50 protein-coding genes (2 of these 50 only partly in view) are annotated in these 56,734 nt (G+C 61.1%); 26 read left to right on the forward strand and 24 right to left on the reverse strand.

Annotated elements, in window-relative coordinates; translation table 11 throughout:
- Positions 1-151, reverse strand: the beginning of a protein-coding gene (locus tag HX811_RS06495) for a response regulator transcription factor (protein ID WP_003219726.1). It extends 533 nt beyond the left edge of the window; 151 of the gene's 684 nt are visible here — the first part of the coding sequence; its start codon is at positions 149-151; the stop codon falls past the left edge of the window.
- Between the two features lie 368 nt (positions 152-519).
- Between HX811_RS06495 and HX811_RS06500 the strand changes: the two genes are divergently transcribed.
- From HX811_RS06500 to HX811_RS06520, 5 genes are all read left to right on the forward strand, one after another.
- A complete protein-coding gene (locus tag HX811_RS06500) occupies positions 520-1,425 on the forward strand; it encodes a hypothetical protein (RefSeq protein WP_177045251.1) in 906 nt (301 codons plus the stop codon).
- A 297-nt stretch (positions 1,426-1,722) separates the two neighbouring features.
- Entirely contained in the window at positions 1,723-2,067 is a 345-nt protein-coding gene (locus tag HX811_RS06505) for a hypothetical protein (protein ID WP_008435958.1), read from the forward strand.
- Positions 2,068-2,163: 96 nt separating this feature from the next.
- Complete coding sequence (locus HX811_RS06510; protein WP_177045252.1) at positions 2,164-3,402, forward strand: TolC family protein; 1,239 nt, start codon at positions 2,164-2,166, stop codon at positions 3,400-3,402.
- The gene (locus tag HX811_RS06515; RefSeq protein WP_177045254.1) at positions 3,395-4,666 is read left to right on the forward strand and encodes an efflux RND transporter periplasmic adaptor subunit; all 1,272 of its coding nucleotides are present in this window, start codon (positions 3,395-3,397) and stop codon (positions 4,664-4,666) included. The genes HX811_RS06510 and HX811_RS06515 overlap by 8 nt, the downstream gene beginning before the upstream one ends.
- On the forward strand, positions 4,663-7,782 hold the full coding sequence (locus tag HX811_RS06520) for an efflux RND transporter permease subunit (protein ID WP_177045256.1): 3,120 nt from the start codon (positions 4,663-4,665) through the stop codon (positions 7,780-7,782). The genes HX811_RS06515 and HX811_RS06520 overlap by 4 nt, the downstream gene beginning before the upstream one ends.
- 120 nt (positions 7,783-7,902) lie before the next feature.
- Here the strand turns inward: HX811_RS06520 and HX811_RS06525 are convergent, their stop codons facing one another.
- Positions 7,903-9,018, reverse strand: a complete 1,116-nt coding sequence (locus tag HX811_RS06525) for a Gfo/Idh/MocA family protein (protein ID WP_177045258.1) — start codon at positions 9,016-9,018, stop codon at positions 7,903-7,905.
- 427 nt (positions 9,019-9,445) lie between these two features.
- On the opposite strand from HX811_RS06525, the gene HX811_RS06530 reads away from it, so the two are divergent.
- The 5 genes from HX811_RS06530 to HX811_RS06550 all read left to right on the forward strand — a co-directional run bounded on the left by HX811_RS06530 (position 9,446) and on the right by HX811_RS06550 (position 14,790).
- Positions 9,446-10,486, forward strand: a complete 1,041-nt coding sequence (locus tag HX811_RS06530; RefSeq protein WP_256344394.1) for a YCF48-related protein — start codon at positions 9,446-9,448, stop codon at positions 10,484-10,486.
- Positions 10,487-10,501: 15 nt separating this feature from the next.
- On the forward strand, positions 10,502-12,877 hold the full coding sequence (locus HX811_RS06535) for an RND family transporter (protein WP_003211205.1): 2,376 nt from the start codon (positions 10,502-10,504) through the stop codon (positions 12,875-12,877).
- A 118-nt stretch (positions 12,878-12,995) separates the two neighbouring features.
- Positions 12,996-13,292, forward strand: coding sequence for a DUF5629 family protein (locus tag HX811_RS06540; RefSeq protein ID WP_177045262.1), 297 nt, complete (start codon positions 12,996-12,998; stop codon positions 13,290-13,292).
- Complete coding sequence (locus HX811_RS06545) at positions 13,279-14,454, forward strand: lactonase family protein (RefSeq protein ID WP_177045264.1); 1,176 nt, start codon at positions 13,279-13,281, stop codon at positions 14,452-14,454. Before HX811_RS06540 ends, HX811_RS06545 begins: the two co-directional genes overlap by 14 nt.
- Before the next feature lie 156 nt (positions 14,455-14,610).
- Positions 14,611-14,790, forward strand: a complete 180-nt coding sequence (locus HX811_RS06550; protein WP_003211212.1) for a hypothetical protein — start codon at positions 14,611-14,613, stop codon at positions 14,788-14,790.
- 131 nt (positions 14,791-14,921) lie between these two features.
- Here HX811_RS06550 and HX811_RS06555 read toward each other — a convergent pair whose 3' ends face one another.
- From HX811_RS06555 to yegQ, 4 genes are all read right to left on the reverse strand, one after another.
- Entirely contained in the window at positions 14,922-15,515 is a 594-nt protein-coding gene (locus tag HX811_RS06555; RefSeq protein WP_177045266.1) for a glutathione S-transferase, read from the reverse strand.
- A complete protein-coding gene (locus tag HX811_RS06560) occupies positions 15,512-19,150 on the reverse strand; it encodes an SbcC/MukB-like Walker B domain-containing protein (RefSeq protein WP_177045268.1) in 3,639 nt (1,212 codons plus the stop codon). Before HX811_RS06560 ends, HX811_RS06555 begins: the two co-directional genes overlap by 4 nt.
- Positions 19,147-20,388 carry an exonuclease SbcCD subunit D C-terminal domain-containing protein gene (locus HX811_RS06565; protein ID WP_134326895.1) on the reverse strand — a complete coding sequence of 414 codons (1,242 nt, stop codon included), beginning with the start codon at positions 20,386-20,388 and terminating at the stop codon, positions 19,147-19,149. The genes HX811_RS06560 and HX811_RS06565 overlap by 4 nt, the downstream gene beginning before the upstream one ends.
- Before the next feature lie 398 nt (positions 20,389-20,786).
- Complete coding sequence (gene yegQ, locus HX811_RS06570) at positions 20,787-22,106, reverse strand: tRNA 5-hydroxyuridine modification protein YegQ (RefSeq protein ID WP_177045270.1); 1,320 nt, start codon at positions 22,104-22,106, stop codon at positions 20,787-20,789.
- Positions 22,107-22,255: 149 nt separating this feature from the next.
- Here yegQ and HX811_RS06575 point away from each other — a divergent pair, with 149 nt between their 5' ends.
- The gene (locus tag HX811_RS06575; RefSeq protein ID WP_003211223.1) at positions 22,256-23,317 is read left to right on the forward strand and encodes an AI-2E family transporter; all 1,062 of its coding nucleotides are present in this window, start codon (positions 22,256-22,258) and stop codon (positions 23,315-23,317) included.
- On the opposite strand, the gene HX811_RS06580 is transcribed toward HX811_RS06575, so the two are convergent.
- The 3 genes from HX811_RS06580 to HX811_RS06590 all read right to left on the reverse strand — a co-directional run bounded on the left by HX811_RS06580 (position 23,314) and on the right by HX811_RS06590 (position 24,374).
- Positions 23,314-23,493: a hypothetical protein gene (locus HX811_RS06580; protein WP_177045272.1), complete on the reverse strand. Its 180-nt coding sequence runs from the start codon at positions 23,491-23,493 to the stop codon at positions 23,314-23,316. The two genes, HX811_RS06575 and HX811_RS06580, sit on opposite strands and share 4 nt — an antisense overlap.
- A gap of 100 nt (positions 23,494-23,593) precedes the next feature.
- Positions 23,594-23,788 (reverse strand): hypothetical protein, encoded by a 195-nt coding sequence (locus tag HX811_RS06585; protein ID WP_003211226.1) that lies wholly within the window; start codon positions 23,786-23,788, stop codon positions 23,594-23,596.
- Between the two features lie 232 nt (positions 23,789-24,020).
- A complete protein-coding gene (locus HX811_RS06590) occupies positions 24,021-24,374 on the reverse strand; it encodes a hypothetical protein (RefSeq protein ID WP_008435927.1) in 354 nt (117 codons plus the stop codon).
- 241 nt (positions 24,375-24,615) lie between these two features.
- Here HX811_RS06590 and HX811_RS06595 point away from each other — a divergent pair, with 241 nt between their 5' ends.
- On the forward strand, positions 24,616-25,434 hold the full coding sequence (locus HX811_RS06595; RefSeq protein ID WP_003211230.1) for a shikimate 5-dehydrogenase: 819 nt from the start codon (positions 24,616-24,618) through the stop codon (positions 25,432-25,434).
- Between the two features lie 220 nt (positions 25,435-25,654).
- Here HX811_RS06595 and HX811_RS06600 read toward each other — a convergent pair whose 3' ends face one another.
- Positions 25,655-26,302, reverse strand: a complete 648-nt coding sequence (locus tag HX811_RS06600) for a YceH family protein (protein ID WP_003211232.1) — start codon at positions 26,300-26,302, stop codon at positions 25,655-25,657.
- A gap of 126 nt (positions 26,303-26,428) precedes the next feature.
- On the opposite strand from HX811_RS06600, the gene HX811_RS06605 reads away from it, so the two are divergent.
- Together HX811_RS06605 and HX811_RS06610 are read left to right on the forward strand one after the other, a co-directional pair.
- Positions 26,429-26,938, forward strand: coding sequence for a DUF1993 family protein (locus tag HX811_RS06605; RefSeq protein WP_003211233.1), 510 nt, complete (start codon positions 26,429-26,431; stop codon positions 26,936-26,938).
- 167 nt (positions 26,939-27,105) lie between these two features.
- A complete protein-coding gene (locus tag HX811_RS06610) occupies positions 27,106-30,354 on the forward strand; it encodes a hypothetical protein (protein ID WP_177045275.1) in 3,249 nt (1,082 codons plus the stop codon).
- A gap of 79 nt (positions 30,355-30,433) precedes the next feature.
- On the opposite strand, the gene sstT is transcribed toward HX811_RS06610, so the two are convergent.
- Positions 30,434-31,654 (reverse strand): serine/threonine transporter SstT, encoded by a 1,221-nt coding sequence (sstT, locus tag HX811_RS06615; protein ID WP_177045277.1) that lies wholly within the window; start codon positions 31,652-31,654, stop codon positions 30,434-30,436.
- Positions 31,655-31,868: 214 nt separating this feature from the next.
- On the opposite strand from sstT, the gene HX811_RS06620 reads away from it, so the two are divergent.
- Positions 31,869-33,023: an MFS transporter gene (locus HX811_RS06620; RefSeq protein WP_134326894.1), complete on the forward strand. Its 1,155-nt coding sequence runs from the start codon at positions 31,869-31,871 to the stop codon at positions 33,021-33,023.
- A 4-nt stretch (positions 33,024-33,027) separates the two neighbouring features.
- On the opposite strand, the gene nhaR is transcribed toward HX811_RS06620, so the two are convergent.
- Entirely contained in the window at positions 33,028-33,930 is a 903-nt protein-coding gene (nhaR, locus tag HX811_RS06625; RefSeq protein WP_177045279.1) for a transcriptional activator NhaR, read from the reverse strand.
- A gap of 134 nt (positions 33,931-34,064) precedes the next feature.
- Between nhaR and HX811_RS06630 the strand changes: the two genes are divergently transcribed.
- The 4 genes from HX811_RS06630 (at position 34,065) to mnmH (ending at position 37,325) form a co-directional block, all read left to right on the forward strand.
- Positions 34,065-34,328 (forward strand): hypothetical protein, encoded by a 264-nt coding sequence (locus HX811_RS06630; protein WP_023658942.1) that lies wholly within the window; start codon positions 34,065-34,067, stop codon positions 34,326-34,328.
- A gap of 28 nt (positions 34,329-34,356) precedes the next feature.
- Entirely contained in the window at positions 34,357-35,103 is a 747-nt protein-coding gene (locus HX811_RS06635) for a TerC family protein (RefSeq protein WP_003211245.1), read from the forward strand.
- Positions 35,104-35,187: 84 nt separating this feature from the next.
- On the forward strand, positions 35,188-36,222 hold the full coding sequence (gene selD / locus HX811_RS06640) for a selenide, water dikinase SelD (RefSeq protein WP_003211248.1): 1,035 nt from the start codon (positions 35,188-35,190) through the stop codon (positions 36,220-36,222).
- Entirely contained in the window at positions 36,222-37,325 is a 1,104-nt protein-coding gene (gene mnmH / locus HX811_RS06645) for a tRNA 2-selenouridine(34) synthase MnmH (RefSeq protein ID WP_008435919.1), read from the forward strand. Before selD ends, mnmH begins: the two co-directional genes overlap by 1 nt.
- 128 nt (positions 37,326-37,453) lie before the next feature.
- On the opposite strand, the gene HX811_RS06650 is transcribed toward mnmH, so the two are convergent.
- Together HX811_RS06650 and HX811_RS06655 are read right to left on the reverse strand one after the other, a co-directional pair.
- Complete coding sequence (locus HX811_RS06650; RefSeq protein WP_003211251.1) at positions 37,454-38,509, reverse strand: permease; 1,056 nt, start codon at positions 38,507-38,509, stop codon at positions 37,454-37,456.
- Between the two features lie 211 nt (positions 38,510-38,720).
- On the reverse strand, positions 38,721-39,422 hold the full coding sequence (locus HX811_RS06655; RefSeq protein ID WP_087694099.1) for a histidine phosphatase family protein: 702 nt from the start codon (positions 39,420-39,422) through the stop codon (positions 38,721-38,723).
- Between the two features lie 217 nt (positions 39,423-39,639).
- On the opposite strand from HX811_RS06655, the gene HX811_RS06660 reads away from it, so the two are divergent.
- From HX811_RS06660 to hemB, 3 genes are all read left to right on the forward strand, one after another.
- Complete coding sequence (locus HX811_RS06660) at positions 39,640-40,338, forward strand: glutathione S-transferase N-terminal domain-containing protein (RefSeq protein ID WP_087694098.1); 699 nt, start codon at positions 39,640-39,642, stop codon at positions 40,336-40,338.
- Positions 40,339-40,346: 8 nt separating this feature from the next.
- A complete protein-coding gene (locus HX811_RS06665; protein WP_177019734.1) occupies positions 40,347-41,189 on the forward strand; it encodes a PhzF family phenazine biosynthesis protein in 843 nt (280 codons plus the stop codon).
- Between the two features lie 123 nt (positions 41,190-41,312).
- On the forward strand, positions 41,313-42,287 hold the full coding sequence (gene hemB / locus HX811_RS06670) for a porphobilinogen synthase (RefSeq protein WP_003211635.1): 975 nt from the start codon (positions 41,313-41,315) through the stop codon (positions 42,285-42,287).
- Between the two features lie 125 nt (positions 42,288-42,412).
- On the opposite strand, the gene HX811_RS06675 is transcribed toward hemB, so the two are convergent.
- Positions 42,413-43,027, reverse strand: a complete 615-nt coding sequence (locus HX811_RS06675) for a LysE family translocator (RefSeq protein WP_003211632.1) — start codon at positions 43,025-43,027, stop codon at positions 42,413-42,415.
- Positions 43,028-43,173: 146 nt separating this feature from the next.
- Here HX811_RS06675 and HX811_RS06680 point away from each other — a divergent pair, with 146 nt between their 5' ends.
- Positions 43,174-44,259: a DUF1615 domain-containing protein gene (locus HX811_RS06680; RefSeq protein WP_008435895.1), complete on the forward strand. Its 1,086-nt coding sequence runs from the start codon at positions 43,174-43,176 to the stop codon at positions 44,257-44,259.
- Between the two features lie 93 nt (positions 44,260-44,352).
- Positions 44,353-44,772 carry a PaaI family thioesterase gene (locus HX811_RS06685; RefSeq protein ID WP_177045280.1) on the forward strand — a complete coding sequence of 140 codons (420 nt, stop codon included), beginning with the start codon at positions 44,353-44,355 and terminating at the stop codon, positions 44,770-44,772.
- Positions 44,773-44,832: 60 nt separating this feature from the next.
- Here the strand turns inward: HX811_RS06685 and HX811_RS06690 are convergent, their stop codons facing one another.
- Genes HX811_RS06690 through HX811_RS06700 form a run of 3 tightly spaced genes read right to left on the reverse strand, consistent with a single transcriptional unit; the run spans position 44,833 to position 47,415 of the window.
- On the reverse strand, positions 44,833-46,014 hold the full coding sequence (locus HX811_RS06690) for an acetyl-CoA C-acetyltransferase (RefSeq protein WP_177045282.1): 1,182 nt from the start codon (positions 46,012-46,014) through the stop codon (positions 44,833-44,835).
- Positions 46,015-46,025: 11 nt separating this feature from the next.
- Positions 46,026-46,685, reverse strand: coding sequence for a CoA transferase subunit B (locus HX811_RS06695; RefSeq protein ID WP_017475483.1), 660 nt, complete (start codon positions 46,683-46,685; stop codon positions 46,026-46,028).
- Positions 46,686-46,716: 31 nt separating this feature from the next.
- The gene (locus tag HX811_RS06700) at positions 46,717-47,415 is read right to left on the reverse strand and encodes a CoA transferase subunit A (protein WP_008435892.1); all 699 of its coding nucleotides are present in this window, start codon (positions 47,413-47,415) and stop codon (positions 46,717-46,719) included.
- A gap of 133 nt (positions 47,416-47,548) precedes the next feature.
- On the opposite strand from HX811_RS06700, the gene HX811_RS06705 reads away from it, so the two are divergent.
- A complete protein-coding gene (locus HX811_RS06705; RefSeq protein ID WP_177019730.1) occupies positions 47,549-48,457 on the forward strand; it encodes a LysR family transcriptional regulator in 909 nt (302 codons plus the stop codon).
- Between the two features lie 64 nt (positions 48,458-48,521).
- Here the strand turns inward: HX811_RS06705 and HX811_RS06710 are convergent, their stop codons facing one another.
- From HX811_RS06710 to HX811_RS06735, 6 genes are all read right to left on the reverse strand, one after another.
- Entirely contained in the window at positions 48,522-48,851 is a 330-nt protein-coding gene (locus HX811_RS06710; protein WP_003211618.1) for a hypothetical protein, read from the reverse strand.
- 626 nt (positions 48,852-49,477) lie between these two features.
- Positions 49,478-50,326 (reverse strand): NAD-dependent protein deacetylase, encoded by an 849-nt coding sequence (locus HX811_RS06715; protein ID WP_177045284.1) that lies wholly within the window; start codon positions 50,324-50,326, stop codon positions 49,478-49,480.
- Positions 50,327-50,340: 14 nt separating this feature from the next.
- On the reverse strand, positions 50,341-50,781 hold the full coding sequence (locus HX811_RS06720; RefSeq protein ID WP_003211614.1) for a CBS domain-containing protein: 441 nt from the start codon (positions 50,779-50,781) through the stop codon (positions 50,341-50,343).
- Between the two features lie 135 nt (positions 50,782-50,916).
- On the reverse strand, positions 50,917-52,866 hold the full coding sequence (locus tag HX811_RS06725) for a DNA topoisomerase III (protein ID WP_177045286.1): 1,950 nt from the start codon (positions 52,864-52,866) through the stop codon (positions 50,917-50,919).
- Positions 52,867-53,100: 234 nt separating this feature from the next.
- Positions 53,101-54,723, reverse strand: coding sequence for an MFS transporter (locus HX811_RS06730; protein ID WP_177045288.1), 1,623 nt, complete (start codon positions 54,721-54,723; stop codon positions 53,101-53,103).
- A 65-nt stretch (positions 54,724-54,788) separates the two neighbouring features.
- Positions 54,789-56,432, reverse strand: coding sequence for a GMC family oxidoreductase (locus HX811_RS06735; protein WP_177045290.1), 1,644 nt, complete (start codon positions 56,430-56,432; stop codon positions 54,789-54,791).
- A 129-nt stretch (positions 56,433-56,561) separates the two neighbouring features.
- Here HX811_RS06735 and HX811_RS06740 point away from each other — a divergent pair, with 129 nt between their 5' ends.
- A protein-coding gene (locus tag HX811_RS06740) for a LysR family transcriptional regulator (protein WP_003211603.1) crosses the window boundary here: on the forward strand, positions 56,562-56,734 show its beginning. 718 nt of this gene lie beyond the right edge of the window; the window shows 173 of its 891 coding nt (coding positions 1-173); the start codon lies at positions 56,562-56,564; its stop codon lies beyond the right edge, outside the window.

Here is a 56,734-nt window from a genome sequence, read left to right on the forward strand (position 1 = left end):
GGGTGATCAGGTCGTAATCACCGCTGACGGCACGGACCAGGCCTTCGCGGCCATTGTCTACCCAGTCTACGTCCAGTCCATGGCTACTCAGCTCGGCAACGATCTCGCGGGCCGTTACGGCGTCGTCCTCGATGGTCAAAATGCGGGTCATAAGGATTACCTGGTGAGCGATTCACACTGAAGTGCGGGCATTTTGCCAAGAAATGATAGCCCGCTTCCTAAATAAAAATTTATGTAGGCACAAACGACACAATTCACCATAACCCGCTGAATCTGAACGAACGCTGTGTGTGTAGGATTTTTTGTATGCCACGGCGTGCGTACGGGTTATTTCCTACGAGGAATGCAATACGCCCGCCGCTCCAGGCCATTTCTTGCAAGTTGCATGGTTCAAATTAGTTCAACTTAATTAAGTTGTTGAAATATATGAAGTTTTAATTTTAGAGCTTCTGGCACGTCGCCTGCACTGTCCCTTTTGAGACTTGTAACACTATTTTTCATGCCTGGAGCAAAACAACAATGATTACATCCTCATCCACGCTGCAAGAGTCGAGCACGCTCTCCGGGGTTTCCTGGGGCGCGATCTTTGCCGGGGCCGCTGCCGCGGCTGCGCTGTCCTTGATTCTGGTACTGCTGGGCTTCGGCCTGGGCTTTTCGGCGGTGTCGCCGTGGGCCGACAGTGGCATCAGCGCCAAAGGGCTTGGCATTTCTACCATTGTCTGGCTGGCGGTTACGCAAATCATCGCGTCGGGGATGGGCGGTTACATCGCCGGTCGCCTGCGGGTGAAATGGGCCAATATGCACGGCGATGAGGTGTACTTTCGCGACACCGCCCATGGCTTCCTGGCCTGGGCCGTGGCGACACTGGTGACGGCGGTGCTGATCGTCGGTTCGGTCAGCAGTGTGGTCAGCGGTGGTGTGAAGGCCGGTGCCAGTGTGGCCTCGGGTGCCGCCAGTGGCATGAGCCAGGTGGCTGGCGCTGCCTCCAAGGGCGAAGACTTTGGCTACTACGTCGACAGCCTGTTCCGTGATGATCGCCCGGCCGCCGTCAGTGATGACGCGGTGCATGGTGTGGTCGCCCGCATCTTCGCTCGTACCGTGAGCAACAATGGTCAGCTGGCATCTGAAGACCGTGCGTACCTTGCACAGTTGATCAGCCAGCGGACCAACCTCAGCCAGGCCGATGCCGAGGCGCGTGTTGACCAGGTCTATGGCCAGGCTCAAAAAGCCCTGGATGACGCCAAGTTGAAAGCCAAGCAGGCTGCCGACACGGCTGCAAAAGTGGCTGCCTACACGTCGCTGTGGACCTTCGTGGCGCTGTTGATCGGTGCGTTTTTTGCCAGCCTCGCTGCAACCTTTGGTGGTCGTCGCCGGGATGCCGTGGTGTATCTGGAAACCACTCCCCACACCACTTCCGTTCGTTAATTCAAGGAGAACGTCATGCGCTCATTACTGCTGTTTTTCCTCGGTGTGCCTATCCCGGTCATTATCCTGATCGCGATCTTCATGCACTGATCCTCAGGCTTGCTCGGTCCCCATGTGGGAGCGGGCTTGCTCGCGAAAGCGGTGTATCAGTCACATATGGATTGGCTGATACACCGCTTTCGCGAGCAAGCCCGCTCCCACATTTTGTTTTGTGTCGTTGCTGCATTCCGGGCGAAGGCGAAATCTCCGGATTTTGTTAATTGTTGCTTAACCGCCTTCTGGCTAAGCTCCCGTCCCATGAGCCGCTATCTGCGTTTTTTCCTGGTGCTGATGTTGAGTCTTGCGCTTCCCCTGACCGGGATGGCGGGTGTGCCGTCGAGCACCGAGCCGTGCCCGATGCAGATGTCCGACATGCAGATGATGAGCGACATGGCCCCTGACTGTTGCCAGGACGGCGCAGCCGCCGATCACGGCAAAAGCTGCAAGCCCGGCCAGGAGTGCAAGACCGGCGGCATGCTGCAATTGTCGATGCCGGTGCTCAAGGCCCCGGTGACTGCTTCCAATGCGCTGGTTGTCAGCGTCTCTTCCGACTTCATTCCCGACCGCACGCCGTCCGGCGTCTGGCGCCCGCCCCGTCGCTGAATCCTGTTGCACCTGAAGACTCGTCCCTGAACCGGGACGGCCTTGCTGTGGGCCGCGTGAAGCGGTGCGCAGCGCAACAGAACAGGACACTTCAAGATGAATTTCCTATGCGTGCGTGCCCTGATGATGGGCGTGCTGGCGTGGCCGACGCTGGCGTCTGCGCTGACTCTGGATGAAGCCTTGCGCCTGGCGCAAAACAACGCGCCGTCGCTGACGGCTGAATCCTCCAAATTGCAGGCCGCGACCCAGGCGGCGATTCCGGCCGGCGAGCTGCCGGACCCGAAACTGGTAGTAGGCCTGCAAAATTTCCCCGTTGGCGGGCCCAATCGCGGCACGTTGTATGGCGATGACATGACCGAGCAAATGATCGGCATCCAGCAACAAGTGCCCAGCCGCGACAAGCGCAAGGCACGGGTTGAGTTGGCGTCGGCCAGCGTGGACACGGCGGCCGCCGAAGGCCGGATCGAGCGCTTGAATGTGCGTCAGGCCACCGCCCAGGCGTGGATTCGCGCCTATGCGGTGGAGCGTAAAGAGGCGCTGTTCAAGGACTTCTATCAGCAAAATCGCCTGCTGCAAGACACCGTGCGTGCGCAACTGGCCGGCGGTCGCGGGCAGCCTTCCGACGTCGTGATCCCGAAGCAGGAAGCGGCTGACCTGGCCGAGCGCGAGGATGAGCTGATCCAGCAACGCGCCCAGGCCCGGGCGGCCCTCAAGCGCTGGATCGGCCCGGCCGCCAGTGAAGCCCCCAGCGGGCAATTGCCGAACTGGAAAATCGACACCACCGGTTTCACCCACAACCTGCACCAGCACCCGGTTCTGCAAGCCTTTGCACCGCGCACCCGCGAGGCCGAAGCCCGGCTGAACGAGGCCAGGGCGCAAAAGACCTCGGACTGGAGTTGGGAAGTGGACTACCAGCACCGAGGCCGTGAGTACGGGGACATGGTCAGCCTGCAATTCACCTTCGATTTGCCGATCTTCCCCGGTCGCCGACAAAACCCCGGTATCGCCGCCAAGCAGGCCGAACTCGACCAACTGGACGCCGAACGCGAAGCCAAGACCCGTGAACATACCCAGGAACTCGAAGACGACCTGGCCAACTACCAGCGCCTGGACCGCGCCGTGCAGCGCAGCCAGGACAGCCTGGTGCCGCTGGCCGAGGAGAAAGTGTCGCTTAGCCTGGCGGGGTATCGCGCGGGCAAGGGCGACCTGATGAGCGTGGTCAGCGCCCGCCGCGAGTGGGTCGAGGCGCGCTTCAAACAGATTGACGCCATTGAGCAGCGCGCCCTGACCGGCGCCCAGCTGTATTTCGCTTACGGGGAACCCGCCAATGAATAACCGAATCCTGAACGTGGCCCTGTTGGGCGGCGTGTTGCTGCTGGGCCTGGGCGGCGGCTACTGGCTGGCGCAGATGCGCGAGGCACAGCCGGCCATGGCCGGGACGATGCAGGCGCCGGACGAGAAAAAGGCGCTGTACTGGTACGACCCGATGTACCCGCAGCAGAAATTCGACAAGCCGGGCAAGTCGCCCTTCATGGACATGCAACTGGTGCCGCGCTACGCCGGTGGCGCCGAGGAGAGTGCGGCGATTCAGGTCGACCCCAGCCTGACCCAGAACATCGGCGTGCGCCTGGCGAGCGCCAGCCGTGGGGTGCTGGCGTCAAGTCTTGAGCTGTCGGGAATCCTCGCCTTCAACGACCGCGATGTGGCGGTGGTGCAGGCGCGCGCTGCGGGATTTGTCGAGCGGGTTTACGCCCGTGCGCCGGGGGATGTGCTCAAGGCTCAGGCGCCCCTGGCGGACATTCTGGTGCCCGAATGGGCCGCCGCTCAGGAAGAGTTCCTTGCTCTGCGACATAGCGATCCGGGTTTGTTGGCTGCCGCCCGCCAGCGTCTGCGCTTGAGCGGAATGCCTGCCGGGTTGATCACGCAGATGGAGCGCAGCGGCCGGGTGCAATCGGTGATGACCATCACCACCCCGCTGGGCGGCGCGTTGCAAACCCTCGACGTACGCGAAGGCATGACCGTCGCGGCGGGCCAAACCCTGGCGCGGGTCAATGGCCTGGGCACCGTGTGGCTGCAGGTCGCCGTGCCTGAAGCCCAGGGCGCCGCGCTGGCCGTTGGGCAAACGGTCGAGAGCCGTTTTGTCGGGTTGCCGGGACAAGTCGTCAAAGGCACCGTCGCCGCGATTCTGCCGGCAACCGCCATGGACAGTCGCACCGTGCAGGTTCGGGTCGAACTGCCCAACCCTGACGGTATGTTGCGCCCCGGTATGACCGCCCAGGTGCGCCTGGCCCAATCCAGCGGCCAATCGGTGCTGTTGCTGCCGAGCGAGGCGTTGATTCGCACCGGCAAACGCGTGCTGGTGATGGTGGCCGAGGAGGGCGGGCGATATCGCCCGGTAGAAGTCCAGGTGGGTGCAGAAAACCAGGACAACACCGTCATCCTCGCCGGCCTGCAGGAAGGCCAGCAGGTGGTGGCCTCCGGTCAATTTCTGCTGGACTCCGAAGCAAGTTTGAAGGGTATTACCACTCAATCGTCCGGCGGTTTTTCAGATGAGGGGGCCATGGACGGCATGAGCATGCAACCGGGAGCCCGGCCATGATCGCCCTGTTGATTCGCTGGTCGGTGGCCAACCGCTTTTTGGTGTTGTTGGCGACTTTATTCGTGACGGCCTGGGGTTTGTGGTCGATCCAGAACACTCCGGTGGACGCTTTGCCGGACCTGTCGGATGTGCAGGTGATCATCCGCACGCCGTACCCGGGCCAGGCTCCGCAGATTGTCGAGAACCAGGTCACTTACCCGATGACCACCACCATGCTCTCGGTGCCGGGTGCGAAGACCGTGCGCGGCTTTTCGTTCTTCGGCGACAGCTACGTCTACGTGCTGTTCGACGAGGGCACCGACCTGTATTGGGCGCGCTCGCGGGTGCTGGAATACCTGAGCCAGTTGCAGGCGCGTTTGCCGGCATCGGCCAAGCCGGCGCTGGGCCCGGATGCCACCGGTGTCGGCTGGATCTACCAGTACGCGCTGGTGGACCGCACCGGCAAACACGACCTGGCGCAACTGCGCTCGTTGCAGGACTGGTTCCTCAAGTTCGAGCTCAAGACCCTGCCCAATGTCGCCGAAGTGGCGACCATCGGCGGCCAGGTCAAGCAGTACCAGGTGCAGATCGACCCGCTGGCCCTGGCCAGTCGCGGCATTACCCAGGCCCAGGTGGTGGAAGCCATCGGCAAGGCCAACCAGGAAACCGGCGGTTCGGTGCTGAACATGGGTGAGTCGGAATACATGGTGCGTGCGTCCGGCTACCTGAAAACCCTGGAGGACTTTCGCGGCATTCCCCTGCGGCTCGACACCCACAACGTGCCGGTGACCCTTGGGGATGTAGCGACGATCCAGCTGGGCCCGGACATGCGCCGGGGCATCAGTGAACTGGATGGCGAAGGCGAGGCGGTGGGCGGCGTGGTGATCCTGCGCAGCGGCAAGAACGCCCGCGAGGCCATCGCGGCGGTCAAGACCAAGCTGGAGCAACTGCAAACCAGCCTGCCGCCCGGGGTGGAAATCGTCACCACCTACGATCGCAGCAAACTCATCGACCGCGCCGTGGACAACCTCAGCCACAAGCTGCTCGAAGAGTTCCTGGTGGTGGCGCTGGTGTGCGGGATCTTCCTGTGGCACCTGCGCTCCTCGCTGGTGGCGATCATTTCGTTGCCGGTGGGGGTGTTGATTGCCTTTATCGTCATGCGCTTCCAGGGCATCAACGCGAACATCATGTCCCTGGGCGGGATTGCGATTGCCATCGGCGCGATGGTCGATGGCGCGGTGGTGATGATCGAGAATGCCCACAAGAAAATCGAAGCCTGGCACCACGCGCATCCGAACCAGGAATTGAAGGGGGAGGCGCATTGGAAGGTCATCACCGATGCGGCAGTGGAGGTGGGGCCGGCGTTGTTTTTCTGCCTGCTGATCATCACCTTGTCGTTTATCCCGGTGTTCACCCTGCAAGCCCAGGAAGGCCGCTTGTTCGGGCCGCTGGCCTACACCAAGACCTATGCCATGGCCGCTGCGGCGGGGTTGTCGGTGACCCTGATCCCGGTGCTGATGGGCTACTGGATTCGCGGGCGTATTCCCGATGAGCAACGCAACCCGCTGAATCGCGGCCTGATCAAACTCTACCAACCGGCCCTCGACGCGGTGTTGCGCTGGCCGCGCATGACCTTGCTGGTCGCGCTGCTGATGGTCGCCAGTGCGCTATGGCCGGTGTCGCACCTGGGCGGTGAATTCCTGCCGCCGCTGGATGAGGGCGACCTGTTGTATATGCCGTCGGCGTTGCCTGGTTTGTCGACGCAAACTGCCGGCGCATTGCTGCAACGTAACGACCGCTTGATCAAGAGCGTGCCGGAAGTCGCCCACGTGTTCGGCAAGGCCGGCCGCGCCGAAACCGCCACCGACCCGGCGCCGCTGGAAATGTTCGAAACCACCATCGAGTTCAAGCCGCGAGACCAATGGCGGCCGGGCATGACCCCGGAAAAACTGGTGAAGGAACTCGACCGGGTGGTGCAGGTGCCGGGGCTGACCAACATCTGGATTCCGCCGATCCGCAACCGCATCGACATGCTCGCCACCGGGGTCAAAAGCCCGATCGGCGTGAAGGTCGCGGGTTCCAGCCTGATGGACATCGACGCCGTGACCCAGGCCGTGGAAAAGGTCGCCAAGACGGTGCCCGGCGTCAGCTCGGCGCTGGCGGAACGCCTGACGGGCGGGCGCTACATCGACGTGGATATCGACCGCCCGGCCGCCGCGCGTTATGGCCTGAACATCAGCGATGTGCAGTCCATTGTCTCCGGGGCGATTGGCGGGGAAAACATCGGCGAGACCGTCGAAGGCTTGGCGCGGTTTCCCATCAACCTGCGCTACCCGAAAGAATGGCGCGACTCGGTGAGCGCGATGAGCAACCTGCCGATCTATACGCCGTCAGGCAGCCAGATCACTCTGGGCACCGTGGCCAGGATCAAGGTCAGAGAAGGCCCGCCGATGCTCAAGAGCGAAAACGCCCGGCCTTCCGGCTGGGTGTACATTGACGTGCGTGATCGCGACCTGGCGTCGGTGGTGAAGGACTTGCGCGAGGCGATCAACCAGAACGTGCAACTGCAACCGGGCATGAGCCTCAGCTACTCGGGGCAGTTCGAGTTCCTGGAGCGGGCCAATGAGCGCCTGAAACTGGTGGTGCCGGCGACCTTGCTGATCATCTTCGTGCTGCTGTACCTGACGTTCCGGCGGGTGGATGAGGCGCTGCTGATCCTCGCCACCTTGCCGTTCGCGCTGACGGGTGGGGTGTGGTTGCTGTACTGGCTGGGCTTCAACCTGTCGGTGGCTACGGGTGTTGGATTTATCGCGTTGGCGGGGGTGTCGGCGGATTTCGGCGTGATCATGCTGCTGTATTTGAAAAACGCCTGGGCCGAACGCCAGGGAGGAGGGGACCAGGCCCTGCTGGAAGCCATCACCGAAGGTGCCGTATTACGCGTGCGGCCCAAGGCGATGACTGTGGCCGTAATCATCGCCGGCTTGCTGCCGATCCTTTTAGGCGGCGGCACCGGCAGCGAAGTCATGAGCCGGATTGCCGCGCCCATGATTGGCGGCATGCTCACAGCGCCCTTGCTCTCCCTCTTCGTCATCCCGGCGGCCTACCGCCTCATGCGCCGCCCCCAAACTGATGACTAACCCATAACCTGTGGCGAGGGAGCTTGCTCCCGCTGGACTGCGCAGCAGGCCCATTTTTTGGGTCCGCTTCGCGCCCCAGCGGGAGCAAGCTCCCTCGCCACATTTAATCCTCTACAAGCTTCAGACCTCTTCCAGCCTGACCCACCGCTCTTCCCGAGCCGCCACCCGAATCGCCGCCGCCAACCGCTCAACCTCCCAAGCCGCCGCAAAATCCGTCCCGTCACTCCCCTTGCCGGCCAACGCCATCACCAACTCATGCACCTCCAGCGTCTTCAATTCGTTGTACCCCAACTGATGCCCCGGCGCCGGACTGAACGCCGCATACCCTGGCAACGAAGGCCCCGCCAACACCCGCTGAAACCCCTCCTGCCCAACCCGAAACAGCTGCAATTCATTCAACCGTTCCTGATCAAACAACAACGTGCCCCGGGTGCCACTGATCTCAAAGCTCAGGTGATTCTTATACCCATGCTTCAGCCAGCTACTGCTCACCGTCCCCCGTGCCCCATTGGCAAACCGCAACAACGCATGCACCTGGTCATCCACCGCAATCTCCCGCAGCGTCTCACTCCCGGCGGTGGCAGGCCGCTGCCCGTGCACCGTTTGCGTATCGGCACACACACTCACCACATCCCCCACCAAATAGCGCGCCATGGACAGTAAATGGCTGCCCAGATCCGCCAACGCACCGCCGGCATGTCCCACCTCACAGCGCCACGACCACGGCGACGCCGAATCCGCCATGAAATCCTCGCTGAACTCCCCCTGAAAACTGATGATCTCCCCCAACTCACCGCGGGCGATCAACTGCCGGGCCAAGCCAATCATCGGGTTGTGCTGATAGTTGTAACCCACCCGCGTCACCACCCCGGCCTTGCTCGCCGCATCACGCATCGCGGCCGCCTGCTCCAGGCTCACCGCCAGCGGCTTCTCGCAATACACCGCCTTGCCTGCCGCCAGTGCAGCCATGGCCATGGGGTAGTGCAAATGGTTGGGAGTAGTGATGGCGACAACATCCACCTTGGGATCGTCAATCAACTGCTGCCAGTCGCCATGGGCCTGGGCAAACCCCCAGTCAGCGGCGCAGCGTATTGCGCGCTCGGTATCGGCATCGGCCAGGGCGGCCAGCTTGAGCTTCACCGGCAGCTCGAACACCGCCCGCGCATTATTGAACGCCAAGGCGTGGGCACGCCCCATAAAGCCTGTACCAATCAGGCCGATTCCGAGTTCGCGCATAGCCGGGTTCCTTCGAATTATTGTATTGAGAAGCCTATTTATGGAATAAATATTCCCAAAACTCAACACATAGAATAAAAATTCATTCCAAGGCCCACACCTCACCCGTGGCGAGGGAGCTTGCTCCCGCTGGGCTGCGCAGCGGCCCCAAAAAGCGTAGGCGCCCTGCGCACTCCAGCGGAAGCAAGCCCCCTCACCCCAACAGCCCCCCTCCACGGATCACCGCCGCTGATAGCACTACATTCAGCACCAACCCAAACCCCTCCAGTTAACAAAACATAACGTAGCGCCGATTGTCAGACGATTCCAAAGCCCGCTAGGATGGCCCAGCTTGCCCAAGGCGCTCTAGATTGCAGGTTTCAGGGCTCCCCACGGCAAGACGACCTAACAATAATAAATGGGAGAAAGGTCTATGAGTGAGCCTGTCATGGGTGTGGTGTTTTTCCGCCCGAAGGCCACGCGCAGGGTCGCATTGCTGGCCACAGCGCTCTCGTTGCTGGGGGTTGTCGCGTTGTCGACACCGGCCCATGCCGCCACAGAAACCACCGCCGCCGCGGTGTTCGCCATTGACTCCCCCAAGGCCGCCAAAAGCCTGATGATCGACGTGGTCCACGCAGGCAAACGCCTGGTCGCGGTCGGTGATCGCGGGCACATCCTCTATTCCGACGACCAGGGCGCCACCTGGACTCAAGCCAAAGTCCCCACCCGGCAACTGCTGACCGCCGTGTTTTTTGCCGACGACCAACACGGCTGGGCGGTGGGCCATGACGCACAGATCCTCGCCACCACCGACGGCGGCATGACCTGGACCCAACAATTCCAGGACCTCAAGCGCGAAGCACCGTTGCTCGACGTCTGGTTCAAGGACGCCAGCAACGGCTTTGCCGTGGGTGCCTACGGTGCGCTGATCGAAACCACCGACGGGGGCAAGACCTGGGACGACGTCAGCGACCGCCTCGACAACGAAGACCAATACCACCTCAACGCCATCGCCCAGGTGAAAGACGCCGGGCTGTTTATCGTCGGTGAGCAGGGCAGCATGTTCCGCTCCCATGACGAGGGGCAAACCTGGGAAAAACTCGAAGGCCCCTACGAGGGCTCGCTGTTCGGCGTGATCGGCACCGCCCAGGCGCAGACGCTGTTGGCCTACGGCCTGCGTGGCAACCTGTTCCGCTCCACGGATTTTGGCAGCACCTGGGAGCCGGTGGAACTGAACGCCACTCGTGGCGCGCTGGAATTCGGTTTGTCGGGGGCGACCCTGCTGGACGACGGTTCCATCGTGGTAGTGGGCAACGGTGGCAGCGTGGTGGTCAGCCACGACGACGGCCTGACCTTCAGCGTATTCAATCGCCCGGACCGCATTTCGCTGTCGGCGGTCACCGCGGCGGGCAACGGCAACTTGATTCTGGCGGGGCAGGGCGGCGTTCGCGTGGCCAGTCCAACCGGCGCCGAGCCGACAAAACAATAAGAAGGCGGGGACACCATGAGCAGTCATCACAACGACAAGGCCACGTTTCTCGAGCGCCTGATTTTCAATAACCGCCCGGCAGTCATCACGATCTGCCTGCTGGTGAGTATTTTCCTGTTCTGGCAGGCGACGTTGATTCGCCCGTCCACCAGCTTCGAAAAAATGATCCCCCTCCAGCACCCCTTCATCGAGAGGATGATGGAGCACCGCAACGACCTGGCGAACCTGGGCAACACGGTGCGCATTTCGGTGGAGGCCAAGGACGGTGACATCTTCACGAAGGAGTACATGGAGACCCTGCGCCAGATCAACGACGAGGTGTTCTACATCTCCGGCGTCGACCGCTCCGGGCTCAAGTCCCTGTGGAGCCCCAGCGTGCGCTGGACCGAAGTTACCGAAGAAGGCTTTGCCGGCGGTGAAGTGATCCCGCAGAGCTACAACGGCTCGCCGGAAAGCCTCGACCAGTTGCGCAACAACGTGCTGAAGTCCGGGCAGGTCGGACGGTTGGTGGCCAACGACTTCAAGTCGAGCATCGTCGACATTCCGCTGCTGGAGTCCTATCCGGACCCACAGGACCAGGGCAAGCTGCTGGCCCTGGACTACCGTAAGTTCTCCCATGAACTCGAAGACAAGATCCGCGACAAGTTCGAAGCGCAGAACCCCAACGTCAAGATCCACATTGTCGGTTTTGCCAAGAAGGTCGGCGACCTGATCGACGGCCTGGTGATGGTGGTGATGTTCTTCGGTATCGCCTTCGTCATCACCCTGGTGCTGCTGCTGTGGTTTACCAACTGCCTGCGCAGTACCGTCGCGGTGTTGAGCACCACGCTGGTGGCGGTGATCTGGCAGCTCGGGCTGATGCATGCCCTGGGTTTCGGGCTGGATCCCTACTCGATGCTCGTGCCGTTCCTGATCTTCGCTATCGGTATTTCCCACGGCGTACAGAAGATCAACGGCATCGCCCTGCAATCCAGTGATGCCGACAACGCCCTGACCGCGGCCCGGCGTACCTTCCGCCAGCTGTTCCTGCCGGGCATGATCGCGATCCTCGCCGATGCGGTCGGTTTTATCACCCTGTTGATCATCGATATCGGCGTGATCCGCGAGCTGGCAATCGGTGCTTCGGTGGGTGTGGCGGTCATCGTGTTCACCAACCTGATCCTGCTGCCGGTGGCGATCTCCTATGTCGGCATCAGCAAACGCGCCATCGCCAAGAGCAAGAAGGATGCGCACCGCGAACACCCGTTCTGGCGCCTGCTGTCGAAGTTCGCCAGCCCCAAGGTCGCGCCGGTGTCGATTGCCCTGGCGCTGATCGCCTTTGGTGGCGGCCTCTGGTACAGCCAGAACCTGAAGATCGGTGACCTCGACCAGGGTGCACCGGAACTGCGCCCGGACTCGCGATACAACAAGGACAACAATTTCATCATCAACAACTACTCCACCAGCTCCGACGTGCTGGTGGTGATGGTCAAGACTCCGCCCGAAGGCTGCTCGCGGTATGAAGCCATGGCGCCCATCGACCAGTTGATGTGGAAGATGCAGAACACCGAAGGCGTGCAGTCGGCCATCTCGCTGGTGACCGTGTCCAAGCAGATGATCAAGGGCATGAACGAGGGCAACCTGAAATGGGAAACCCTGTCGCGCAACCCGGACGTGCTGAACAACTCCATTGCCCGCGCCGATGGCCTGTACAACAACAATTGCTCCCTGGCGCCGGTGCTGGTGTTCCTCAACGACCACAAGGCCGAAACTCTCGACCGCGCGGTGCATGCGGTGCAGGACTTCGCCAAGGAGAACAACAAGGACGGCCTGGAATTCATCCTCGCCGCCGGTAACGCCGGGATCGAGGCGGCCACCAACGAGGTGATCAAGGAGTCCGAGCTGACCATCCTGATCCTGGTGTACCTGTGCGTGGCCACCATGTGCATGATCACCTTCCGCTCGTGGGCGGCGACCCTGTGCATCGTGCTGCCGCTGGTGCTGACCTCGGTGCTGGGCAACGCGCTGATGGCGTTCATGGGCATCGGCGTCAAGGTCGCGACCTTGCCGGTGGTGGCGCTGGGGGTGGGGATCGGCGTGGACTACGGCATCTACATCTACAGCCGCCTGGAGAGTTTCCTGCGCGCCGGTTTGCCGTTGCAGGAAGCCTATTACCAGACGCTCAAGTCCACCGGTAAAGCCGTGCTGTTCACCGGCCTGTGCCTGGCAATCGGCGTATGCACCTGGATCTTCTCGGCCATCAAGTTCCAGGCCGACATGGGTCTGATGCTGACCTTCATGCTGCTGTGGAACATGTTCGGCGCGCTGTGGCTGCTGCCGGCGCTGGCACGCTTCCTGATCAAGCCCGAGAAGCTGGCGGGGCAGAAAGGCAATTCGCTGTTCGCCCACTGATCCAACGCTGTTTGCCAAAACGCCGTGGCCTGTGCCACGGCGTTTTGCATTGCGCGGGCTTAGGCCGATGCAACGATTTGACCTATCATGAGGTCTTTCCTCTTGATGATTGATGGTTATGACTGCCGACACCGCTACCTTGCCCGACGCTTTTGAAGACTGCCAGATGGTCGAAATCGATGGCCTGCACACCTTCGATTTCAGCCTGGATGACCAGACGTTATTGATCATCTGCATGGACGGTCGCGCCGAGAAGCGCTGGAGTTTCACCCTGGAGCAAGTCAAGGCGGCGACCTTTGATCAAACCCTGCAAAGCTGGACCCTTACCGGTGACTCGGGCGAACACCGCCTGGTCTGCATGAGCGGCGTCACCGGCAACAATAATGACGAGGATGAAGCGGATGATGATGCGTAAATTCTGGCCCCTGCTGATGGCCGGCAGCGTAGGCGCAATGTCGGTCCAGGCCGCGCCGGTGGACACCTATGAGTTGCTGGTGGGCAGCTACACCGCCGGCACCAGCGAAGGTATCTACCGTTTGCAGTTCGACAGCCGTACCGGGCAGTTCAGCGGCCAGCCGGTGCTCGCCGCCAAGGCGGCCAACCCGTCGTGGCTGACCCTGTCCAAGGACCAGAAGCACCTGTTTGTGGTCAACGAAAACGGCCCGGGCCAAAAAGACCCGGTGGGGCGCGTCAGCAGCTACAGCATCGACCCGAAGAACCATCAACTGACCCTGATCAACCAGGTGCAGAGCCTGGGCAACGAGCCGACCCATTCCAGCCTGGCCAGTGACGGGCGCTACCTGTTCGTGGCCAACTATTCGGTGCTGGAAGATCCGGGCGGCAGCCTCGCGGTGTTGCCGCTAGACGCCCAAGGCAAGCTGTCGCCGCCAGTGCAGTTGAGCGGGCACCCGGCCAGCCGGGTCAACCCGGAGCGCCAGGCGTCCAACCACGTGCATTCGGTGGTGTCTTCGCCGGACGGCAAATACGTGTTTGTCCAGGACCTGGGGGCGGACAAGATCTTTGCCTACCACTACGACCCCAAGGCCAACCACGAACTGCCGCTGACCCCGGCCGACCCTGCGTTTGTGCAATTGCCACCGGGCAGCGGCCCGCGGCACCTGCTGTTCACCGCAGACGGCAAGCACGCGTGGCTGACCACCGAGATGAGCGCGCAAGTGGCGGTGTTCGACTACAACGATGGCAAGCTGACCCAGAAGCAACTGGTCAACTTCGCGGATGGACAGCCGGTGTCCGACAAGGCCGGTGCTGCACTGCACACCTCAAGCGACGGCAAGTTCCTCTACGTGAGCAACCGAGGCACCGCCAACCAGATGCTGGTGTTTGCCATCGACCCGGCCACTACGCAGCTCAAAGAGATCCAGCGCCGGTCGGTGGAAGGTGACCATCCCCGGGAGTTCGTCCTGGACCCCAGCGGCAAGTTCCTGCTGATCGCCAACCAGAAGAGCAACGAGATTGTGGTCGTCGAGCGCGATCCCAAGACCGGTCTTTTGGGCAAAACCGTGCAGAAACTGGCGATTGATGCCCCCAGCGACCTCAAGTTCCTGGTGCGGCAATAAGCCACAGGCCCCGCAGTGCGGGGCCTGACTGGTTGTATTAATACTATTAATAGCGGCTAGTGTTTCAATGAATTTCTAAGGCTATCCCCTCGGGCGTAAGTTTGGTTCCAAGGCCAGCACAGGCCACCAAGCCAACCGAACACAAGGGTTACCGACATGAACTTCAATCTTTTCTCGATCATCGCCGCTTCCGCTGTTTCCGCCACCGTAGCGTTGCCAGCCAGCGCCAGTGTTGAAATCAGCAGCAAAAAAACCAGCACCAGCGCCTACACCCAGAAATACCTGCAACAAAGCGCCAACTTCTATGCAGCGCTGGACCACAAAATCCAGAACTGATCTTGAAGCTGATGACGATCAAATGTGGGAGCGGGCTTGCTCGCGAAAGCACCGGGTCAGTCTATACATGGGCTGACTGATACACCGCCTTCGCGAGCAAGCCCGCTCCCACATTTTGTCCTGCGACAGTCTCAGGTTTTTGCCATCACGGCGATGAACAACGGCGATTCCAGAAACCGCTGCAACCAAGCTCGCAACCGCGGATACGGCGCCTGGCCAAACCACTCCCGATCCACATGGGCAAACTGCCGCACAAACGGCGCAAGTGCCACATCCGCCAGGCTCAAATGCCCGGCCAGCAAATACTCCCGCTCCGCCAGCAACCCCTCCAGCCTCATCAAAAACACCTCACCCTCGGCCCGATAATGCTCCATCGGATACTCCGGATAGCGCTCGGCATACTTGTATCGATTCAATTGATGTTTGAAGCCCTGATCATTCTCTTCAATCAGCGCCTGCGTCGCTCGATCATCCCCAAGCAACCAACCTTCAGGATCGTTCTGTGCCAGTGCCCAGCGCATGATCGCCAGGCTTTCATCGATCACCCGGCCATCCACACTCAGCACCGGCACCGTGCCTTTGGGTGACAACGCGAGCATCTCAGCCGGCTTGGCCTTGAGGCTGACCTCGATGATCTGCACCGCCACCCCCGAATACCGCAGGGCCATCCGCGCCCGCATCGCATAGGGGCAACGGCGGAACGAATACAACACGGCGTCGCTCACTTGACCTCCAGGGTGCTCAAGCCATTGCCCTGGCGCTTGACCTGAATCTGCACCGGAATCCGCTCGTGCATTTCCTGCACATGGGAAATCACCGCCACCTTGCGGCCCTGGGCCTGCAAGCCGTCGAGGGCGTCCATCGCCAGTTGCAGCGACTCGGGGTCGAGACTGCCGAAGCCTTCGTCGATAAACAGCGACTCGATCTTCAACGTGCTCGACGCCATCGACGCCAGGCCCAAGGCCAGCGCCAGCGACACCAGGAACGTCTCGCCGCCGGACAACGAGTGCACCGAACGCAGTTCGTCGCCCATCTCCGTGTCGAGTACCAGCAGGCCGAGCATGCTGCCGCCGCGCTTGAGGCGGTAGCGGCGCACCAGTTGGCGCAGTTGCACGTTGGCGTGGTGCACCAGCAGGTCGAGGTTGTAGGCCTGGGCGATCTTGCGGAAGGTATCGCCGGTGGCCGAGCCGATCAGCGCATTCAGGCGTGCCCAGCGTTGCCATTCGTCGTAGGCCTTGGCGATCTCGGCCGCCAAGGCCTGGTTGGCATCCTGGCGGCGCTGGTCGTCGGCCTGTTGGGCGCGCAGTTCGGCGCAGTGTTTTTCGCCAATGATCAGCGCGGCATTGAGTTCGACCAGGGCGCTGTCCAGTTGCTCGGCGTCGAGGTTGCCGTTGTGCAGCGCCTGGTGATCCTTGAGCCGCTGTTCGCGCTCTTGCAGCAACACCTTGGCCTGCTCGATGGCTTTTTCGCTGTGTTGCAGTTGCTGGCGTAGCTCGGCCACCTGCGGCTCATCGAAGGCCACCAGGCGCGCCAGGCCTTCGTCATCGAGTTCCGGGTGCAACGCGCGCCAGTCGCTCAGGCGCGTAGTGAGGGCCGCGTGTTCGGTTTCCAGGGACTGTTGGCGTTCTTGCAGCGATTTGAGGTCGGCGGCCAGTTGGATCAACTGGTTGCGGGTGTCCTGCAACTGTTGGTTGGCCTCGGCCTCATGTTGCCGCGCCTGGTCGACGGCCAGGTCCAATTGCTGTTGCCAGTGTTCGGCGCTGGAGTTTTCGCCCAGTAGGCCGGCGAGTTTTTCCTTGGCGGCGTGTTGCAGGGCGCTCTGTTCGGCGAGCTGTTTGTGCAAAGTCTCCAGCTGCTGCTGGCGGTGTTGCTGGCGGTCCTGCTCTTTCTCGATGGCTTGCTGGCGCTGTAGCTGCTCGGCCAATTCTTCCTTTTGGTTGTCGAGCTGTTCCAGGCGCTGGCTGACCTGCTGGTCGAGCAACATGAAGGTCGCCGCCGGCTCGCTGCGCAGGCCTTCGAGGGTCTCGGTGGGCAGCAGGCTGGCGAAGGCGTTGAGTTCTTCGTCCAGGCGTTCGCGGTCGTTGGACAGTTCCCGTTGCTGGTCGATCAGTAACTGGCGCGCCTGTTGGCTGGCGTCCTGGGCGGCTTGCAGTTGTTGCTGCAAACGCCCAGCGTTCTGTTGCAGGTTGAGCAGGGCGCCCTGGCGTTGCTCGTCCTGGGTGAGGCTCTGGATGAGCTGGCTCAGTTGCTGGGCGAGCCAGTCGTCGCGCTTGGCCGCGTCCTGGTTGAACAGCGAGGCCGACAGCGGATGGGCTTCAAGGCTTGGCAGCAAGGTCTGCAACTGGCTGGCGAGTTGCTCCTGTTGTTGCAGGAATTCCTTTTGCTGGGCGATCAGGCCGCCCACTTCGCCACGCAGGTCAGTGAGTTTTTCCTTGAGCACATCCACGGCTTGCTGCGCGTTGGCTTCTTCGCTTTCGTCGTGGCGGGTCAGGCTTTGCAGCATGGCTTCGGGCTGGTGATACGGGTGCTCGACGCTGCCGCACACCGGGCACGGCTGCTCATCCTGAAGCTGGCCGCGCAATTCCTCGACGCTGGCACTGCGGGCCAGGCGCTGGCGCTCCAGCAGTTGCTTGGTGACGGTCAGGGTCTGTTCGGCGACGGCCAACTCGGCCTTGGCCTGCAAGCCGCTCTGGTTCAACAGTTCGCGTTGTTGCTGGGCGAGGGTCTGCTTTTGCGTCAGGGCCTGGCTCTGGCTGTCGAGTTGCTGATGGCTGTTCCACAGCCGCGCCAGGTCCTCAAACGCGCGATGTTGCTTGCGGTTGTCCTGGAGCAGGCTGCCGAGCAACTGGATCTGTTCGGCCACTGCATGGGGTTCGGCGCCGGCTTCGTGGTACAGCAGGTCAAGGGCTTCGCGTTGCTCGGTCCACTTCTGGCCGAGGCGGGTGGCGCGCTCTTCCAGTTGGGGCAGTTCTTCGGTGCCTTTTTTAAGGCGACCGCCGATGACCATCAACTGCTGCAGACGCTCGCGCTGGTAGGTCCACGCCTCACTCAACGGCGCGAGGGCGGCGCTGCGTTCAAGTTCTGCGGCCAGCCGGTGCAGGCGCTCGGCGACGAGTTTTTGCTTGTCGAGCAAGCCGGTCAACGCAGCCTGGCCTTCCACACAGGCGGCTTCGCCCAGCTGTTTTTCTTCGCTGCGCTTGGCCAGCTCACGGGTCAAGTGGGCGAGGGTGGTTTGCTCCTCGAAAGCCTGACGCAGCAGGGGGACCGCATCGGCTTGTTGTTTCAGAGCCTGGGCGAGAGCGGTTTGCACCTCAGCCTGCTGCTGTTGCAGTTGGGTCTGGCGGGTGTGCAGTGCAGTTTGTTGCTCAAGGTGCTGCTGGATCTGCGCAGCGAGCGGCTGCAACTGCGTGGTCAGTTCAGCCTGGCGGGCGAAGTGATGACGTTGCGGCGCCAGTTGTTCCAGGCGGTTGAGGTCCAGGCGTTGCGGGCCCTGGCTTTCCCAGTGTTGCTGGGCCTGGTGCAGTTGCTCGACCGCGCCTTGTTGGCGCTCCTGCCATTCCCGCAGTTCCTTGAGCCAGGTGTGCTGCAGCTCAAGCTGTTTGAGTTGCGCCTGCTGGGTCTTGAGCTGCTGCTGGGCGGCAGCCAGTTGTTCGTCCAGCTCGGCGCGGGCTTCAGGAGCCAGCGGGGTAACGCCGGTGGCCTGGTCTTGCAGGTTTTTGTGGGCGTCCCGGGCATCCTTGGCCTTATCGAACGCGCGGCGGCCGAGTTGGGTGTAGAGCGCGGTGTCGGTGAGCTTTTCCAGCAGTTCGCTGCGCTCGTTGTCGTTGGCCTTGAGGAACGCACTGAACTCACTTTGCGCCAGCAACACGGCGCGGGTGAACTGCTCGAAGTTCAAGCCCAGGGCCAGTTCCAGCTGGGTCTTGTATTCGGTTTTCTGGCTGGCCAGCAGTTGCTCACTGTCGAGGTCGATCAGGCTTTGGCGACTGGCTTGCAGCTTGCCGCTGGCCTTGTCGCGGGCGCGGTTGGCTTCCCAGCGGGCGCGGTAGCGACGGCCACTGACCCCGACAAAATCCACTTCGGCATAACCGCCGCCCGTGCCCCGACGTATCAGGGTGCGCGGGTCACCGATGGAAATATCAGTGTCGGCATCCGGCATCTTCGCCTGGCCGGTATCCCCCAGGCGCGGCACGGCGCCAAACAGCGCCAGGCACAACGCATCAAGCAAGGTACTTTTGCCGGCACCCGTGGGCCCGGTAATCGCGAACAACCCGGCACTGGCCAGGGGCTCGGCGGTAAAGTCGATTTCAAACGGTCCCGCCAGGGAGGCGAGGTTTTTCAGGCGAATCGCGAGGATCTTCATGGCTGTTCGCCCTCCTGTTGCACTTCCTGGAGCAGCACGGCGAAGTCCTTCAGAGTCTGTTCGTCCACTTCACTGCCGTAGCTTTCCTGCCAGGCGCGGCTGAACAATTCCTGGGGTGTGAGCTGATCAAGTTCGATCAGGCGGTCTTCCTGACTGTCTTCGCGGCTGCCCGCGCCTGCGTATTCAGCGGCGATGCGCACCAGGCGCACGGCCTTGCCTTGCAGGGCGTTTTCCACTTGCTGGCGCAGGTCGGGTTGCGGCTCGTCGAGGCGCACCCGCACTTCCAGCCAGGGTTGGCGCTGGGTTTCGGCCAGCAGGTCGATGTCGGGCAGCTCGGCCAGTTGCTTGAGGATGTCGGCCAGGGGCGCGGCTTCCAGGCGTTGCAGGTTGACCGAGCGCGGGATCAGGCGGGATTCGACGCTGACCAGGGTTTCGCCGTCCAGTTGCACGTCGAGGATCTGGTGCTGGTAGCCGATTTCCGAGAATGACAGCGGAATCGGCGAGCCGCAGTAGCGAATCCGCTCCTCGCCATTCACCCGCTGGGGTTTGTGCAAATGGCCGAGGGCCACATAGCTGACGCTGGCATCGAACAGGCTGGCGGGCAGCGCTTCGGCATTGCCGATGATCAGGCTGCGCTCGGAATCTTCCGACACTGAACCGCCAGCCATGTGCGCATGGCTGATGGCAACCAGCGCCTGGCCCGGCTGGCGCTTGGCGTTGGCGGCAGCAATCAGCCACTCGTGAACCTGGCCGATGCCCCGCAGGTAATCGTCCCCCAGTTGTGCGCCGGTCACTTCGGCCGGGCGCAGGAACGGCAGGGCCAGGCACCAGCCGGCAATTTCACCGTCGGCACCGGGCAATGGAATCAGCAGGCGTTCGACGTCCAGTTGTCCGTCATCCAGCCACAGCACTCGGCCCAGGGCGTGGGTGCGCAGGCGGCGCATCAACGGCGCCGGCAGTTCGATGCGCGAGCCGGAGTCGTGGTTGCCGGCGATCATCACGATGGTCAGTGCAGGGTTTTGCTCATGGGCGCTGATGATGAAGTCGTACAGCCGCTCCTGGGCCTTGAGTGGCGGGTTGACCGTGTCGAAAATATCGCCGGCGATCAACAGCACATCAGGGCGATGCAGGCCCAACTGGCCCAGCAGCCAGTCGAGGAAGCAGGTGTGTTCGAAGTCGCGTTCCTGGCCGTGCAGGTTTTGCCCAAGGTGCCAGTCGGAGGTATGAAACAGACGCAAGGCGATCTCCGTAAAAAATAGGGTGACCGCTCAAGACAAGGTGGCGGTACGCAGAACCGCCAATTCTACTTTGCAAATGAACCTATTGCGCGTACGCCCTGCTTTTTGTGGTGAGGAGCTTGCTGTGGTGAAGGAGAGTGCTGTGGTGGGGGAGAGTTTGTGGTGTGGGAGCTTGGTGTGGCGAGGGAGCTTGCTCCCGCTGGGTTGCGAAGCAGCCCCAAAACAGGCAAATGCGCTTCTTCCTGGAAAACCGCATCAGCCGGATAAGGGCCGCTTCGCGCCCCAGCGGGAGCAAGCTCCCACACCACAGCAAGCTCCGACACCACAAACTCTCCCTCACCACAACACTCTCCCTCAACACAGCAAGCTGTCTCACACTCATCAAGGTGTTTGGCGCATTAAACGTCGCGCATCAAAAGGCCGAAACACAGGTCCATCTCCGCCGGGATCGGCAAATACACCGTATGCCCGTCACCCGGCGCCACCGCGATGGCCTCGCCCTTGGCGTTGTGCAATGAGCCCAGGTCAAAGTGGAAATTCCCCGTCGGGGTCATCAGTTCCAGGTGATTGCCCACGGCAAAACGGTTCTTGACCTTGACCTCGGCCAGTTCGCCGCGCCGTTCACCGGTCAGTTCGCCGACGAACTGCTGGCGTTCGGACACCGAGCTGCCGTTCTGATAGTTCTGATACTCATCGTGCACGTGCCGGCGCAGGAAACCCTCGGTGTAGCCGCGCTGGGCCAGGGATTCGAGGTTGGTCATCAAGCCCCGGTCAAAGTCGCGCCCGGCCACCGCGTCATCAATCGCCTGGCGATATACCTGGGTGGTGCGGGCGCAGTAAAAGTGGGATTTGGTGCGGCCTTCGATCTTCAACGAGTGCACGCCCATGCGCGTCAGCCGCTCGACGTGCTGCACCGCCCGCAGGTCCTTGGCGTTCATGATGTAGGTGCCGTGTTCATCTTCGAAGGCGGGCATCTGTTCGTCGGGCCGATTGGCCTCCTGCAGCAGGAACACCTGGTCGGTGGGCGCACCGAGGCCCAGGGTCGGCTCGGGCGCATAGTGCTGCACGATGTCGCCGGCGGCGTTTTCCACCGCCGGCGTCGCCTGGTATTTCCAGCGGCAGGCGTTGGTGCAGGTGCCCTGGTTGGCATCCCGCTTGTTCATGTAGCCCGACAGCAGGCAGCGCCCGGAATAGGCCATGCACAGCGCGCCGTGCACAAATACTTCCAGCTCCATGGCGGGGACTTGCTGGCGAATCTCGTCGATTTCCTCCAGCGACAACTCCCGCGACAGGATGATCCGGCAGATGCCCTGCGCCTGCCAGAATTCGACGCTGGCCCAGTTCACGGTATTGGCCTGCACCGACAGGTGGATCGGCATGTGCGGGAAGTGCCGGCGCACCAGCATGATCAGGCCCGGGTCGGACATGATCAGCGCATCCGGGCCCATGGCGATCACCGGGGCAAGGTCCTTGAGGAAGGTTTTCAGCTTGGCGTTGTGAGGCGCTATGTTGACCACCACATAGAACCGCTTGCCCTGGGCCTGGGCTTCCTGGATGCCGAGGGCGAGGTTGGCGTGGTCGAACTCGTTATTGCGCACCCGCAGGCTGTAGCGCGGTTGCCCGGCGTAGACGGCATCGGCACCGTAGGCAAAGGCATAACGCATGTTTTTCAGGGTGCCGGCGGGGGCGAGCAGTTCGGGGGCGATAACGGGAGGCATGGGTTCGGGTCGCAAAAGGGCGGCAGGGTAGCCGGGCCGGGTGCGCAGTTTATTGATCCAGGTCTAATAAGTAGGGCACTCGCGGGATTTGCAGTGGACTAAACATCAAGGCGCACATGAGCGCCTGGTGTTTTAGACATGGACCGGACATGAACCAAACCAATCTGCAATTCAAAACCCTGCTGTTACTGCTCGCCCTGGTGACCATCGCGTTTATCTGGATTTTGCTGCCGTTCTACGGCGCGGTGTTCTGGGCGGTGATCCTGGGGATCATCTTTGCGCCGATGCAACGGCGCTTCCAGCAACGTTTTGGCTGGAACCGCAACCTCACATCCCTGGCAACCCTGACGGTGTGCCTGATAATCGCGATTCTGCCGGTGATCATCACCAGTGCCTTGCTGGTGCAGGAGGGCGCGACGCTTTACAAGAACGTCGAGAGCGGCAAGCTCGACGTTGCCGGGTATATCGAGCAGTTCAAGAACTTCCTGCCACCGTATTTCCAGCATCTGCTGGACCGCTTCGGCATGGGCAACCTGGAAGGCCTGCGGGAGAAGATCGTCAAGAGTGCGATGCAGGGCAGCCAGTTTTTTGCGACCCAGGCGTTCAGCTTCGGCCAGGGCACCTTTGACTTCCTGGTGAGCTTTTTCATCATGCTGTACTTGCTGTACTTCCTGCTGCGCGATGGCCCCGAGCTGGTACGCAAGGTGCGCACCGCGGTGCCGCTGGCCGAACCGCAGAAGCGTCGCCTGCAACTGAAGTTCAACCGGGTGGTGCGGGCCACAGTGAAAGGCAACGTGCTGGTGGCGGTCACGCAAGGGGCATTGGGTGGTTTGATCTTCTGGTTTCTCGACATTCCCAGCGCGTTGCTCTGGGCGGTGTTGATGGCGTTTCTGTCGCTGCTGCCGGCGGTGGGCGCGGGGATCGTGTGGGGGCCGGTGGCGGCGTACTTCCTGCTGAGCGGGTCGATCTGGCAGGGCGTGGTGCTCGGGTTGTTCGGGGTATTTGTGATCGGGCTGGTGGACAATGTGCTAAGGCCCATCCTGGTGGGCAAGGACACCCGCATGCCGGATTACCTGATCCTTATCTCAACCTTGGGCGGCCTGTCGATCTTTGGCTTGAACGGCTTTGTCATCGGGCCACTGATTGCTGCGTTGTTCATGTCCAGCTGGGCGCTGTTTGTGGAAACCAAACCGCGGGTGCAACTGCCTTAGGCATGAAAGCAATGCGCCATTTTGACCGACAGGGCCTGGGCGGCTGGCAACGAGGTGAGTGGGCCGCTGACGGGTTCGCCATCGCGTACCAGGTACCAGCAGGCGAGCAGACCCAGCTCCCGAAGAGGGGCGGGAACGGCACTGCCGATGACGGACATGATTTGAATAGTGGGCATGACGACCTCCAATAAGCGATGGAGGTGACATTACGGGGTGCAGGCCTTAAGTGAAAATTAACCCGCTCGATAGTCGACATCACTGTTATCGAGAGATCAGTCAGTCGACAACCTGGTCAAGCATGTGCACCACTTCCTGTTCACTGAGCAGGCCCTTGCGCACCAGGTTTTCCGTCAGCAAGGACAGGAACTTGGCGTTGCGATGGCCTTCCAGGGCCTTGAGCTCCGTCAGTACGCTATAGACCTTGCTCGAGGTGCAGAGGCCGGCGGTGCGATGTGGGTTTTGCGTGGGCATGGGCAATCGTCCTTGTTGTTATTGGTCGGACAGTGTTGATAGTGGAAGCCTTTTGAGACACAAACATGACAGCGCAGGCCCCGTTCGGGCAAGCGCCTATTGAGGGCAATGATGTGGGATTTGGCCACAGCCATTGTCCTTATAAAGACCTTGGCGAGATTTATTCAGACCTGCAGGCCAAAAAAAGGCCCCGCTTTTAGGGCGGAGCCTGTTCAGGTGTATCAGTTGAGGCTTACCAGCCGCGACCGTAATAGCCGTGTGGAGGGCCGTAGTAGCCGCGCGGTGGGCCGTAGTAGACCGGCGCCGGGCGGTAATAAACCTGTTGTTGCACATACACAGGCGGTGGCGGTGCGTAGTAGACCGGCGGCGGAGCGGCATACACCGGCTGCGGCTGGACATACACCGGTTGTTGCACGTAGACCGGCCGCGATTGGCTGGCGACGATCGAGCCGCCTACCACTGCACCAACAACGGCTCCCAGTGCGAGCGGAGCACCCCAACCACCACCGTGGGCGGAGGCCTGTCCTGCCATAGCGAGTGCGCCGATCAGCAAGGCGATCTTGGGGAGTTTACGAATCATGGTCATTCCTCGGTTAGCCCCTGCGCTCATGGTCTGCAATCAATCGACTCAAGGATTGTCGCGGGGATACTTTTAAGACAGCGTATTTCTAAAAAACAGCACAGCCGATAGGTAAAGGTTGTGTAAGGTCTGTATCGGTTGGCTTACACAAGTGGCCGGGCACAGTGCGTATGATCCATGACAACCCGCCGGCGCGGGTATTCCGTCTATCCGAAACCGCCTCTGGAATGGCTTCAAGGAGTTACCGATGCAGATGAATCCCAACAAGGACACCCAACTGTGCATGTCGCTGTCGGCGCGCCCCGGGAACTTTGGCCTGCGCTTTCATAACCACCTGTACGAGCAGTTGGGGTTGAATTTCTACTACAAGGCCTTCAGTAGCCAGGACCTGCCGGGCGCCGTCGGTGGCATTCGGGCCTTGGGCATTCGGGGTTGTGGTGTGTCGATGCCGTTCAAGGAGGCGTGTATTGCCCTGGTGGATGAGCTGGACGATTCGGCGCGGGCCATTGCGTCAATCAATACCATCGTCAACACCGACGGGCATTTGAAGGCTTACAACACCGATTACATCGCCATCGAGCAACTGCTGCACAAGCACCAGGTGCCCAAGGACTCGACCTTCGCCCTGCGCGGCAGTGGCGGCATGGCCAAGGCGGTGGCCAGTGCCTTGCGCGATGGCGGCTACGCCAAGGGCGTGATCGTGGCGCGCAATGAAGAGGCGGGGCGGGCGCTGGCCCAGAGCCTGGGGTATGAGTGGCAGGCGCAGTTGGGTGCCTTGCGCCCGCAAATGCTGGTCAACGTGACGCCGATTGGCATGACCGGAGGGGCGGAAGCGGATCAGTTGGCGTTTGAAGCTGACGCGGTTGATGCGGCCGAGACGGTCTTCGATGTGGTGGCGATTCCCTCGGAAACCCCACTGATCCTGCGTGGACGGGCCCAGGGCAAGCGCGTGATCACCGGTTTGGAAGTGATCGCCATCCAGGCGTTGGAGCAGTTTGTGCTGTACACCGGCGTGCGGCCGACGGATGAACAGTTTCAGGCGGCGGTGGCATTTGCCCGGAGCTGAGCATCACCGCTGACGGTGTGGAGAGTGAGCTTGCTGTGGCGAGGGAGCTCGCTTTGGAGAGTGAGCTTTTGTGGCGAGGGAGCTTGCTCCCGCTGGGTTGCGCAGCAGCCCCAAGAAAATGGGAGCGCTACGCACTCCAGCGGGAGCAAGCTCCCTCGCCACAGCAAGCTCACCCTCCACAGCGAGCTCCATCACCACAGAGGCTCACTCTCCACAAACATTACTCGAGCCGCGAAAGGCGCTCTTCCAGCGCCGCAATCCGCGCTTCCAGCTCTTCGATACGCTCCAGGGAAACCCCACTTCCCGCACCACGCTCCACCGGATTCCCACGTGCCGCCAGGATCGCTTCAATGTCCGCCGGGTCGCCCAGGGCGTGCATGTACCGATCTTCCCGCTGCCCCGACTGACGCGGCACCAACAACGCCAGCCCACGGGCAATCAGGCGTTCCAGTTGATGCACCACCTGCTCGGCGTCTTCAAAGTCATGCATGCGCCCGCTGCGGGTCAGCAGTTCGTTGACCGTCTGCGGCCCCCGCAGGAACAGCAACCCGCTGAGAATCACCTGGGCCGGCACCAGCTCCAGCGCCTTGTCCACCCGATGCTCCCAGCGGTCGGCGCGGCTGCCCATCACCAGCCGGGTAAACCCGCGGCCTTCCAGGGCCCGCAGGCTCTGGCCAACCTGGCCCTGGCTGAGGTTCATCACCGGTTCGCGGCTGGTTTTCTGGTTACAGGCGATCACCAGCGCGTTGAGGGTCAACGGGTAGGTTTCGGGGCTGGTGGCCTGTTTTTCGATCAGGCAGCCAAGGATGCGGATTTCCGTGCTGTTCAGGCGCGGCTCTTCGGAAGTGGTGTCGTGCTCGGTGGTCATCGCGCTTTCCCTAATGCAGTGAGCTCACTAGCCTAATCCTGAAAAAATAAAAGACAAGCGGCGCCGGTGGCCGGCATGTCTATAATCGCGGCTGTTTCAAACCCTGCCACAACTGTCGAGACTGTCATGACTATTTCCCTGTACGCCGCTTCCCTCCCGGTCTTCAAGCAAATGCTCAACGCCCTGAGCGATGTGCTGAACAAGGCCGAGGCCCACGCCACCGCCAAGAACATCGACCCGAACGCCTTCCTGCAGGCACGCCTGTACCCGGACATGTTCCCGCTGGTGCGCCAGGTGCAGATCGCCGTCGACTTCGCCAAAGGCGTTTCTGCCCGCCTGGCTGAAATCGAAGTTCCGAAATACGACGATACAGAAGTCACCTTCGCCGACCTGCAAGCGCTGATCGCCAAGGTCCTGGCGTTTATCGACACCATCACCCCGGCCCAGGTCGACGGTAAAGAAGGCATCGAAATCATCACTCGCCCTGGCACCCCGAAAGAGAAGCGCTTCAGCGGCCAGTCGTACCTGCTGAGCTACGGCCTGCCGCAGTTCTTCTTCCACGTCACCACCGCTTACGCCTTGCTGCGTCACAACGGCGTGGAAGTGGGCAAGCGCGACTACATGGGCGCGTTCTAAGCCCGGCCTGAAAGCAGCCCGGAGCGGTTCTTGAATGAATCGCTCCGGGCTTTTTTATGCGTGGGATATTTTATTGGGCGCCGGGGTTTCGTTACATATGCCATTGGAACCGCACCTCAAGGAGAAATCACTTACGTGTAATTAACTTTAACAAGGCTACGAATTGTATGGCTATCTCCTCTCACATCACGGCGACACCCAGTGGAAGTGCTTATTTCGACGCGACACTTGATAAGCCCTTGCCACAAGGCGTTGCCTTGGCTCAGAAGGATGTGCCGAGTAGACCCAAGCGTGACTTACATAGTAGCGAAACGTCCTCGGTGGCCGCTCAGCGCGAGCAGGGCAACAGCGAACTTGCTGCTCTTTATGCACAGGCGCTTGAAAGTCGTACTCCTGATGAAGAAACCACTGTCTCGAATATCCCGGCCCATTCATCTTTTGGCCAGTGGCGGTCACAGTTGCGTAATGTGCTTGAAGATAAGGACCTTTTAGCGTGGCTTAATAAGGGCGGTTACACGCTCTCCAGTCTCCAAATCAATGCTGACGGATCCTTGAGTGTCAGGAGGAACTACCGGCAGGAACGTTTTACATCGACAAACAGTGGTCCCTGGGCAGCCCTGGCGGGGCCTATTCTGGCTGCTCTCAAAGCCTATGCACCCGATGGGATCACACACGCAGCTCTGTATGCCGACAGTGCACCACTCTCCCTGATTGCCCGGTTCTATGGTGAAACTATTCATAATGATCCCGTGCAGGATCGACAACGTGCTCAAGTGTTGAAAGAAACAAATGCATTTGCAACAGCGGGTGTAGGCGATGAGCGGACTGAAGAAACCCTCGCGGTTCAAAAACAGCAATCTGCCAATAAACGCGACCTGGTTACCTTCCAGCATGCCCTGAGTCGCGCTTATATTGGGGCGGAAGTTTATCTTGATAAGCAGGCGTCACTTCATGACTTCAATTACAAGTGGAATCCCGCTCCACCGGCATATGATCGAGATAAGGGGTTGCTGTCTTATCTGCAATCTCAGCAGATTACGCTGGATCCCGACTCGGGTTTCCATTTGGATAACCAGCCTATGACCGGCAAGAAAGTCAACCTTTTGCAGTTCATGACAGGCACGGGTATTGAAGTGCCGTCTAACCAGGACGAGTTGAATACACTGATCAAAGAGCTGTCTCGTGATCCGCAATACCCGCAAATGTTCGGTGACCTCGGTGGTGGATTGTCGTGGCCAACTCCTCTCGATACAGAGCAGCAGACGAAGATTTACGATGCCGTTTCGTATAACGCGATGAACTTGCCCGAATTCGATGCGCTGAAGTTGAGTCAAAATGCCTTCGGTTATTTGACGCAAACTGTCAAATGGTCTGAAGATGAGCTTAAGGAGCCACGCGAGCTTATCTTGAGGCTCTTGCAAAGCCCTGCCGCGCAAGCCCTGGGCAAAGCGTTGCGCAGCAGGTTCGAAGGTGCAGGCAGTGTTGAAGACTGGACGCTTTCGGCTCTCCAGATAGGCCTCAATCAGGATGCATTGTGGAACCCGGACGAGAAGAACAAAGTGGCCGGGTTTGATCTCTCAGCGCGTGAAAACTGGGGTAAGCCGCTGACGTTTGTGTTGAAGGCGTTTACCGAGCATTTGCGCAAGACCTATGGCGATAACGCTCCGGTTGCGGCTTACCTGCTGTTATCGCAGCACGCTCCGGAATTACTGGTGCGACACATCCCGGATAACGTGACATACGGTTCGCAGGCCTGGATCAGTTTGAAGTCCATCGTCGCCGTTGCGGATATGCGTGCTCCAGGGGTGACGGCGACTAAAACCTATGCGCAATTGCTGGCTGAAGACCAAAGACCCATTACTGTCGCGGAAAAACAGGTGCAGGCATTGGCGGCGCAAGAAGGATTGATTCATTGGGCCGTGGCAGACGGAGCCATCGATAAGCGTGCAGATAACAATTACACGGACGAAGAGATTGAGCAGGCTCGCACTCTCGCCAGCGACCGTTTCGATGCCTTGACAACTGCTTCAGAGGCGCAACGCACAGTATTAAACTCTCGCGAAGAATTGGCGCTCAATGCGTTGGAAGAACGTTTCCCCCCGGAAAAATACGGCAAGATAGATTTCAACAAGAAAGCAATCTGGCCTGCGGAGCGTGAGCGAGACTTGAAAGGTCCATACTCAATTTTGGATATCTTTTTGATGCCGCAGACACATACGGTATGGACCTCCGATGAAACTGACGTTCCTATTGAAAAAATAGCCCGAGACCTTCAATTTCTTCCTTCCCCAAATGAAGCCTTCGAAAAACATGTCAATGAATATTACGAGGGACTGGAAGGTGCGATGGGTGTTTCCGTCAAACACATGATGTCGTTGCTGCCAGAAGAGGATAAGAACGCACTGCAGTTTGGTGAGTTCAAAGTCTATGGCATGGAAAATTTTAGTACAACGAATGACATAGTAAGAACTCGGGGACTGAAGAATCGAGCCCATAATAATAAGGAAATTACCAGCGGTTCGATATTTATCCATACGCTGTATGAAGGCAAGAAAATGATGTACGAAATCAATCCCACTACAGGGACTCTACGTCGTCGGGAGGACATGAAAGACGGGTTGACCTTGGGGCTGCAAGGCGAATGGAAAAAAGTTTCCACGGGTGATTCCAAGCGCGAAATGCACACCAATACCAACATTGTTGAAATTGAAATCGACGGGCAGGTGCGGAGCTCAAAACCAACTTTGCCCCGCATACAAACCTTTACCTCGGAGAGGACACAGCACATTGCAGATGCAGTGACGCGCCATTTTTTTACAACTGAGCAGCGAGAAAAAGTGGTCAACGCAGCCAAGGGCCTTACCACTTTCGATACTGAAGTGACCGAATTTGAAACAATACAAGCGGTGACCCGTGCGCTGATACCGGGTGCGTCGGCAATTCATAGTTTTAGCCAAGGAAAAATTGGTGAGGGGCTTACCTTCCTTGCATTTGACATATTTGGTTTCGTTGTCGGCGGTGTAGGAGCACTCGGTAAGATTTCGAAGGTAGTGAAGGTTGGGGGTCAGTTGGGGCGTGGGGGTGTGACGGGCAGGTGGGCACGGGCACTCATCGGTGCTGCGAATCCGTTTGCGGGGGGCAAGGCCGTCCTGACCAGGGGGTTGCCACTGCACCTTTCTGCGCTGGGTAAAGGGACACTTACCTGGAAGGTGATTTCGGCGAATCGCAGTGTGGATCGGGTTTATCAAAATAAGCCACAAGGCGCTGTGCAGGGCACTGAAAACGGCGCGAATACGCCAAATATTCTTGCTCAGCTGGATGAGATTACCGGTAAATGGTACCGATTGGATCCGAGAACCAATCAGAGATATGGGATGCCACTTCAGGCGTTTGTTCCTCAAAATGATATGTCCTAGCTGATAGACGTCCCGGCATCGTGAAGGCCCGAGTTGGTTCTGGAGTGAACCGCCCCGGGCTTTTTTGTGCGCGCAAGGTCTACGCGGCTTGTTCTTCCTTGCCCAGGCACGCGGCAGCGGTGAACAACACGTCGGTGGACGAGTTCAGTGCGGTCTCCGCCGAGTCCTGCAACACGCCGATGATGAAGCCCACGGCCACCACCTGCATGGCGATTTCGCTGGGAATGCCGAACAGGCTGCACGCCAGCGGGATCAACAGCAGCGAGCCCCCGGCAACCCCCGACGCGCCGCAGGCACACACCGCCGCGACCACGCTGAGCAGCACGGCGGTGGGGATGTCCACGGCAATGCCCAGGGTGTGCACGGCGGCCAGGGTCAGCACGGTGATGGTGATGGCTGCGCCGGCCATATTGATGGTGGCGCCCAGCGGGATCGACACCGAGTAGGTGTCTTCATGCAGGCCCAGGCGCTTGCTCAACGCCAGGTTGACCGGAATGTTGGCCGCCGAACTGCGGGTAAAAAACGCGGTGATCCCGCTTTCCCGCAGGCACATCAGCACCAGTGGGTAAGGGTTGCGGCGCAGCTTCCAGAACACGATGGCCGGGTTGATCACCAGCGCGACGAACAGCATGCAGCCGATCAACACCAAAAGCAGGTGTGCGTAGCCCAGCAGGGCGCCGAAGCCGGACGTGGCGAGGGTCGAGGCCACCAGGCCGAAAATCCCCAGGGGCGCGAAGCGGATCACCATGCGCACGATCAGCGTGACGCCGTTGGACAGGTCCCCCAGCACGGTGCGGGTGGTGTCGCTGGCATGGCGAATGGCGATGCCCATGCCGATGGCCCACGCCAGGATGCCGATGAAATTGGCGTTCATCAGCGCACTGACCGGGTTGTCCACCACGCTCAGCAACAGGCTTTGCAACACATCACCGATACCGCCGGGAGGGCTGACGGCCACATCGTGGGTGGCCAGCACCAGCGAGGAGGGGAACAGCGTGCTGGCGATCACCGCGACCACGGCGGCAGAAAAGGTGCCCAGCAGGTACAGGAACAGGATCGGGCGGATATGGGTTTCCTGGCCATGCTTGTGATTGGCAATCGACGCCATCACCAACACAAACACCAGGATGGGCGCGACGGCCTTGAGTGCCGAGACAAAGACCTTGCCGATAAATCCGGTGGCTTGTGCCACGTCGGGTAACAGCAGGGCCAGCAGGATACCGGCGATCAGGCCGATGACAATTTGGGTGACCAGGCTGATCGACATCAGGCGTTGAAAGAGGGAAGGGGCAGCAGTCATAAAAAGGTTGTCTCTGGTTTTTTTAATAGATGCAGCTAGGCAGCATGAATCTGGCAGGGGCGAAGTCTAACATCTGTAGGAAACGTCTAATCCGGGTGCGGCGTTCCGTCACCACGATGGGACACATTCTGTTAACATTGCCCATCCTCTTATTTCTTCTCTATCAGCGGGCCCTCCGGGCTGTCGTTGATGTCGCTGTTTTCTGGAGTTTTTGATGTTGTTTCCGATCCTGCTGTTGTCGGCAGCCGGTTTTACCGTGCTGACCACAGAGTTCATCATCGTCGGCCTGTTGCCTTCCATTGCCCGGGACCTCGATGTAAGCGTGTCCCAGGCCGGTTTACTGGTGACGTTGTTCGCCTTCACCGTGGCGGCGTTTGGCCCGTTCCTCACCGCATATTTCGCCCGGTTCGAGCGCAAGCGGCTGTTTATCACGATCCTGATCATGTTCGGCCTGGCCAACACCCTGGCGGCGATCGCGTCGAATATCTGGGTCATGTCCCTGGCGCGCCTGATTCCTGCGTTGGGATTGCCGGTGTTCTGGGCCCTGGCCAGCGAAACAGCGGTGGACATTGTGGGGCCGGATTTCGCCGGCCGCGCGATTGAAAAAATCGGCTTCGGCATCGTGTGTGCCACGGTCTTCGGGATCCCGGTGGGCACGCTGATTTCCGATATGTTCGGCTGGCGCACCGCCTTTGGCATTCTCGCGGTGGTGGCGTTCGCCAAGGCCCTGCTGCTGTTTATCTACCTGCCGAAGACCCGGGCAAAGCACGACCAGGTCAGCCTGCGCTCGCAGTTCAAGATCTTGCGCAGCCCGCTGATGCAGGGCCATATCCTGCTGTCGATCCTGGTGTTCAGCGGGATGTTCACCGCCTACACCTACCTGGCAGACATCCTCGAACGCCTGGCGGGTTTTGACGGCACGGTAGTGGGCTGGTGCCTCATGGGCTTTGGCGCGGTCGGCCTGATCGGCAACTCTTTGGGCGGGCGCATGGTCGACCGTCATCCGCTGATTGCGTCGATGGTGTTCTGCGGTTTCATGATCGCCGGCATGGTGGCGCTGGTGCCCGCCATCCATTCCACGATCGGGTTGGCGGCGGCGATGGCGGTATGGGGCGTGACCCAGGCGGCATTGTTTCTGGTCAGCCATGTGCGACTGATGAAGGCCGCACCCCATGCGCCGGCGTTTGCCGCCTCGTTGAACATTGCCGGGGCCAACCTTGGGATTGGCCTGGGGGCGCTGGTGGGCGGCCATGTGATCGACACTTTGGGCCTGGGCAGCCTCGGGTTTGCCGCGGCGGGCTTTATCCTGTTGTCGATCCTGCTGGCGCTGTGGCTGATGACCGCCAAGACCCGCGCCGTCTGCGCCTGAGCCTTCAGGGCAGGGAAGTGAACAGCTCCCGTCTGGCACCTTCGGTAATCGCCACGATGCCGGGGTGCTTGACCTTGCGCTCCACCGAGATTGCATAAAACGATTCGGTCACCGCATCCGTCTGGCCGATCAGCGCCACGCCATACTGGCGTTCCACCTCGTCGGCAATCACGCTCGGCGCGATGAAAATCCCGCTGCCGGATTGGCCAAAGGCCTGCATCAACGCGCTGTCGTCAAATTCCCCGACAATCCGAGGCTGGATCTGCTGCTCGGCAAACCAGCGCAGCAAACGGCTGCGCACCACCGTCTCCGCCCCCGGAATCAACAGCGGCGCACCCTGCAGGCATTGTGGGAAATCGCCGCGATGCTGGTCAGCCAATGCCGGGGTTGCGAAAAAGCTGATGCCGCATTCCCCCAGCTTCTGGCTGTAGCCCTTGATGTCCAGGTGCGGCGGCATCGGGCTGTCGGAGATCACCAGGTCCAGGCGCTGGATCGCCAGGTCCGCCAGCAAGCGTTCGAGTTTGTCTTCACGGCAGGTGATGCGGATAGGCTCGCTCAACTCCATGGTTGGCGCAATCAGCCGATAGACGATGGACTTGGGCACCACATCCGCGACGCCAACCCGGAACAGGATCTGCTGCTCATTGGGCTGGGTGCGCAACATCGCTTCAAGCTCATTGCCCAGCTGGAACATCTGCTCGGCATAGGGCAGCGCCTGGCGCCCGGCTTCGGTCAGCTCCAGCTGGCGCCCGACCTTCTGGAACAATGCCACGCCAAAGGTCTGTTCCAGCAGGCTGATCTGCCCGCTGATGGTCTGCGGCGTGAGGTTCAGTTGCTCGCAGGCGCGCACGATGCTGCCGGTCTTGGCGACGACCCAGAAGTAGTGCAGTTGTCGGTAATTGAGCATGGCGGCCAATACTTCGTGAAAACCGAAGTATAAACGAAAAAAATACGAATTTTCCTGAAGTGTTCCCCTGCATAGAATGCGTCGCTATCGAGGGGCCACTACTTGGACCCGACGGTTCTAACGAGGAACGCATCATGAAACTCAATTCCCTGGGCGCAACGGCGTTACTTGGGCTTTCATTAGTCATGCTCAGTGGCTGTGACCAAGCGGAAAAAAGCGCGCAACAACTGCTGGGCAAGGCCACTGAGTCGGCCAAGCAAGTGATTGACGACACCCACCAGGCCGCCGAGCAGGCGTTGAGTGACGCGACCAAGGGCTTGATCGCACCGCCGCAAGGCAAGCCGGACAAGCCGGAACAGGAAGACAGCAAGCCTGAGTCCACCTCCCAAGAAACCTGATACCCGCACACAACACCAGGAATGACCTATGGAATACCTTTTACAACTGGCCGCCAGCCCGACCGCGTGGATCGCACTGGCCACCCTGATCGTCATGGAGATCGTGCTGGGGATCGATAACCTGATCTTTATCTCGATTCTCACCAACAAGTTGCCGGTGAAGCACCGGGCCAAGGCCCGCCGCATCGGCATCAGCATGGCATTGATCCTGCGTCTGGGCCTGTTGAGCACCATCGCCTTTATCGTGCAGCTGACCGAGCCGGTCATCGACATCCTGGGGCAGTCGTTCTCCTGGAAAGACATGATCCTGATCGCCGGTGGCCTGTTCCTGGTGTGGAAGGCTACCACCGAGATCCATCACAGCATGGACCCCGAGAAGGAGCATGTGGACACCGGCGCGCCGAGCGTGACCCTGGGCTTCGCCTCGGCGATTGGCCAGATCCTGCTGCTGGACATGGTGTTTTCCATCGACAGCATCATCACCGCCGTGGGCATGACCGAGCACTTGCCGATCATGATCATTGCCGTGGTGGTCTCGGTGATCGTGATGTTGGTGGCGGCCGAGCCGCTGGCCAAGTTCATCAACGACAACCCGACCATCGTGATGTTGGCCCTGGGCTTCCTCATCATGATCGGTATGACGCTGATCGCCGAAGGTTTCGGCGCCCATGTGCCAAAAGGCTATGTGTATGCGGCCATGGCGTTCTCGGCGGCCATCGAGTGCCTGAACATGATGCGACGCAACCGGCATAAACGGCTTGCCGCCAAACACTAAGGGCTGAACATAAAGGCCGACTGCATGCAGTCGGCCTTTTGCTGTCTGCTAGAATCCGCCCACTTGACGCCTTGAGGGATACCCATGAACGAGCCGATTCGCCTGACCCAATACAGCCACGGTGCTGGTTGCGGTTGCAAGATCTCACCTCAGGTACTGGAAGTGATCCTCGCCGGCAGTGGCGCACAGAACCTCGACCCCAAGCTCTGGGTAGGCAACGCTTCGCGCGATGACGCGGCGGTGTACGCCATCGACGAGGAGCGCGGCGTGGTGTCCACCACCGACTTTTTCATGCCGATCGTCGATGACCCCTTCGACTTCGGCCGCATTGCCGCCACCAATGCCATCAGCGATATCTATGCGATGGGCGGCGATCCGTTGATGGCCATCGCGATTCTCGGCTGGCCGGTCAACGTGCTGGCTCCGGAGATTGCCCGGGAAGTGATTCGCGGCGGCCGTTCCGTGTGTGACGCTGCCGGGATTCCCCTGGCCGGCGGCCACTCCATCGACGCCCCGGAGCCGATCTTCGGCCTGGCCGTCACCGGGCTGGTGGAAAAGCGCCACATGAAGCGCAACGACACCGCCACCGCCGGTTGCCAACTGTACCTGACCAAACCCCTGGGCATCGGCATCCTCACCACGGCCGAGAAGAAGGGCAAGCTGCGCGAGGCCGACGTGGGCCTGGCCCGTGACTGGATGTGCACCCTCAACAAACCCGGCAGCCGTTTTGGCAAGCTGGCCGGTGTCACGGCCATGACCGACGTCACCGGTTTCGGCCTGTTGGGCCACCTGGTGGAAATGGCTGACGGCAGCCAATTAACTGCCCGCATCGAATACGAAAAAGTCCCACGCCTGCCCGGGGTTGAGTACTACCTGGAACAGGGCTGCGTCCCCGGCGGCACCTTGCGCAATTTCGACAGCTACGCCAGCAAGCTGGGGCGCCTGAACGAACTGCACAAGCGCGTGCTGTGCGACCCGCAAACCAGCGGCGGGCTGCTGGTGGCGGTCACCCCCGAAGGCAATGCCGAATTCCTCGCCGTGGCGGCGGAGCTGGGCCTGAACCTTGAGCCGATCGGCGAACTGGTTGAGCGACAGACCAACGCGGTAGAGGTGTTCTGATGCCCATCGACATCACCGATTACCGCGATATCTTTCTCAACGACCGGCCGATGATGGATACCCGCGCGCCGATCGAGTTCATCAAGGGCGCGTTTCCCGGGGTGGTCAACCTGCCGTTGATGACCGACGACGAGCGCGAACGGGTGGGCACCTGTTACAAGCAGCAAGGCCAGCAGGCGGCCATTGTTCTCGGGCACGAACTGGTGTCCGGCGCGATCAAGGCCGAACGTATCGAACACTGGGCGCGTTTTGCCCAGGCCAATCCGGATGGTCTGCTGTACTGCTTTCGCGGCGGGATGCGTTCGCAGATTGCCCAGCAATGGTTGAAAACCGAGGCGGGTATCGACTATCCGCGAGTGGGCGGTGGCTACAAGGCCATGCGGACTTTCCTGCTCGACACGGTTGAAAGCGCCACCGCGCAATGCGACTTCGTACTGTTGGGCGGCATGACCGGTACCGGCAAGACCGAAGTGCTCGGCCAGTTGAACAACGCCCTGGACCTGGAAGGCCACGCCAACCATCGCGGTTCCAGCTTCGGCAAACGCGCTACGGCGCAACCTTCCAACATCGACTTCGAAAACCGCCTGGCGGTGGACCTGCTGAAAAAGCGCGCCGCCGGTATCGAGCAGTTTGTGGTCGAGGATGAGAGCCGCATGATCGGCAGCTGCGCGCTGCCGTTGCCCTTGCACAAGGGCATGCAGGGCTTCCCGATGGTCTGGCTGGAAGACAGCGTTGAAGGCCGGGTGGAGCGCATCCTGAAGGATTATGTGGTGGACCTCTGCGCCGAGTTTGTCGCGGTGTTTGGCGACACTGGCCAGGAACTGTTTGCCGAGCGCCTGACCCAGAGCCTGGGCAATATCCACAAGCGCCTGGGCGGCGAGCGGTTTGCGCGGTTGCACGCGATCATGCAGGAAGCATTGGCAGAACAAGCCAGCAGCGGCGCGGTGGAGTTGCACCGCGGCTGGATTGAGGGGTTGTTGCGTGAGTATTACGACCCGATGTACGCGTTCCAGCGGGAAAGCAAAGGCGCACGCATCGAGTTTGCGGGAGAGCAAGCGGCGGTGGTGGAGTATTTCCGGGACAGGCTCGCTCGGCGTACGTGATTGATTGAGTTCGCCGGCCCCTTCGCGAGCAAGCCCGCTCCCACATTCGACCGCACTCCTACAGGATAAACGCGGTCGAATGTGGGAGCGGGCTTGCTCGCGAAGAGGCCCTCAAACTCACCCAATCACTACAGGATAAACGCCCCGATCAGCCCACACACCACCCCCATCAGCATGGTCAAGCCGGCCACAGTCACCAGCACCCGCGCATCGAAATCCTTGCGCAGCATCAGCAGCGACGGCAGGCTCACGCTCGGCAGTGTCATCAGCAAGGCCACGGCCGGGCCGGTGCCCATGCCGAGGGTCATCATGGTCTGCACGATGGGGATTTCGGCGGCGGTCGGGATCACGAACAACGTGCCGACAATCGCCAGAGGCACCAGCCACACCAGGCTGTTGGCCATGGCGCCGTCAACGTGGGGAAACAGCCAGACCCGCGCCGCGCCAAGGATCAGCACCGCCAGGATGTACACCGGAATCGTGCTCCAGAACAGCTGCCACAGGGTGCGCAGCCAGCGGGTCAGGAACGGTTCGGTTTCGGCATGGCTGGCCTGGGCCACGGCGTCGAGCGCGGCTTCCGGTACCTGCTCCGGCCGCGCGATGCGTTGCGCCACCAGCGAAACACCCACCACCAGCACGATCCCGGCCACCAACCGCAGCGCGGTAAAGCCCCAGCCCAGCACAAAGCCCATGAACACCAGTGTCGCCGGGTTCAGCACCGGGTTGGCAATCCAGAACGCCAGCGCCGCGCCGACCGAGACTTTCTGCCGACGCATACCGGCCGCCACCGGAGCGGCGCAGCAACTGCACATCATCCCCGGCAGGGCGAACAGCCCGCCACGCAGGGTAGATCCCAGCCCGGCACGGCCAAACAGGCGCAGCAGCCAGTCCCGTGGGATCAGCACTTGCAGCAATGAGCCGAGAATGACCGCCAGCACCGCAGCCTTCCAGATCGCCAGGAAATACACCTGGGCATAGGCCAGCGCGGCGGCCAGTGGCGCGCTTTGCTGGTCGTTGAGAATCGAGGCGCCGATGCTGTGGTTGTCTGCCGCGATAAACGCCTTGGCGTAGTAGGGCGACCATTTCACGTAGTAGAGGCCGACGCAGGCCACCAGCAGGAACAGCGCTGGTTTCCACCAGAAGGACCAGCCCCGGGCAGGCTGGGTGGAGGAGAGGTTGGACATGTAGATGATCCGCAGGTGAGTCAATAGCGCAACATCATACGCTGTACAAGGCCGCCTCCGAAGCACTGTGGCGAGGGAGCTTGCCGTGGCGAGGGAGCTTGCTCCCGCTGGAGTGCGAAGCGCTCCCAGAATTTTGGGGCCGCTTCGCAGCCCGGCGGGAGCAAGCTCCCTCGCCACAGCAAGCTCCCTCGCCACGGGTCTTCGGGGGCGGTCAGATATCGGCGCTGACTTGCGTTGCGTCCGGGCAAGTCTGCTGGCCATTGTCCAGGCCTTGCTTGTAGTTGCGGCTGAGCAGCGAGGCCTTGCCGTTGTGCCAGGTCAGGGTCAACACATACAAGCTATCGAAATCGCTGCCGGACCAATCGTCGGTAATCACATGTTTTTCACCGACGGCCTCGCTTGCCACCTTGTTGATCAAGTCCGGCAGATACCCATGGGACCAGGCAGTGTAGATGACGGCGTTGTGGTATTTGTCTTCCACCAGTTCGTCAGCGAGGGCGCTGGTGTCATTGGCCGAGAACTTGATGTTGACCGGCAACCCGAGCTTGATCGCGCTGGGGCTGATGGTCATCAACGGGCGGATGTAGCTGTAGGAGTTGTCTTTCTCGCCTTCCTCGACATTGCGGGTCGGGTTGGGTGCGAACACGTAGTTGGCGTTGCCGAATTTTTCCGGCAGCACGGTGGCCAGGTTCATCGCACGGTTAAGCCCCTGGCAGTTGAGTTGGCCGAGGCCCCCGGCAGGTTTCTCGCCATGGCGCAGGAACACCAGGGTTTGCACGCCGTCGACCGGCTGGGCGCGGCTGACCCGCGATTCCAGGCTAAGGCCGACCGCGGCGCTCACCAGCAATACCGGCAGCAGGATGTAGGAGTAGCGTTTGAAGCGTTTCGCAAGACACAGAGGCTTGTAGGTCATGATGGTTCTAAGTCTCGGTGCAGGGATTCAGGGCAAGCAAGCCCAGCCATCGGGCGCTCTTTAAGAGTCCCCCAAGGCAGTTTGGTTCGTTTCGCGGGGGAGATGGGGCGGCATCCTTGCCGTGTGCAGGAGATTAACCCGCAGATGTTGCTGAATTAAGACGGATGCACGATAGGCACTGAACCACTACTCTCCTACTTTTATCAGGAGTCCCATGATGAACTCACTTTCAGACTTCCCCATCACCGCCAAATGGCCGGCCCGGCATCCCGAGCGTCTGCAGCTGTATTCGTTGCCCACGCCCAACGGGGTCAAGGTGTCGATCATGCTCGAGGAAATCGGCCTGCCCTACGAGGCGCACAAGGTCAGTTTCGAGACCCAGGACCAGCTTTCCAGCGAGTTCCTGTCGCTGAACCCCAACAACAAGATCCCGGCGATCATCGACCCCAATGGCCCGAGCGGCCAGGCGCTGGGGCTGTTCGAGTCGGGCGCGATCCTGATCTACCTCGCCGAGAAGAGCGGTGAATTGCTTCCCGAAGACCCGGCGATGCGTTACGAGACGATCCAGTGGCTGATGTTCCAGATGGCCGGTATCGGGCCGATGTTCGGCCAGGTGGGGTTCTTCAACAAATTCGCCGGCGCGGCCTACGAAGACAAGCGCCCGCGCGACCGCTACGTCGCCGAGTCGCGCCGCTTGCTGGACGTGCTGGAAAAGCGCCTGTTGGGCCGCACCTGGATCATGGGTGACGAGTACAGCATCGCCGATATCGCCACCTTCCCGTGGGTTCGCAACCTGATCGGCTTCTATGAGTCCGGCGACCTGGTGGGTATTACCGACTTCCCGAACGTACTGCGGGCCCTGGACGGGTTTGTCGCCCGGCCGGCGGTGATCCGTGGCTTGAACATCCCAGCATAAGGACCGGCATGGCTTCTTTCGACTTCAAACAACTGGACGTTTTCAGCAGCGTGGCCGTCAAGGGCAACCCGTTGGCCGTGGTGCTGGGCGCCGACAGCCTGAACGACCAGCAGATGGCGGATTTCGCCAACTGGACCAACCTCAGCGAAACCACCTTCCTGCTCAAGCCCCGTGATCCACGAGCGGACTACCGCGTAAGGATCTTCACGACCCTCAAGGAGTTGCCGTTTGCCGGCCATCCGACCCTGGGCAGTTGCCATGCCTGGTTGCTGGCCGGTGGCCAACCCGCTGGGGAGGAGATCATCCAGGAGTGTGAGATCGGCCTGGTGCGCATCCGCCGCCAGGGCGATGAACTGGCGTTTATCGCGCCACCGTTGCTGCGTTCCGGCCCGCTGGAAGCTGAATTGGTCGAGCGCGTGCGTCGGGCCCTGGACCTTGAGCCCGGTGCGATTTTGCGCAGCCAGTGGGTGGATAACGGCGCGGGCTGGCTGGCGGTGATGCTGGCGGATCGCGAGCAGGTACTGGCACTGCGGCCTGACTATTCGCAGTTGCAGGGCTTGGCCGTGGGCGTGATCGCCCCGTGGAACCCCGAGCGGGATGGCGATGAGGCGCAGTTTGAGGTGCGGGCCTTTATTGCCGGCGACGGCGCTCCGGAAGATCCGGCCACCGGCAGCCTGAACGCCGGTGTCGCCCAGTGGTTGCTGGGCGAGGGTTTGGCGCCCAGCCGCTATGTGGTCAGCCAGGGCACCGCCATGGGCCGCGCCGGGCGAATCCGCATTGAACACAGCGGCGAGGAAATCTGGGTCGGCGGCGCGGTTGCCGTTTGCATTGAAGGCCGTCTACAGCTGTAGATCAATGCAATTGTTACCAAGCCTGCAATAAACTGTTCCGCACTTGGCGTTTGTGCTCTGCGGTGCACGAGGCATAAGCTTTCGCCCCAAAGATTTTTGGCCTGCCTTTTTTCAGGAGCATCAATGTCCAGCCAGTTCCCCGAAGCCCGTCCACGCCGCCTGCGCCGCTCCCCGGAGTTGCGTGGCCTGTTCCAGGAAAGCGAATTCACCCTCAATGACCTGGTGCTGCCGATCTTCGTTGAAGAAGAAATCGACGACTTCGTGCCGATCACCAGCATGCCCGGGGTGCAGCGCATTCCCGAGTCGAAGCTGGCGGGTGAGATCGAGCGCTATGCCAAAGCCGGGATTAAGTCGGTGATGACCTTCGGCGTGTCCCACCACCTGGACGCCTCGGGCAGTGACACCTGGCAAGAGCGTGGCCTGGTGTCGCGCATGTCCTCGATCATCAAGGACGCGGTGCCGGAAATGATCGTGATGTCCGACACCTGCTTCTGCGAGTACACCGACCACGGCCATTGCGGCGTGATGCACGGCGCCGAAGTCGACAACGACCGCACCCTGGTCAACCTTGGCAAGCAAGCTGTGGCCGCCGCCCGTGCCGGTGCCGATGTGATCGCACCGTCCGCCGCGATGGACGGGCAGGTCCAGGCCATTCGCCGGGCCCTGGATGAAGCAGGCTTCAGCCATATCCCGATCATGGCCTATTCCACCAAGTTCGCCTCGGCGCTCTACGGCCCGTTCCGCGAAGCCGGCGGCAGCGCGCTGAAGGGCGATCGCAAGAGCTACCAGATGAACCCGATGAACCGCCGCGAAGCGGTGCGCGAATCGTTGCTGGATGAGCAGGAAGGTGCGGACGCGCTGATGGTCAAGCCGGCCGGCGCGTACCTGGACATCATCCGCGACATCCGCGAAGCCTCGCGTTTGCCGGTGGCGGCGTACCAGGTCAGCGGCGAGTACGCGATGATCAAGTTCGGCGCCCAGGCGGGTGCGATCGATGAAGCCCGCGTAGTGCGGGAAACCCTGGGCTCGATCAAGCGCGCCGGTGCGGACTTGATCTTCACCTACTTCGCGATGGACCTGGCACTCGCCGGGATCTAAGTAACCTGTGGCGAGGGAGCTTGCTCCCGCTGGGGCGCGCAGCGGCCCTGAAAATGGGCCTGCTGCGCAGTCCAGCGGGAGCAAGCTCCCTCGCCACAAGAAGGCTGTTCGCGGCTGCTTGCAACTTAGCGCTGGGCAAACGCCAGGTTCAGCCCCAACCCCGCAAACGCCGCTGCAAAACTGCGGCGCAGCCAGTTCTGTACACGTGGCGATTCGATCACCGCGCGGCGGAACACATTGGCCAGCAGGCCATAAATCACAAACACCGCAAACGTCATCGCCATGAATACACTGCTCAGCAACAGCATTTGCAGGGCCGGTGCGCCCGCGCCCGGGGTGACGAATTGCGGCAGGAACGCCAGGAAGAAAATCGTCAGCTTGGGGTTCAGAATATTCAGCAACAGGCCTCGCACCATCAGGCTGTGGGCGCTGGAAATCGTCGGTGTGTCGTTCATGGCAAAGGCCGTTCGGTCCCGCCAGGTGGCGTAGGCGAGGTACAGCAAGTAGGCGGCCCCGGCATACTTGAGGGCTTCGAACGCCAGGGCGCTGGTATGCAGCAGGGCGGACAGCCCAAGCACGGAGGCCAACAAGTGCGGAACGATCCCGGCGGTGCAGCCCAGCGCCGCGAACACACTGGCGCGCTTGCCGGCGGTCAGTCCGGTGGACACGGTGAAGATCACGCCGGTGCCGGGAATGAGCACGACGATCAGGCAGGTGATCAGGAAGTTCAGGCTAAGCATGGCATTCAAACTCCTTGTAGGAACGACGGGAGCCTGATCCTTTCACGTTGCGGTTTTTTTGGCGAGTGCGGCAGGTCGGCGAACCCCGGTTAGACTTACCGGTCGATATCTGCCAAGACTGGCCCATTGTCGCCCAAGGAAGCCCCATGCGTTCATCTCGCCTCATCCTGTGCCTTACCACCTTATTGGTATTGGCCGGCTGCTCCAGCCAGCGCACCCAGCAACTGCCGGAACGCAGCGAAGCCGAGGTGAAAGCGCAGATCGTGCGACTGATGCCGGCCAGCGTGCCGGATCGTGGCGGCTGGGCCCAGGACATCTACACCGCCTTCAACACGCAGAAAATCTACCCCGGTACGGAGAACATCTGCGCGGTATTGGCCGTGACCGAGCAGGAGTCCACCTATCAGGTCGACCCGCCGGTCCCGAACATGGGCAAGATCGCCCAGGACGAGATCCTGCGGCGCGCCGCTAAAGTCCATGTGCCGGCGGTATTGGTGCGCACGGCACTGCAACTGCGCTCGCCCACCGGCAAGTCCTACGCCGAGCGCTTGAACGCTGCGCGCACCGAGCGGGATTTGAGTGGAATCTTTGACGACTTCATCAGTGTCGTGCCCTTGGGCAATACGCTGTTTGGCGGCTTCAACCCGGTGCATACCGCAGGCCCGATGCAGGTCAGCATCGACTTCGCACAGAAGCAGGCCCGGGATTATCCCTACACCGTGGATGGCAGCATCCGCCGGGAAGTGTTTACCCGCCGAGGCGGCATGTACTTTGGCATCACCCATCTGCTGGGCTACCCGGTGAATTACGACCAGATGCTGTACCGCTTCGCCGATTTCAATGCCGGTTGGTACGCCAGCCGCAACGCCGCATTCCAGGCAGCGGTCAGCCGGGTCTCGGGTACCACGCTGGCGCTGGACGGTGATTTGATCAACTACGGCTCGTTCCTGCCAGGCACCACCGAGCTGGCAGTGCGCTCACTGGGCAAGGCGCTGGACATGCGCAACCCGAGCATCCGCAGCCAGCTGGAGCAGGGCGAGCGCCTGGATTTTGAAGACACCACCCTGTACCAGCGAGTGTTCGCCCTGGCCGACAAGGCCGCCGGCAAACCGGTGCCGCGGGCGATCCTGCCGGGCATCGTGCTGAAAAGCCCGAAGATCACCCGCAACCTCACCACGGCCTGGTTTGCCAAGCGCGTGGATGAGCGTTATCAGCGCTGCATGAAGCGTTAGGCTTATCACCGGGGATTTACCGGGCTGATGTTGATGGTCCGGATGGCTGCGGTGGGATACACCTCCAGTCTTGTCCCCAAGGAAGAACCTGACATGACTGCCCATGCCATCCCCGAAGGCTTTACCCCGCTGCGTCGCAGCAGCCCACTCCTGGACCTGCTTGGCCCGGTGTATAGCCGAGGTGAAGGCTTGCAGCTGGAAATCGGCCTGCGCGCCGACAACCGCCACGCTAACGGACGCGGCACCGTGCACGGTGGCGTGCTGGCCACCCTGGCGGATGTGGGCATGGGCTACGCCATGGCGTTTTCCAGCGAGCCGCCGCTGCCGTTGATCACGGCGAGCATGACTCTGGATTATCTCGGCGCGGTGCAGGTGGGTGAGTGGATCGAGGTGCGGTTGGAACACCACAAGCGTGGGCGGCAGATGGCGTTTGCCACGGTCAGCGTGCAGGTCGGGGAGAAGGTGGTGGTGCGGGCAAATGCGGTGTTTGCGGTGCCCCAGGCGCGGGACTGACCGATAAAGAAAAGGCCCGGTTTTCGTGGAACCGGGCTTTTTCCATGTTGCTCTTTGAAATCAGCTGCGTTCAAGGGCCAGGGCTACACCTTGCCCGCCACCGATGCACAGGGTGGCCAGGCCTTTCTTGGCGTCACGCTTGATCATTTCATGCAGCAGGGTCACCAGCACACGGCAGCCTGACGCGCCAATCGGGTGGCCGATGGCAATCGCGCCGCCGTTGACGTTGACTTTGGCCGCGTCCCATTCCAGCTCTTTGCCCACCGCCAGTGACTGCGCGGCAAAGGCTTCGTTGGCTTCGATCAGGTCCAGGTCGCCCAGGCTCCAGCCGGCCTTGTCCAGGCAGCGGCGGGTGGCCGATACCGGGCCAATGCCCATGATCGCGGGATCGACGCCGGCGTTGGCGTAGCTGGCGATTCGGGCCAACACTGGCAAGCCGAGCGCCTTGGCTTTGTCCGCGCTCATCAGCAGCACGGCAGCCGCGCCGTCGTTGAGGCTGGATGCATTGCCGGCGGTGACCGTGCCGTCTTTCTTGAAGGCCGGCTTGAGCTTGGCCAGGGATTCGGCGGTGGTGCCCGCCCGTGGCTGTTCGTCCACGGCGAAGGCCACCGGGTCGCCCTTGCGCTGGGGAATCAGGATCGGTGTGATCTCATCGCTGAAACGCCCGGCTTCAATGGCCGCCGTGGCTTTTTGCTGGGAGGCGGCGGCGAAGACGTCCTGGGCTTCACGGCTGATGCCGTACTTGTCCACCAGGTTCTCGGCGGTGATGCCCATGTGGTAGTCGTTGAACGCATCCCACAGACCGTCGGTGATCATGCTGTCGATCATCTTCGCATGGCCCATGCGCAGGCCGGTGCGGGCGGCCGGCAATACGTACGGGGCCAGGCTCATGTTCTCCATGCCGCCGGCGATGATTACCTCGGCATCGCCGCAACGGATCGCTTGTGCGCCCAGGTGCAGGGCCTTGAGCCCCGAGCCGCAGACCTTGTTCAGGGTCAGCGCCGGCACGGCGTGGGGCAGGCCGGCGAGGATCGAGGCCTGGCGGGCCGGGTTCTGGCCGCTGCCGGCGGTGAGCACCTGGCCAAGGATCACTTCATCCACGAGTGCCGGGTCGATGCCGGTCTGCTCCAGCAGGCGACGAATCACCGCAGCCCCCAGCTCCGGGGCCGGGATGCTTGCCAGCGAACCTTGGAAGCTGCCCACGGCGGTGCGGGTGGCAGCAACAATCACGACGTCTTGCATGGAATCTGTCCTCACTGGAAGTGCATTTCTGGAACGTGGTCCGGGACGATCAGTTTACCGGCTGTCTTGCTGACGATCTCTTCAACACTGACGCCAGGTGCGCGTTCCTTGAGGACAAAAGCGCCATTTTCGATTTCCAGGTAGGCCAGGTCCGTCAGCACGCGCTTGATGCAGTTGGCGCCGGTCAGCGGCAGGCTGCAGCGGCTGAGCAACTTGGACTCACCGTCCTTGGACGCGTGGGTCATGATCACGATGATGTTCTCGGCACCGGCCACCAGGTCCATCGCGCCGCCCATGCCCTTGACCAGCTTGCCGGGGATCATCCACGAGGCGATGTTGCCTTGTACATCGACCTCAAACGCGCCGAGCACGGTCAGGTCGACGTGGCCGCCGCGAATCATCGCGAAGGATTCGGCCGAGGAGAAGATCGACGCGCCAATGCGCGCGGTGACGGTCTGTTTGCCAGCGTTGATCATGTCGGCATCGATGGTTTCTTCAGTAGGAAACGGACCCATGCCCAGCAGGCCGTTTTCCGACTGCAGCATGACCTCCATGCCTTCTGGGATGTAGTTGGCCACCAGGGTCGGAATGCCGATGCCGAGGTTGACGTAGAAACCGTCCTGCATTTCGCGGGCGACGCGTTGAGCCATTTGTTCGCGGGTAAGAGCCATTTTTTGTCTCCTTATTATCTGGGCTGGTGGATTATTTGCGGAGGGTGCGCTGTTCGATGCGCTTCTCGAAGGTGCCGCAAATGATCCGGTCGACGTAGATCCCTGGGGTGTGGATATGCGCCGGGTCCAGCTCGCCCGGTTCGACGATTTCTTCGACTTCGACCACGGTGATCCTGCCGGCGGTGGCGGCCAGCGGGTTGAAGTTCTGGGCGGTATGGCGATAGATCACATTGCCGAAGTGGTCGGCTTTCCAGCCTTTGACGATGGCGAAGTCGCCGGTGATGGATTCTTCCATCAGGTACGGGCGACCGTTGAACTCGCGGGTTTCCTTGCCTTCAGCGACTGGCGTGCCGACGCCGGTAGCGGTGAAGAAGGCCGGGATGCCGGCACCGCCTGCGCGCAGTTTTTCGGCGAGGGTGCCTTGGGGCGTCAGGACCACTTCGATTTCGCCGCTGAGCAGTTGCTTCTCGAACAGGGCGTTTTCACCGACGTAGGACGCGAAGACCTTGCTGATCTGCTTGCCTTCCAGCAGCAGGCCCAGGCCGAAGCCGTCGACGCCGCAGTTGTTGGAGACCACGGTCAGGTTGCGGGTGCCCTTGCGCTTGATTTCGGCAATGAGGTTTTCCGGGATGCCGCACAGGCCAAAACCACCGGCAAGAACCGTCATGCCATCTTCCAGGCCTGCCAGCGCCTCTTCATAGGACGCTACGCGTTTATCAAAACCTGCCATATGCACCTCTTTTATTGTTTGTGGGCCAGCCATATGAACCGAGTGTTGCGCCGACGGATTGATTTGTTAAGTTGTTTTTTAAGGTTGATTGATTTAAAAAACAGCATAGTCCTCAGCCATCGGGAGAAGCTTCATGACAGTTAAACAGATGCGCGCCTTTCTTGCCGTGGCCCAGACCTTGAGCTTTGCGGCCGCCTGTGAGCGTTTGCATCTTTCCCAGTCGGCCTTGAGCCTGACCATCAAAGGTCTGGAGGAAGGCCTGGGCGGGCGCTTGTTCAGCCGCAATACCCGCAATGTCGCGCTGACCCCTGAAGGCGAATCCCTGCTGCCCCTGGCCCGGCGCTTGATCGCCGACTGGGACAATGCCGAGGATGAGTTGCGCCAGCGTTTCACCTTGCAGCGCGGGCGGGTAACAGTGGCGGCGATGCCGTCGTTTGCCGGAAACCTGCTGCCACCGATCCTGAAGATTTTTCGCGCGCGCTATCCCCAGGTCAACGTGACGGTGAATGACGTGATCAACGAGCAGGTGCTGGAAATGGTCCGCGATCGCCAAGTGGAGTTGGGCGTGGCGTTTGAACCGTCGGAAAGCTCATCGCTGGTGTTCACCCCGCTGTATGTGGACCGCTTTGTGGCGGTGGTGCCCGGTGACTCGCCATTGGCACGCCGCTCCGATATCGCCTGGCACACCCTGCTGGAACAACCCTTCATCACCTTGCAGCGCCCGTCCACGGTACGAGTGATGCTTGAAGAACACCTGAAGGTGCTGGACCTGAAGCTGCCCGTAGCCCTGGAGAGCCATCAACTGGCGACGGTGGGCAAGATGGTTGCCAGTGGCTTGGGCGTGAGTGCAGTGCCGGCGTTGTGTGCACGCCAAATGCAGGAGGCAGGCGCCCATTGCATCACCTTGAGTGATCCGGTGATCGAACGGCCGATTGGTGTACTGACCAAGCCCGGCCACGAACTTTCAGCGGCGGCCCAGGCCATGTTTGATATTTTTTGCGATGAAGCGGGGAAGGGGCGTTTCCCGGCGTTGTTGCAATAACCGTCGGCCATAAAAAAGCCTGCTCGTTTTAAGCGAGCAGGCTTAAGTGATAAGTGCGTAGTTATCAGCAGTATCTGTCGATCACCTTAACTTGCGAATGGCCTTTAAGGTTCTGCCACTCGGTATTAAGTGTATGGAAGACCTGCTCGATAAAGTTGCGATCGGCGGCGGCTTTCTTGCCGACATAACCCTGGCCGCGGCGGTACATCTTCAGGCGCGCTGCCAGTTCACGGTTATTCCTGTCGAACTCTTCTTCCACGGTGTGGGGCGCCAGGCAGTCAATATGGACCTGGCCCGATTTACCAATCCAGAGGATATGGTCGTCGAGCGTGTCTTTCTGCGCTGCGAACATCTCAGCCAATTCATCGATAGTTGGTTGGTTGTTCAGATTCATGTGTAAGCCCCTTGACCAGTTGGCGATCTCTAGTTGATCCGTTAAAACTACTCAGTTGTCTCCGGCTCAGAAAACCGGGCGTCAGCGACTGTCTGCCGAATACGGGCAGGGTCTTGAACCGATGCATGTAGTCTTGCTGATGACCTGCTACGCAATGGTTTCATAACGAAGACAAGCAGCGTTTGAGCTCCTTGTACCGATCCTTTCGGGCCGGTCAGCTTCATCAATCTGCCTTGTGGGCAGTGCACATCCGGAAAAAACAGCTCGGCGGTCAGACGAGCTTGTTCAAAACGCGTGTTACCAACGCTCCCGATCCGGGAGACGCTTGAATCATGCAATTACAAAACGGTTACGTCAACGATTATGTAGTGATTATTTTTGAGCACTACATAAATCCTTGCAGGACGGGGGCGTGAGCGGAAAACGTGACTTGGGCGTCACTTTTCGTGCGGGCAGGTCGCGGGATCCGGGGGCTTTTTGTGGCGAGGGAGCTTGCTCCCGCTGGGGTGCGAAGCGCCCCCACCAGGCTGACTGCGGTTCTGCAGGAATCATTCGGTTGTCGGTTTTGGGGCTGCTGCGCAGCCCAGCGGGAGCAAGCTCCCTCGCCACAGAAAAGCAGGATTGGGCTATCCCAGGCGTTCTGCCAGCAACGGCAACAAACGTTCGCAGGAGGCTTCGATCTTGAGTTGCAGCAACTCATCGCCCCGTGTCTTGCCCAGATTGATGGCAATCACGGGCTTGCCTTGCTCGACCATCGCCTTGCACAACCGAAACGCTGAATACGCCATCAGCGACGAACCCACCACCAGCAATCCTTCTGCGTCATCCACCGCCGCCATCGCCTTGGCTGCCGTGCCCTGGGCGACGTTCTCGCCGAAAAACACCACATCCGGCTTCAACCGTTGCCCACCGCAATGGGGGCAGAGGGGCACCTGGAAGCGTCCTTCAAAGGCCGGGTCCAGCAGGGTGTCACCGTCGGGGGCTTGGACGGCATCCACACCCGCCAGGTACGGATTCTCCGCTTCCATTTGGCGCTGGATCAGGTCCCGTTCGCTGGTCTGCTGGCAATCCAGACATAGCACCCGGTGCAGGCTGCCGTGGAGTTCGATCACATCATGGCTGCCAGCCTGGTCGTGCAGGGTGTCAACGTTCTGGGTGATCAGCCCGGTAATGCGCTGGCGTTGCTGCAGAGTGGCCAGGGCGATATGCGCCGCGTTCGGCTGCGCGACACGCACCCTCGGCCAGCCGAGCATCGCCCGCGCCCAGTAGCGGCGGCGCGCCTGCGGGGTTGCCAGGAACTCCTGGTACATCATCGGTGCCTTGCCCCGGCGCACGCCTTCGCTGTCGCGATAATCGGGAATCCCCGAAGAGGTGCTGATACCCGCACCGGTCAGCACCAGGAAGCGCCGTTGGGCCATGGCCCGGTGCAGGCTGTCGAGTTGGTTATCGACTTGATGTTGCAGGGTATCGAGCATGGGTTCCCCAATGATTATTCGCCGCGAATGTACTGCTCCAGCTGTTTGATCAGGTCGGCCTGTTCGGCAATCGCTTCCTTGACCAGGTCGCCGATGGACAGCAAGCCAAGCAGTTCGCCATTCTCCACCACAGGCAGGTGCCGCAGATGTCGGTCGGTCATGATCGTCATGCACGTCTCGACAGTCTGGTGAGTGTCGACGGTGATCACCGGTGAATTCATGATCTCGTGGGCTTTGGTCGTCACCGAAGACAATCCATGGAGGATGACCTTACGGGCATAGTCTCGTTCACTGATGATGCCCACCACCTTGCCGTCCTGGAGCACTGGCAAGGCCCCAACGTTTTTCGAAGCCATCACGATCAAGGCCTCAAATACCGTATGGTCGTGGGGGATGGTGTGGACTTGATGGTTATGCTGGTCTTTGGACTTCAGCACTTGGGCAACGGTTTTCATGGAGGCCACTCCGGTGTTGTTATTGTTGGGAGGTTAGCAGGCCCTACAGAATCCTGGATGGCCTGCAGCAGGGCAAGGTCCAAAGCGGCATACATCCCGTCGAAAAACGTCATTGTCGCGATTTCTTAGTGCTTCTCAGCCTTTGTTTGCCGGTTTCGCCGCCCGCTTCGGGCTGGTGGCCGTCTTGCGCTTGGCCGGTTTGCGTTTGTTTTTCCACGGTGTGGCACCCCGTCCTGCCGGGCTGGCCGGACCGCTGATGGTCAGACGCATGCCGGTGCAGCGGGTGACTTGCTTGCTCATCCACGCCGCCTGTTTGGCGACGAACTCTTCCAGGCTCATCTCACCGCTTTGTACCATGTCCAACGCCTGTTCCCAGATGGCCGTGGTGCCGGGGTCGGCAATTGCCCGTGGCACTGCATCAATCAGGCTGAAAGCGGCGGGTGTTGCCGACAGCGCCTTGCCGTTTTTCACCAGGTAGCCGCGGTCCAGCAGGCCCTGGATGATCCCGGCGCGGGTGGCTTCGGTGCCGATCCCGGTGGTGTCCTTGAGCTTTTGCTTGAGCAGCGGGTCTTCCACCAGCTTGGCGACGTTTTTCATCGCCTTGATCAGGTCGCCTTCGGTGAAGGGTTTGGGTGGCTGGGTCCACAGGTCCTTGAGGTTGACCTTGGCCACGGCGTAGTCCTGCCCCTGAACCAGTGTTGGCAAGAACTGCGGCGCAGGTGCTTCACGGCCCTTGGCCGGCGCCAATGCTTCCGGCAATGCGCGTTTCCAGCCAGGCTCGACGATGACTTTACCGACAGCCCGCAAGGCTTCACCGGCACAATCGAAATCTGCCTGGGTACGGTCGTACTCGTGGTTGGGCAGGAACTGCGCGAGGTAGCGGGCACGAATCAAGGTGTAGACGGCGCGATGCTTGCCCGTCAATTGCCCGACATCCTTGCCGGCGCCGGTGGGAATGATGCCGTGGTGAGCGCTGACCTTGGCGTCGTTCCAGGCCCGGGAGCGACGCTTCGGGTCGATGTGTGGCATCAATTCATTCACCGCCGGATCGGCCCGCCCCAGCGCCGCGAGGATTTTCGGCGCGTCGCCGTGCTGGCTCAGGGGCAGGTAGCCGCAATCGCTGCGTGGGTAAGTGATGACCTTGTGGGTTTCGTAGAGCGACTGGGCAACATCCAGGGTTTCCTGGGCGCCGAGGCCAAGCTTTTTCGAGCAGATTTCCTGCAGGGTGCCGAGGTCGAAGGGCAGGGGCGCGACGTCGCGCATGCGCTCGGTACGCAGTTTGACCAGCCGGGCGCTGGCGGCGTTGCTCATGGCATTGGCGGCGTCCCGGGCAAGCTGCGGATTGAGGCACCGGCCCTGATCGTCACAGGCGTCTTCTGTTGCGCGCCACTGCGCCGTAAAGGTGATGTCGTCGTGGAGCAGATCCACATCGATGGCCCAATAAGCGACGGGTACAAAGTCGGCAATGCTGCGGTCCCGGTCCACTACCAGGCGCAAGGTCGGGGTTTGCACACGGCCGACCGGCAACACGCCCTGGTAGCCGGACTGTTGGCCCAGCAGGGTAAACAGACGGCTCATGTTCATCCCGATCAGCCAGTCGGCACGGGAGCGGCCAAGGGCCGAATGGTAGAGGCTGAAGGTTTCAGCACCGGGCTTCAACGAGGCCAGGGCCTTGCGGATCGACGCGTCGTCGAGCGCCGAGAGCCATAGCCGCTGGATGGGGCCGCGATAACGGCAATGCTCCACCAGCTCACGGGCGATCATCTCGCCCTCACGGTCGGCATCGGTGGCGATCACCAGTTCCTGGGCTTCCCCCAGCAGACGCTTGACCGCCTTGAACTGGCTGGCAGTCTTGGGCTTGACCAGCATCTTCCACTTTTCGGGGATGATCGGCAGGTCGGCCAGCACCCAGCGCTTGTACTTGGCGTCGTAGCTGTCGGGCGGGGCGGTTTCCAGCAGGTGGCCGATGCACCAGGTCACCGTCACGCCTGAGCCCAGCCAGCAACCGTCGCCACGCCGGGTCGCGCCGAGCACGGCGGCGATATCCTTGGCCTGGGACGGTTTTTCACAGAGGAACAGCCGCATGGTCACCACATTCGCTACGCAATTGAATGGGGAGCAGGATGGGCAATAAATCAGAATTGGGCAACTTTTATCTGGATGGATATACAGCAATTTGTGTGTCTGGTGCTAAACCCAATGTGGGAGCGGGCTTGCTCGCGAATGCGGTGGGCCAGCCAACAAGTCTGGTCCTGACACACCGCTTTCGCGAGCAAGCCCGCTCCCACACTGAAACTCCAGCGTCGGCCGGATCGACGTTTAGTTATTGTCGATATCGACGTTCCTGGTTTCTTTCAGGCAAATCAGCCCCACGATCAGGCTCACCCCGGTAATGACCACCGGGTACCACAGCCCATAGAAAATATCCCCGGTGTACACCACCAGCGCAAACGACACCGTCGGCAGGAAGCCACCAAACCAGCCATTCCCGATGTGGTATGGCAGCGACAGCGAGGTGTAGCGGATACGTGTCGGGAACAGCTCCACCATCAGCGCTGCCAGCGGGCCGTAGCACATGGCGGCGATCAGGATCAGCGCGACGATCAGCACCACCACCATGGTTTTGTTGACCTGGGCCACATCAGCCGATTGCGGATAACCCGCCAGGGTCACCGCGCCTTTCAGGGCGGCTTCGTCGTAACCGTCGATACGCACATCACCCACGCTCACCTGCACCGCGCTGCCCGCCGGGGCGGCTGCGCTTTCGTACGGCAGGCCCTGTTTCACCAGGAAGGTCTTGACCTTGTCGCAGGGGCTGTCAAAACGCGCCTTGCCCACCGGGTCGAACTGGAAGGTGCAGGTGGCCGGGTCTGCCAATACGGTGATCGGCGACTGGCGGCTGGCGTGGTCCATCGCCGGGTTGGTGTAGTGCGCCAGGCCCTTGAAGATCGGGAAGTACAGCGCGGTGGCCAGCAGCAGGCCGACCATCAACACCGGCTTGCGCCCCAGCTTGTCCGAAAGCCAGCCGAAGAAGATGAAGAACGGCGCACCAATCACCACGCTGATGATCAGCAGCATGTTGGCCAGTGCCGGATCCATCTTCAAAAACTGTGTGAGGAAGAACAGCACATAAAACTGCGCGGCATAGAACGTCACTGCCTGGCCGGCGTTGATGCTGAACAGCGCAATCAGCACGATCTTGAGGTTTTCCCATTTGCCGAACGACTCGCGGATCGGCGCCTTGCTGGCCTTGCCTTCCTCTTTCATTTTCAGGAACGCCGGCGACTCGTGCAGGCTCAGGCGGATCCAGGTGGAGATGCCCAACAACACGATCGACAGCAGGAACGGCAGGCGCCAGCCCCACACTTCGAATTGGTCGCCGGTGAAGTAACGGCACGCCAGCACCACCAGCAGCGACAGCAGCAGGCCGAGGGTCGCGGTGGATTGAATCCAGCTGGTGTGGAAGCCGCGTTTGCCCGCCGGGGCGTGCTCGGCCACGTAAGTGGCTGCACCGCCGTACTCGCCGCCCAGCGCCAGGCCCTGGAGCATGCGCAGCGCGACGAGGATGATCGGTGCGGCAATGCCGATGCTCGAATAGGTCGGCAGCAGGCCGACGCAGAAAGTCGCCAGGCCCATCAGGATGATGGTGGCGAGGAAGGTGTACTTGCGCCCGATCATGTCACCCAGCCGACCGAACACCAGCGCGCCGAACGGGCGCACCACAAAGCCGGCGGCGAAGGCCATCAGGGCAAAGATAAACGCCGTGGTGTCGTTGACCCCGGCAAAGAACTGCTTGCTGATCACCGCCGCGAGTGCGCCATAGAGGAAGAAGTCATACCACTCGAACACCGTCCCGAGGGAGGAGGCGAAGATGACTTTCTGTGTGTCGTTGCTGTCTCGCGCCTTGGTGGCGGAGCCCAGGGGTTGAGCGTGTTCTGACATTTGGGTAGCCCTCACAGTGATTATTTATTGTTGTTCCACTGTCGGCGCCGAATCGGCGCCGCTGTTCAGATTGCGGTGATCAGTTCTTTCTCCGGGGCGAGGCTCCTTGTGTTCGGCGAAAGGATAAGCTGCGCGGCTTTTTCCGCGATCATCAGCGTCGGTGAGCAGGTGTTGCCTGAAGTGATGCGTGGCATGACCGACGCATCGGCGATGCGCAGGCCGGGAACCCCGTGCACTCGCAGTTGGGCGTCGACCACCGCGTCCTTGTCGCTGCCCATGCGGCAGGTGCCCACTGGATGGAAAATCGTGGTGCCAATGCGGGCGGCGGCTTCCTGCAGTTGTTCGTCCGTCTGCAGTGCTTCGCCGGGCAGGTACTCCACCGGGTTGAATTGCTTCAGGGCCGGCGCCGAGACGATGCGTCGGGTCAGGCGAATGGCGTCGGCGGCCACCCGCAGGTCTTCCGGATGGCTGAGGTAGTTGGGGCGGATCAGCGGTGCGTCTGCCGGGTTGGTCGAGCGAATGTCGATGCGGCCACGGCTTTGCGGGCGCAAGTCGCACACCGAAGCGGTGAAGGCCGGGAACCCGTGCAGCGGTTCGCCAAAGCGCTCCAGGGACAGCGGTTGCACGTGGTATTCGAGGTTGGCCGACGTCTGCTCCGGCCCGGAGCGGGCAAACGCGCCAAGCTGGCTGGGGGCCATGGACAACGGGCCGCTGCGGTCGTACAGGTAGCGCAGGCCCATGCCCATCTTGCCCCACACGGTGCCGGCGATCTGGTTCAGGGTGCGGGCGTTTTCCAGCTTGTAGATCAGGCGCAGTTGCAGGTGATCCTGCAGGTTGCCGCCCACGCCGGGTAACTCGTGCAGCACATCGATGCCCAAAGGCTTGAGCACGCTGGAGGGGCCGATACCGGAGCGTTGCAGGATGCCCGGCGAACCGACGGAGCCGGCGCACAGGATGATTTCCTTGCGCGCCCGCCACGTGACTGGCTGGCCTTGCCGGCGAGCAACCACCGCCGCCGCACGGCCGTTCTCCAGGAGTACGCGGTCGACTTCAACCTCGGTCATCACCGTCAGGTTGGGCCGCTGGCGGATCGGTTTGAGAAACGCCTTGGCCGCATTCCAGCGCACGCCGGATTTCTGATTGACCTGGAAATAGCCACAGCCTTCGTTGTCGCCCTGGTTGAAGTCGCTGATGCTGTCGATACCGCTTTGCTGCGCCGCGTCACGAAACGCATCGAGGATCGGCCAGTGCAGGCGCTGTTGCTCAACCCGCCATTCACCGCCGTCACTGTGAAATTGCGAGGCACCGGCAAAATGGTTTTCGCTCTGCTTGAACAGCGGCAGCACATCCTTCCACGCCCAGCCGGGATTGTCCTCGGCCCAGCCGTCGTAATCCCGGGCCTGGCCGCGCATGTAGATCATGCCGTTGATGGACGAGCACCCGCCCAGCACCTTGCCGCGCGGGTAGCTCAGCGCACGGCCTTGCAGGCCTTCCTGGGCTTCGGTCTTGAAACACCAGTCGGTGCGCGGGTTGCCGATGCAGAACAGGTAGCCGACGGGAATATGGATCCAGGGGTAGTTATCGCGACCGCCTGCTTCAAGCAGCAACACGCGATGGGCAGGGTTGGCAGACAGTCGATTGGCCAGCAGGCAGCCCGCCGGGCCGGCGCCTACCACCACGTAATCGTATTCAGCAGCTGCAGAATGCATCTGTGACCTCGCTTGTTTTTCTTATTGGTCCCATCCTAGTTGTTAGTTTTCGTCTTAAAAATGTTAGTTTTTACCCAGCTGCTGTGCGTTTTTAGACAACGCTGCTGTTCAGGGGAAGAAGGGGAAGGCATGTTCGACTGGAATGATCTGCGGTTCTTTCTTGAGTTACAGCGTAGCGGACGCTTGCTCACGGCGGCGCAACGCCTGAAAACCACCCACGCCACCGTGGCCCGGCACATCGAGGCCATCGAGAAAAGCCTGGGCACTGCGCTGTTCGTGCAGCACGCCCAGGGTTACGAACT

The organism is Pseudomonas sp. F8002, assembly GCF_013385495.1.
GTDB lineage: Bacteria > Pseudomonadota > Gammaproteobacteria > Pseudomonadales > Pseudomonadaceae > Aquipseudomonas.

Bases quoted from the DNA above. Each gene is read 5' to 3' on its own strand.
- HX811_RS06500 (WP_177045251.1), top strand. From the start codon at position 520: ATGATTACATCCTCATCCACGCTGCAAGAGTCGAGCACGCTCTCCGGG.
- HX811_RS06505 (WP_008435958.1), top strand. From the start codon at position 1,723: ATGAGCCGCTATCTGCGTTTTTTCCTGGTGCTGATGTTGAGTCTTGCG.
- HX811_RS06510 (WP_177045252.1), top strand. From the start codon at position 2,164: ATGAATTTCCTATGCGTGCGTGCCCTGATGATGGGCGTGCTGGCGTGG.
- HX811_RS06515 (WP_177045254.1), top strand. From the start codon at position 3,395: ATGAATAACCGAATCCTGAACGTGGCCCTGTTGGGCGGCGTGTTGCTG.
- HX811_RS06520 (WP_177045256.1), top strand. From the start codon at position 4,663: ATGATCGCCCTGTTGATTCGCTGGTCGGTGGCCAACCGCTTTTTGGTG.
- HX811_RS06525 (WP_177045258.1), bottom strand. From the start codon at position 9,018: ATGCGCGAACTCGGAATCGGCCTGATTGGTACAGGCTTTATGGGGCGT.
- HX811_RS06530 (WP_256344394.1), top strand. From the start codon at position 9,446: ATGGGTGTGGTGTTTTTCCGCCCGAAGGCCACGCGCAGGGTCGCATTG.
- HX811_RS06535 (WP_003211205.1), top strand. From the start codon at position 10,502: ATGAGCAGTCATCACAACGACAAGGCCACGTTTCTCGAGCGCCTGATT.
- HX811_RS06540 (WP_177045262.1), top strand. From the start codon at position 12,996: ATGACTGCCGACACCGCTACCTTGCCCGACGCTTTTGAAGACTGCCAG.
- HX811_RS06545 (WP_177045264.1), top strand. From the start codon at position 13,279: ATGATGATGCGTAAATTCTGGCCCCTGCTGATGGCCGGCAGCGTAGGC.
- HX811_RS06550 (WP_003211212.1), top strand. From the start codon at position 14,611: ATGAACTTCAATCTTTTCTCGATCATCGCCGCTTCCGCTGTTTCCGCC.
- HX811_RS06560 (WP_177045268.1), bottom strand. From the start codon at position 19,150: ATGAAGATCCTCGCGATTCGCCTGAAAAACCTCGCCTCCCTGGCGGGA.
- yegQ (WP_177045270.1), bottom strand. From the start codon at position 22,106: ATGCCTCCCGTTATCGCCCCCGAACTGCTCGCCCCCGCCGGCACCCTG.
- HX811_RS06575 (WP_003211223.1), top strand. From the start codon at position 22,256: ATGAACCAAACCAATCTGCAATTCAAAACCCTGCTGTTACTGCTCGCC.
- HX811_RS06580 (WP_177045272.1), bottom strand. From the start codon at position 23,493: ATGCCCACTATTCAAATCATGTCCGTCATCGGCAGTGCCGTTCCCGCC.
- HX811_RS06585 (WP_003211226.1), bottom strand. From the start codon at position 23,788: ATGCCCACGCAAAACCCACATCGCACCGCCGGCCTCTGCACCTCGAGC.
- HX811_RS06590 (WP_008435927.1), bottom strand. From the start codon at position 24,374: ATGACCATGATTCGTAAACTCCCCAAGATCGCCTTGCTGATCGGCGCA.
- HX811_RS06595 (WP_003211230.1), top strand. From the start codon at position 24,616: ATGCAGATGAATCCCAACAAGGACACCCAACTGTGCATGTCGCTGTCG.
- HX811_RS06600 (WP_003211232.1), bottom strand. From the start codon at position 26,302: ATGACCACCGAGCACGACACCACTTCCGAAGAGCCGCGCCTGAACAGC.
- HX811_RS06605 (WP_003211233.1), top strand. From the start codon at position 26,429: ATGACTATTTCCCTGTACGCCGCTTCCCTCCCGGTCTTCAAGCAAATG.
- HX811_RS06610 (WP_177045275.1), top strand. From the start codon at position 27,106: ATGGCTATCTCCTCTCACATCACGGCGACACCCAGTGGAAGTGCTTAT.
- sstT (WP_177045277.1), bottom strand. From the start codon at position 31,654: ATGACTGCTGCCCCTTCCCTCTTTCAACGCCTGATGTCGATCAGCCTG.
- HX811_RS06620 (WP_134326894.1), top strand. From the start codon at position 31,869: ATGTTGTTTCCGATCCTGCTGTTGTCGGCAGCCGGTTTTACCGTGCTG.
- nhaR (WP_177045279.1), bottom strand. From the start codon at position 33,930: ATGCTCAATTACCGACAACTGCACTACTTCTGGGTCGTCGCCAAGACC.
- HX811_RS06630 (WP_023658942.1), top strand. From the start codon at position 34,065: ATGAAACTCAATTCCCTGGGCGCAACGGCGTTACTTGGGCTTTCATTA.
- HX811_RS06635 (WP_003211245.1), top strand. From the start codon at position 34,357: ATGGAATACCTTTTACAACTGGCCGCCAGCCCGACCGCGTGGATCGCA.
- selD (WP_003211248.1), top strand. From the start codon at position 35,188: ATGAACGAGCCGATTCGCCTGACCCAATACAGCCACGGTGCTGGTTGC.
- mnmH (WP_008435919.1), top strand. From the start codon at position 36,222: ATGCCCATCGACATCACCGATTACCGCGATATCTTTCTCAACGACCGG.
- HX811_RS06650 (WP_003211251.1), bottom strand. From the start codon at position 38,509: ATGTCCAACCTCTCCTCCACCCAGCCTGCCCGGGGCTGGTCCTTCTGG.
- HX811_RS06655 (WP_087694099.1), bottom strand. From the start codon at position 39,422: ATGACCTACAAGCCTCTGTGTCTTGCGAAACGCTTCAAACGCTACTCC.
- HX811_RS06660 (WP_087694098.1), top strand. From the start codon at position 39,640: ATGAACTCACTTTCAGACTTCCCCATCACCGCCAAATGGCCGGCCCGG.
- HX811_RS06665 (WP_177019734.1), top strand. From the start codon at position 40,347: ATGGCTTCTTTCGACTTCAAACAACTGGACGTTTTCAGCAGCGTGGCC.
- hemB (WP_003211635.1), top strand. From the start codon at position 41,313: ATGTCCAGCCAGTTCCCCGAAGCCCGTCCACGCCGCCTGCGCCGCTCC.
- HX811_RS06675 (WP_003211632.1), bottom strand. From the start codon at position 43,027: ATGCTTAGCCTGAACTTCCTGATCACCTGCCTGATCGTCGTGCTCATT.
- HX811_RS06680 (WP_008435895.1), top strand. From the start codon at position 43,174: ATGCGTTCATCTCGCCTCATCCTGTGCCTTACCACCTTATTGGTATTG.
- HX811_RS06685 (WP_177045280.1), top strand. From the start codon at position 44,353: ATGACTGCCCATGCCATCCCCGAAGGCTTTACCCCGCTGCGTCGCAGC.
- HX811_RS06690 (WP_177045282.1), bottom strand. From the start codon at position 46,014: ATGCAAGACGTCGTGATTGTTGCTGCCACCCGCACCGCCGTGGGCAGC.
- HX811_RS06695 (WP_017475483.1), bottom strand. From the start codon at position 46,685: ATGGCTCTTACCCGCGAACAAATGGCTCAACGCGTCGCCCGCGAAATG.
- HX811_RS06700 (WP_008435892.1), bottom strand. From the start codon at position 47,415: ATGGCAGGTTTTGATAAACGCGTAGCGTCCTATGAAGAGGCGCTGGCA.
- HX811_RS06705 (WP_177019730.1), top strand. From the start codon at position 47,549: ATGACAGTTAAACAGATGCGCGCCTTTCTTGCCGTGGCCCAGACCTTG.
- HX811_RS06710 (WP_003211618.1), bottom strand. From the start codon at position 48,851: ATGAATCTGAACAACCAACCAACTATCGATGAATTGGCTGAGATGTTC.
- HX811_RS06715 (WP_177045284.1), bottom strand. From the start codon at position 50,326: ATGCTCGATACCCTGCAACATCAAGTCGATAACCAACTCGACAGCCTG.
- HX811_RS06720 (WP_003211614.1), bottom strand. From the start codon at position 50,781: ATGAAAACCGTTGCCCAAGTGCTGAAGTCCAAAGACCAGCATAACCAT.
- HX811_RS06725 (WP_177045286.1), bottom strand. From the start codon at position 52,866: ATGCGGCTGTTCCTCTGTGAAAAACCGTCCCAGGCCAAGGATATCGCC.
- HX811_RS06730 (WP_177045288.1), bottom strand. From the start codon at position 54,723: ATGTCAGAACACGCTCAACCCCTGGGCTCCGCCACCAAGGCGCGAGAC.
- HX811_RS06735 (WP_177045290.1), bottom strand. From the start codon at position 56,432: ATGCATTCTGCAGCTGCTGAATACGATTACGTGGTGGTAGGCGCCGGC.